Source organism: Pseudoalteromonas sp. PSi26, assembly GCF_054960575.1.
This window is the reverse complement of sequence record NZ_JBHNYT010000003.1, coordinates 1-57,671: the sequence shown is the minus strand read 5'-3', so window position 1 is coordinate 57,671 and position 57,671 is coordinate 1. Positions and strand designations below refer to the sequence as shown.

Genomic DNA, 57,671 nt, shown 5'->3' with positions numbered 1-57,671 from the left:
GGGCAAATATTAAAGTCGTTTTTGGAAAATTAAGCACCCATCTGAGCAAAGGCCGATAAGCCGCTACAAGCAATCTATTAACGGGATTTTTATTTTCAGGTATTACCTTACCTCTTATAAAATAGCCCATCAATACAGGCACTAGGGTGATCGCTAATCCTGCTGAAGCCGCCATTGCATAAGTTTTAGTGTAAGCAAGAGGTGAGAACATTCGCCCTTCTTGCGCTTCTAAAATAAATACAGGCAAAAAACTCACGGTAATAATTAATAAACTAAAAAACAGCGCTGGGCCTACTTCGCTTGTCGCTTTAATAACGACTTCCCAACGGTTTTGATCAGTCAGGGGCGTTTTTTCCATATGCTTATGCATATTTTCAATCATTACTATGGCGCCATCGGTCATTGCCCCTATGGCAATCGCAATCCCGCCCAAAGACATAATATTAGCGTTAATTCCTTGCCAATACATCACAATAAACGCTGTTAAAATACCCAGCGGTAAGGTAATAATAGCCACCAAAGATGAGCGCACATGAAACAAAAACACAACACACACAAGCGCTACAACAATCAGCTCTTCAACAAGTTTGCTTGTCAGATTACTTATTGCGTTGTTTATTAAGTTTGAGCGATCGTAAACGGGAATAACCTCAACGCCCTGTGGTAATCCTTTTTTAAGCGATTCGAGCTTAGCCTTAACCAGTTCAATGGTTTTTTGTGCATTTTCGCCGTATCGCATAACAACAATACCACCGGTAGCTTCGCCTTCACCGTTAAGATCACTCACGCCACGGCGCATTTGTGGGCCTAGGCGAATATTCGCGACATCACGTAACTGCAAAGCAGTGCCATTTGCATTAGTACCTAATGGAATAGCCTCTAAATCGGCAACACTTTTTATGTACCCAGTGCTAGTAACCATGTATTCCGCTTCGGCCATTTCAATAACAGAGGCGCCTGTTTCTTGGTTTCCTTGCTCTATTGCAGTTTGAATAAGACTCAACGGAATGCCGTAAGCACGCAGCTTATTAGGATCTACATTTACTTGATACTGCTTAACCATTCCCCCTACAGAGGCAACTTCAGAAACACCCGGCACAGTTTGTAATTCAAACTTTAAAAACCAATCTTGTAAGTCTCGCAATTGGCTAATATCAAGCGTATTTGTTTTATCAATAAGGGCATATAGGTAAACCCAACCAACACCCGTTGCATCGGGCCCAAGCTCTGGCGTTGCACCTTTAGGCAGGCGGTTTGCAACTTGTGTTAGGTATTCTTGCACTCGGCTTCGCGCCCAGTACAAATCAGTGCTGTCATCAAAAATAATATAAACATACGAGTCGCCAAAAAATGAAAAGCCTCTTACGGTTTTTGCCCCTGGCACCGATAACATAGCAGTAGTAAGCACATAAGTAACTTGGTCTTGAACCACTTGTGGTGCTTGCCCTGGATACGATGTTTTTACAATAACTTGCACATCAGATAAATCGGGCAAGGCATCTACGGGCGTATTTTTAACGGCAAACACACCACCGCCCACTAAAATTAATGTAAGCAACAATACCAATAACCGGTTATGAACAGACCAGCGAATAACAGCAGTAATCATTTTACTTCCTCGCCCATCGTATGTTGCATTGAGGAGTGATCTATTGCGTCTATATTATTTAAAGCGGTGATCACAAAATCATCATTAATAATACTAAACGTGAAATCAATGGTTTGACCTTTAATAAGCGAGTTAACCTCTATATGCGGTGCCAGAACAAAGTTCATTGTTGCTGGACCTCGGTTCCACTTTGGAATAGCTTCACGACTAATATTTACAACTCGATTTGCTGCATCAATTGTATTTATAACGCCATTTACGGTTGCACTTTGAGAGTTGTCATCGTTACTACTATCAGCAGCTGGCATCTCCATTCGCTTAAAGTCTGAAAGCTTACTCGACTCAGAATCTATTAAAAATTGTGCCGAGGTAACCACGCTATCGTTTACCACCACACCTGATAAAATAATCGTTTCATCAACGCTTGTTTGTCCTACTTGTACTTCAACAGATTTAAAGCGCCCTTCGCCTAATGCTATAACTACGCGGTTTTGATGTTGCGTACGAATTACAGCTTCTTTTGGTACTACAAGCTGAGGTTCACTCGCTTTTGTATGAATAGTCACCTGAGCAAACATATTCGCTTTTAGCTTAAGGTCTTTATTTGTAAATCGGAGCCTGACCCGAAGTGTTCTATTTTGAGCATCGAGCGCAGGATAAATATAATCGACCTGCCCTTGCCATATTTTTCCCTTAAAATAATCAAGGGTCATGGTTACCGGTAGGCCAACACTAATAAGCGACGATTGACGTTCAAATATTTCCGCCTCCACCCATACTTCATCAAGTTGAGCAATACTCATCATTGACGTACCTGGCTTTACATAAAAACCTTCTCGCACATTCAGCTCATCAACAATCCCACTTTGACGAGCATAAAAGGTAATATTTTGCATTATTTGCTTATTTTTTTGTAAGCGCTCAATAAATTCAGCAGATACATTTAACGACTCTAAACGTGCCTTTGCAGCACGAATTAGTACATTGTTATTTCTATTTACTGCCAATAAAAACTCTTCTTGTGCATTAACTAGCTGCGGTGAATATAAGGTATACAAAGGTTCGCCGGCGTTTACCTTATCGCCTTGCGCTTTAACGTATAAATCCTCAAGCCACCCTTCTACACGAGGGTGAATATGAGTAATTTCATCTTGGTTATATTGCACATAACCCACTGTATTGATGTTACTTTGCAGTGTTTTTAACTGCACCTTAGTGGTTTTCACTCCTAAATTATTAATTACCACTGGCGAAATAGTAATCGCTCCTTTTTCACTTTCACTATTACCAACTTCGTCGTAAACGGGCACTAAATCCATCCCCATAGGAGAGAGGCCAGGAGCGTCACGTCTATAATTGCTGTCCATGGGCGCCACCCAATACAAGGGTTGTTTTACGGCCGGTTTTTCATCAACTATAATTTGCGTAAAACCAGCCCATAAACCAGCCCCTACAATAGCGGCAATGAATAGTTTCAAATTAATATTCATCAGTCTGCCCCTCGCGAAGTTCGCCCATAACTTGGGAGTCTAAGCTACTCATATAATAATTTAAGCGTGCAATAATAATGTGTTGATCGACCTGGATATTAAGCGCGTCAATTTTGGCATTTAACTCACTAATACGTGCTTGCATAACATCAGAAAAGTCACCGTCATCACGCGTATAAGCATTCAAGGTTGCTTGTGATTGGTCAGCCATTTGTACTAATAAAATATTTTGATATAGCGTATTTCGTTTTTGTAACTGGGATAGCTGACTATATTCTTTAAAATACATACCTTTGAGCTTTTGCAAAGCAACCCTTTTTTGTGTTTTAGCCGCTTCCGTAATCGATATAGCCGATTTAACGTGTTGGTCTTGCCTGTTATCCGTAAATAAAGGGAGATCAATGCTAACCCCCACAGAAAGTAAATCGGCTCTTGATTGGCCCATTGGGGTGTCTGCTCGATAGCCATACCCCACATTAACCCCTATCTGTGGCTTATAACTTTGTTTCGCTAAGCTCACTTGTGTTTGCTTGGCCAATATACTTTGCTCTATGGCTACAATGGCTGGGTGAGACATAAGTAATTGTATAAGTTGACCAAATTCAAGGGTATTAAAATTAGTAAGCGCGGGAGGGGTTATAAATTTACCATCTAAAGGTTTTTCTAACATTGTTATGGGCAACCATTGCGCTAGCCGATTTTTAGCACTGTGAAGTTGTTGCTCAAGTGTGAGTAGCTTATCTTCTAAGCGGGTAAGCTCTAACTGAGCCCGAATAATATCTTGCTGGCGTGTCTTACCCTGTGTACTTGCGTAGCTGGCTTCAGTTATTTGAATAAGCTGAGTAAATAACTCTCTGTCTTTCTCTATTAAGTTAATACTGCGCTGTGCCCTATAAGCATTTAGCCAAAACTCGATAACTATCGCTTTTACCTGAGCCAACCTATCAGCTCGCTGCCATGGATATTGCTTAGACGACTGAAAAAGCGATTTTTGTTTCAGTGATAGACTATCACCGCGGCTAAATTTTTGGCTTAGACTCACTTTAAATTGAGTCATCCCTTCTTGATCAAACGCATAACCATTTGTTGGTAAGTTCATCAGACCAAGCGTGAGTGTTGGGTCGGGTAAAGTGCCCGCCATAATACTCTGAGCCATAACTGCTTGCTCTTGGTGGTGGCTTGCAGATAACCACGGATCATTTGCAAGTGCATAGGTAAGGGCGTGAGATAGGTTTAGCGTACGTAAAGAGCTATACTCATCTATTGCGCCAGTCGTTTTTTCTTCTTGGGTATTCGCCGCACTGCTGAACAAAGTCAAACAACATAGCACTGCATTTATTTTCAAAGCGTAATTCATCACTTGCTCCATTTAAAAATTAATAAAAAATTTAAATTGGCAAGAAAGGTGTTTATATCAGCCGCACCTAATACGAAAACTAATCACGTTTTCAAAAGATAAAAATCAGCTTGAGGTTCCAAAATTTAGACACACCTATCCTGCTAGTTAAGCAAACATAGGAGGGCGGTAAAGTGATTTGGGAGAGGTTGTTTGAGCACTTAATTCGGGCGTATTCACTTTTTCAGTAATAATAACTGCAGTAACCAATAAAATATCAACATTAAGCATTGAGTTAGCGGTACAGCCATTAACGGGGCAACTGCATTCGTTTTGAGCCGTCGCCTCGTCATCGCAGCAATCCATTTGCATCATGGTATGGTGAGCGCTGTTATTCTCTTCGCTGGTATTGCCCAAATGCATATTAACGTGAGCATTAGACTGATGAGGCATTTCACATTCACTAGCTACAGACGCAAAAGACTGCCCCACAAACGTGAGCAGTAAAGTAAGCGTAAGTAAAATAGTGTACATGCGTTGCAAAATGATACCCCTATCAAAAAAAGGGAGTTTAAAGTAACTTATAAACGACTACAAATAATTTAGGGCGTGCTATGTAGTTTGGTTTGAGTTTTAATTAAATAGCTGGCAGTAACTGCAAATATACAATAGGCACTAAAGTACCAAAACCCTTCACCAAACTGTGCATTCATAACAAGTAATTCACCACTTTTAGCGTGTGCATTGCCTGCTAAATACGTAACAATTAATGCTATTACAAATACATCAACCATACTCCATTTGCTGAGCGCACACACAATATTGCCACAAACTTGCTTAAGTCTATTCACTGGTAAGCAGCAATACAGTAGCTGTAATAATAACTTTAGGCTTGGCACCACCACTGAAAAAAGACCAACCAAGGCAGCAACAAGCAAATTATTATTATTTGCTAGGTCTGTGATAGTGCCGTAAATACTTTGCGTTTTGCTATAGGCGCTAATCTCGCCTTCTAACTTATCTAGCCCCAACATGTTTGAAAACATCATTAGCATGCTGCGCGTTCGGCTATCGCCCTCTTCAGCTAACATTTCAATACCCGCTTGAGCAAGTTTTGATTTATCAATATTCCCTTCAATTGTTAGCACGGGTTTTGTAATACCCGGAAATAACAAACATAAAGCAATAACTACACTTACAACAGATAAAAAATTACGCATACTTATTCGCTCATAACTTCTATTACATCATCACTATAAAGCATTGACTCTAATATAAAGCTATATATTTTTTCTATTTCTATCTCTGGGTTAACCAGCTTAAGTTGTGTTTCAACCACTGCCCAGTTTTTAGTTTCAATCGCTTTTGCCAGTAATAAGCAATCACCTAGCAAACCGGTTTGCATTAGCAAAGCATCTGTTATGCTTTTATCTAGCGTAAACTCTTTTACAATAGTTGCTAGCTCTATATCTAGTATTGCATCAAGCATCGAAAACAACCCCACCAAGTAACCTTGCTGAGATAAATGTTTGTTGGTTTCAGCTAATATAAGCTCTATTAACCGAGCGCGTACAAGAGCAAATTTAGTCAACTCTGTGGGTTTATCTATTCCTAAATCGCTAACAGCTAATACGCGCACAAATTGGCGAATTACGTCCTCACCTAAGTAAACAACAGCTTGCGAGATAGACGTAATAACTAAATTTCCATTACCAGAACGCGCATTTGCTAAACGTAAAATTCGCGCTGTTATTCCTACATCTTTAGCTACACTCTGATGAATTTCTTCAAAGCATAACGATTCTTTTGCTATTGCTTTAAGGAGTTCGAAAACGGTAACTTTTGAAGGGTCGACCCCACTGTAAGTAAGCATTTCTGGGCGAGCAAAAAAGAATCCCTGAAAATAATCACAACCTGCATCACGTAAGTTTATAAACTGATCGTAAGTTTCTATTCGTTCTACTATTATTTTGCAATGAGGGTAGCTTCGTTTAAGCTTTTTAACCCGTATGTTAGTTTTAATAATAGGCTCTTCAACCTCAATTTTTATATAACTAACAAGGGCGAGTAACGGCTCCCATTTTTCATCGCCGTCATAATCGTCCAGTGCAAATACATAACCCTGACCTTTCAGCGCTTTAATACGACTAGCAACCGCTGCAATGTTTACCGTACGCTCTACAATCTCAATGACAGTATGCTCTGGGTTTAATAATTTAGGGAATTCATCTAACAAGGCATCTGTAGAAAGATTTACAAAAGCGAGTTGGTGAGCTGTAAGCTTTTCTGCGCCAACTAGCATTAAGGTATTAAAAAACAAACGGCTGGTCGCGTGCTCATCGCTAGTACCTACAGGAAACGCATTATTTGCGGAGTTTCGGTAAAGCAACTCATAAGCAAACACTGCTTTGTCAGCATCAAATATAGGTTGCCTAGCAACATATTGTGTCAACGTAGGTGTTAACGACGGAGTGTCGGACACGTTCAATAGAATTCACCTGTAAGTTTGTGCAAAATTAAATCTAATCTTGCGAGTCTAATCTATGTTAGAGATTAAAAGTATAGTAAATGCATCTTAATCGTTGCAAAATTTTGCAAAGTAAATAAAACTAATAAAAAAGTTCGCAGTTCAGGAGCGGGTTTGCTTATTTTAAAGTGGTTATTGATAACATGTTTAGCATTGAGCTCACTGCCTAATATTGCAGCACAAAGCAACAATACCCTAAAGTACAACATTAGCTCATCTGGAAGTCATTACCCTTTCTACACCAACAATCCTAAACGCCCGGGTGTGTTACCAGAAATCATTGAAAAAGTACTGATTGACGCTAATATCTCTGCTTCTCATGAATCGCTACCCGCAAAGCGAATCACTAAATACCTTAATGAAGGTATTATTGACTTCGATGTGATCTCGCTTGATTGGCTTCCTCAAAACGAAAGAACCAACACCAAATATGTATTTTCTGACCCATTAATTACAGTAACAGAAATGCTTGTAACACTGCCCGAAAACACAAAAAAATGGCAGCATAAGTCCAATATCGAGGGTAAAAATGTAGGCACAGTATTGGGTTATTATTATCACAATGCAGATACATTTAGACGCGTTGATTTTCCTTCAGAAAAAGAACTCATAGAGGCGCTAGTTCGAAAAAGAGTAGATGTTGCCATAATAGGTGAGTTGCCAACCTTATATTGGTCACAAAAACTTAATATCAACATTGGTTTTGGTGCTAAATATTCTCATGGTTTTTTGAGAATTCGCCTACTTAGCAAACATAAGCACTTAATGCCCATCATTAATAAAGTAATAGAAAACCTCCACAGCATTGGCTATATAAACAACATAGCTGAAAAATACATGAAAGAAATACCCATACAAAATTAAGGGATTTATAACACACACCCAGTGCGCTGAGTTATACTATGCAAAAATATTAACCCGACCAAAAAAGTAGTCCTATGAGTATTGAAAAAGCCTTAATTGAACGCAGCAACAACCAGTGTGAATTGTGTACAGCTACCAATGACTTATTTGTTTATGAAGTTCCACCTGTAACCGAAACACATTCAGACAAATGCATTTACACTTGCAAAACATGCAAAGAACAAATTGAAAACACCGCAGACATCACTACAACGCATTGGCACTGCCTAAACGATAGTATGTGGAGCCAAACACCTGCAGTTCAAGTTGTTGCCTATAGAATGCTATCGCGCTTAGCGCCAGATAATGGTTGGGCACAAGATGCGCTAGACATGGTATATCTAGAAGAAGAGACCTTGGCTTGGGCTAATAAAGCACTTGCTGAAGATGACGATGTTAAACATGTCGATAGTAATGGCGTGGTTCTTCAAGCTGGCGATACCGTGACACTTATAAAAGATTTAGATGTAAAAGGCAGTAGCCTTACAGCAAAACGTGGTACTGCGGTGCGCAACATTGGTTTAACCAGTAACCCTGAGCACATTGAAGGGCGTGTTGATGGCCAGCGCATTGTCATTTTAACTAAGTTTGTTAAAAAGTAGGCAGTAAATAACTCACACTATCTTCGCTTTTAACTGTGAGTAATAAGTTAGAACAAAAATGCCCAGCACTGCTGGGCATTTTCGTAAGTAGTGGTTATTCTGCAACCAGTTGCTCACACCTATAAAAGCCAGTAGATTCACTTAATAATGACACTAGCTCAGGCAATACATTATCCATAGTTTGTTTAAGCTTCCATGGCGGATTAATCACTATCATACCTGATGCAGTCATGCCATGAACGTCAGTATCGGCCTCGGTTCCCAGCTCAAATAACTGAATATTTCGCATACCGGAATCAATTAAACCCTGCTCCATATTGTTAATGCGCTCCCGATCAACAACCGGATACCAAATCATATAAGTACCCGTTGCAAATCGTTGATGTGCTTTAATTAATGTTTTTACAACGCGTTCATAATCATCTTTAATTTCGTATGGTGGGTCGATTAATACGCACGCTCTTCGAGACGCAGGTGGCAGTAGCCCTACCAAACCAGTGAATCCGTCTTCACCGCGTACTCGAATAGAGCGCTTACCCTGCATATTACCTTCTAGCAAGATTAAGTCTCGTGGGTGCAATTCAAAAAACCAACCTTTATCTTGACGTCGTAAATAATGTTCAGCAATTTTTGGTGAACCCGGATAAAAATCGAGGTCACTCGTATTATTGAACGATTTAATTAGGTCAATGTATTCGTTAAGTGCCTCATGCTCACTTGTGTGCGCCCACAACTTTTCAATACCGTCTTGGTATTCTTGCGTTTTTTGAGCATCAGCTGCTGCGAGTTCAAAAAAGCCTGCGCCAGAGTGCGTATCAATGTAATCTAGCGGCTTATCTTTAATTGTTTGATATTTAAGGACCTGAGCCAACACAAGGTGTTTTAGAACATCGGCCGGATTACCCGCATGAAATGAGTGTCTGTAACTAAGCATTATTTTATTTTCGCCATACGCAATTTAATATCGCAAGTGAACCATAAGCACTGGGCTTTAGCAACTTGCACTAGGGTCTGTTAAACTTTCAGCAGCCGATTTGATATTCAGACAAGGTAGAACCTACATAGTGTAGTTATTCTTACATGAATGTAACTCAGTAGAATAACGCAGGAGCAGTTATCGAGTCCACTGTGTTACAAACCTCGCGCCACGATTAAATAGCCCCTAGTTTAAACAAATTTCAATCCGCAAAGTCCAATAACTCCTCGGATAAGGGGCACTTAAATGAACCATTTCTGAACAAAAAAGCACGTTGTATGAATTATCCCTTAACAAAGAAGAAAAATCAGCTAAAACTGGCGTAAATGCTAGTAAATCAATGCACTTTGCTTTACATTTGCAAGACATTAATTACAGTTATATGAGCGCCTTATGGACAACACTACTCTTCAACAACTCGAACAACTGATCGATTCACTTATTGAACGCAATAATCAATTACAAACTGATGTTGCTAGCTTAAAAGAGCAAAATAGTAAACTCGCTGATGATAATGAACTTTTACAACTAGAAGCACTTGAAAACGAAGAAAAGCAAAAAGATGCCAGCACAACGTTATCTGGCTTACTAGATAAATTACAAAGCGCACAACAGGCTAGCTAATGTCTGAGCTGCAAAACCAGCGGGTCACTGTTGAGTTGCTAGGTAAAGAGCAGCAATTTGCTTGTCCGCAAGGACAAGAAGAGGCATTGATAGCAGCAGCTAAAAATCTAAACGACTTAGTTGAACAAATGAAACAGCGTTCAACCGTTCGAAATGATCAAAAAGCATTGCTTATGGCAGCACTTAATTTAAGCCATGATTTGCTTGAAGCAAAAACACAAGCAACTGTTGAGCAGCAACATCAAGACCAGCTTGTTGATAAACTGAGTCAACATTTGGCAAGTGACCCAAAACAAAAAAAATAAAAAGCGCAACCTGCGCTTTTTGTTTATCATTAGGGTAATAATTGGCCTGCAAGAGATAGTTAATGAAGTACTCCTTACTTGGTATTCACTCATCGTTAAAATATACATTCCTAATAATAGGTTTACTTTTTTTCACAGCCAATTCAAATGCAGCTATTAGCTGGCAAACCATTAACAACAACATCCAATTTTTAAAACAACAAGACGATCTACGATTTTACGACTCTAACCAAGTATTAATTGAGGGTGATGAATGCGCTTTACTGGTAGATACCAGTGGAAATTTTGCAGGTGTTGAACAACTTGTTGTTGAACTTAAAAAACGCCTTAAAACGCCTCTTTGTTATTTAGTTGCAACCCATTATCATGACGATCACTTACTGGGCATGGCAGTTATTCAACACTTTTATCCTAATGCCAAACTTATTACCCACCAGCAAGTAAGCGCAGACTTTAAAACCTATCAAAAAGCCTACACTGATAAACTCGACAGCTATGAAAAAAGCATTGAACTGAGTTATCAGCGCTTAGCATCAATCCCCAAAGAAGAACAAACAGCATGGCGAGAAAAGCTAGAGCTGGCTAAAACACGACTTTTTCGTTGGCGCGAATATAAGCTTAACCCTCCAGATATAGCATTAGTAGTAAGTAAATCAGTTGACCTGGGCAGTTTTGAATTAAATATTACCCCCCATATGGCGCACACTAACGGCGATTTAACCGTTACAACAAACAATGAAAGCATACTAATTGGTGGCGACATTGTTGATTGGCTTCCCTATACTGGACACGGTGAACTTGAAAGTTGGCAAACTTTATTAAAGCAATATATTGGCAATGAAAAGCTATCACTAATTATACCCGGGCATGGCGGCATACTTAACAAGCAACAACTCAAGCAGCCTCTGGCATTTTTAAATGCGCTGACTGAGCACGTCAAAAGTAATCAAAACCTTACGATTGAATCACTCATAGAAACTTTTCCACAAAAAGTGCTCGCTCCCTACCAGCAAGACACGCTTAACAAAAAGTCGAGTCAGTTATTTTTACAAGCGGGGCTTAACCGCGCTAAAAGCTCAAAATAACCCAACACAACGGATTGTGTTAAAATAATAAAAGGAATTGACTAAAGTGATCATTATGCGCAGTTTGATATTATGCTTTTTAGGACTCTTTTTGTTTGGTTGTGAATCAACTGAGCAAAAGCAGGCGGAAGCGCCTCAAATATTTACTCATTTTGAGCCTGATTACGCAAATCACGAAAACGTAATTGCCACAGTAAACCCAGAGCAACAAACCAATCTTATTGAAAAAAACACTCCCCCACTCAAAGTTAAAAATAGAGTTGTGAAAAAGCGCCCACCAAAAACAACTGATTTGTGGGTGCATATTGCCAACAACTTACATTTTACGGTTTATCAAAATCGAGCTTTAAAAAAACGCATTAACTGGTATTTAAAACAGCCTAAATACCTAACCACGGTAAGTAAACGTGCAGCGCCTTATTTGTATCACATAGTAAAAAAAATAGAGCAAAGAAACCTACCAATGGAAATAGCACTGCTACCTTTTGTAGAAAGTGACTTTAGGCCCACAGTTGCCTCATCGCAACAAGCCGTTGGGGTATGGCAACTTGTAGGTGCGACGGCATATCACTTTGGTATTAAGTCAGATCAATGGTACGACGGCCGCCAAGATGTATTAGCCTCTACTGATGCGGCACTTGACTACTTGAGCTATTTACATAAACGCTTTAACGGCAATTGGCTACATGCATTGGCAGCCTATAATAGCGGTGAAGGACGCGTAAAGCGGGCTATAGAGAAAAACACTAAACGAGGAAAAAGCACTGACTTTTGGTCGCTAAGCTTGCCAAAAGAAACCGCCGATTACGTGCCAAAATTGCTCGCTTTAAGTTATTTAGTTAAGCATCCGCAAAAAGGTATGAGGCAGCCAAAACTTGCCTATAAACCACTCACCACACAAATGAATATAGGTCAGCAATTCGATTTTTCGGTTATTGCCAAGCTGTCTGGTATTGGGTCAAAGCAGCTGCATGCGATAAACCAAGGGTATTTAAAAAATCAAAGCTCGCCAAACGGGCCACATACCTTATTGCTACCAATAGGCCAAGAAGCATTATTAAAAAGTCAGTTTTTTAAATCTAATTTTGCAGGTGAATACATAGTAAAACGAAACGACACACTTTATGCTATTGCCAAACGCTTTAGCATGTCGGTAAAAATGCTAAAACAACTCAATAACAAAACCAACAACTTTATTGGCGTAGGCGAAAAGCTACTGGTTGGGCAACCCAAAACCTTACCAAGCTCCTTAACTATAGATTACAAAATAAGCCCTTATTTAGAACACCAAGAAGACATTGCTATCCCAACCATAGAAATAGACTACACCGTAAAAACCGGTGATAGCCTGTGGAGCATTAGCCAACTTTACGATGTACCACATAGCGATTTAGCCAAATGGAATAAACTGTCGGCATCCAGCATTTTAAAACCCGGCCGTCAGTTAGTGCTTTATATCCCTCAAGCAGAAAAACCACAAGCGCAGCCAATCAAACAAGATTTACTACATGATTTGCAAAAAACACTAAATCAACCACGTTAAGTTTATAAACCAATCTATTTCGCGTAAAATCACGCCCTAACATAGTTATTTTAAAGAGAACAGCATGCAAATTAGTAAAAATTCGGCAGTTGAGTTTCACTACACGCTTAGTGAAGCGGGTGAACAAATTGAAAGCAGTGTAAATGATGCGCCACTTAGCTACATTCATGGCAGCGAGGGTATGTTACCTGGTTTAGAAAAAGCCCTTGAGGGTAAAAACGCAGGCGAAAAATTTAGTGTAACGCTTGAGCCAAGTGAATCTTATGGTGAGCGTGTTGATGACTTAATTCAACGTATTCCACTTAAGCACTTACAAGGCGATGTTAAAGTATGGAAGCCAGGCATGACTGCAATGGTTCAGTCTAACCAAGGCCGTCATCAGGTGACGATTGTTAAAGTTGGTCGTTTTAATGCCGATTGTGACCTAAACCATCCATTTGCAGGTAAAACTCTGACATTTGATGTTGAAGTTGTATCGGTACGCGAAGCAACAAGCGAAGAGATTTCTCACGGACACGTGCACGCTGAAGGCGGTTGTGGCCACGCTCACTAATTAGTGATAAAGGAACAAGTATGTCAAAAGTTGCAATTGTAACAGGTGGTACAAAAGGGATTGGCCTAGCGGTAGTAAAACGCTTACTAACTAGTGGCTATGAGGTACATAACCTTGATATCACACCAAGCGATGTAGGTATTTTTCATCATTGCGATGTAAGTGATGTAGAAGCTGTCCGCCGCTCGATAAACGCGATACATGAACAATCTCAACGTATTGACGTACTGGTTTCTAATGCTGGAAAACACTTAAGCGCAAATATAGAAAGCACTGATGAGCAAACGCTCGATGCGCTATTTGCGCTTAATGTAAAAGGTGCCTACGCGGCTGTACAAAGTGTACTACCCTGTATGAAAGCAAATAATGCGGGTTCTATTATATTAATAGCGTCTGACCAAGCATTAATTGCTAAACAAAATTCATTTGCCTACAACCTTACTAAACATGCTCTCGCCTCTATGGCAAAAACCACGGCACTTGATTACGCACGCTTTAACATTCGTGCTAATGCAGTATGCCCAGGCACAATTGAAACCCCTTTATTTCATAACGCAATTGACGCTTACTGCGATAAAAGTGGTGCAAACAAAGCCGATATAGTGGCAGAAGAAGCCAGCCTGCAACCGCTAAACCGATTAGGCCAAGCCGATGAAGTAGCCGCTCTTGTGAGTTTTTTAGCAAGTGACGATGCAAGCTTTATTACTGGCAGCTTACAAAGTATTGATGGCGGCTATACAGCCCAATGAGTACAAATATAATTGACCCGCATGTTCATTTTTTTAATTTACTTGATGGTCAGTACACTTGGTTACAAGGCAAAAACCCACCAGCATGGCCAAATTTAGACAGAATAAAAAAACTTGTTAGCGCACAACAGCTTATTAATAGTACAGACTTTGAATTAAAAGGCCTTGTACACATAGAAGCAGGCTTTGATAATTCAGCCCCTATCAATGAACTTAATTGGCTAAGCAAGCATTTAAGTGAAATGCCATTTAAAGCCATTAGCTTTAACGAAATAGATGCCCCTGCTGAGCAATTTAGTAATGCACTAAATGCACTGGCGCATTCTAGCTTATGTGGCATTAGAGATATAACCGAAGGCGATGATGCTATAAGGCTAAAAAGCCCTCGTTGTATTCATAATTTTGATTTATTAGCTTCAAATAAACTGCATTTTGAAGCGCAATTTGAACTACACAATCTTAGCGTAGCTAATCATATTGCTCACTGTGCGAAGCAACTACCTCACCTACAAATTATTCTTAATCATGCAGGGTTGCCTGATGACTTAGCCTCTTGGCAACAAGGCGTTGAATTACTCGCCCAACATAGCAACATTGCTATTAAGTTTTCTGGCTTTGAGTTATTAAGCCTGACACGAGCACAGCAAGAAGCGTGTTTTAAATGGCTTTTACAACACTTTGGCGAGCAGCGTATTATGTTTGCTAGTAACTTTCCTGTATGCCAAATAAACACTTATTACAATGCCCTGTGGCATCAGCATTATGCGCTATGTAAAAGCCATAGCCTATGGCATAAGCTCAGCTACGCAAATGCAATGCACTACTACCAAGTGTAAGTAAAAGTCGTTATATTTAAATTCTATTATGCTTAAAATGGCGTAGGTTTTATGAAAAACACATTATTCATTGTGAGCTTAGCCTGGTGCGCCTTATTAAGTGGCTGTGTATCGCAACGCGCTGAACCAACCCCCAAATTACAACATGCACTACTTTTAGCGCCTAATCAAAGCGCGGTTAACAAAGTAATTAGTACCATTACGAATATGCAAAACATAACGTTAGCTGACGATGTATTTACAAAAAATAGTGTGGTTACGCTGGGGAATCTAAACAAAAATAACATTATAAAAAGTCATCAACTTAACCCGCCCGACCAATTTGAACTGATGATAAAAAATAAACAATGCTTTATACGCCACGTAGATAGCAAAGCCACGCAAGAGCTCAAAGATGTTGAGTGCGTAATTAACGAATTACCTTAATGTTGCTAATAAAAAACCGGTAAGTGAATAGTCACTTACCGGCTTTTTTTAAATTAAGACAAAGCTCAGTTATTATTTTATTTCTACACGTTGCGAACGCATCACAATTTCATCGTTTAACTCAATACCTAAACCCGGCTCCTCAGACACTTCAAAGAAACCATTTTTAGGTTGTGGATCTTGTAAACACAATTCACGGTTCCACTTTTTAATCGCATAAGTATGATGCTCATGAATCAAAAAGTTAGGAATAGCGGTTTCTAAGTGTAACGATGCAGCTGTCGCAACAGGTCCACCACACACGTGCGCCTGAATACGTACATCAAAAATATCGGCGTAATCACATACTTTTTTAGTTTCAGTAAAACCACCACATAACCCTATATCTGGCTGAAGCACGTCAATACTCTGATCTTCTAAATAAGGACGAACCCCCCAGCGGTTGTACAAGCGCTCACCGCCCGCAATGGGTACGTTAACTTTATCTGCTACTTTGGCATGCAATGAGTGATTTAAGTAGTTCACAGGCTCTTCAAAGTACATACAATCAAATTCTTCGGCTATTTCACCAATTTGAATAGCAGATGTAGCACCCGGTAAACTATGGCATTCAAAAATAATATCCACTTCATCACCCACGGCTTCACGAATAGCTTGCATACGCGCGCGGTATAACTTCATTTCTGGGCGTGAAATAATATTAGTTCGGTCGTAATATGTATTACCGTCTTTATCGTATTGAATTGGATCTACTTTTACTGCATCGTAACCCTCTGCTATGGCTTTTAATGCCGCCTCTGCATACTCTTGCGGCTGTACTAGCGCTTTAAATTCGCTATCCCAGTCAAACTGCAGTTGCGATGCATAAGTACGAAGTTTATCGTTAACCTTACCACCAAGTAATTGATAGACCGGTAACCCAAGCGCCTTACCTTTAATATCCCAAAGCGCGGTATCAATAGCACTCATTGCAGCGTACACAACGGGTCCACCACCTAAACCCCAAAAGCTTTCTCGTAACATGCGAGACCACAGCTTTTCTGTCTGAAACGGGTCGTGACCAATTAAAAAGGCATCTGCCATTTCTTTGATCATGGCGGCAGCTGCGCTATGGCCTAAATCGTAAGCAAGACCTGCTTCACCCACACCACTAATGCCCTCATCAGTATGGATGCGAACAAATACAGGTGTCCACGCTGGACGCTCTGGACAGTGAATGTCAAATACTTCTACGCGATTTACCTTCATAAAAATTCCTTATTAACCTGTTCGGGTTATTTTGCAAAACTGGGATCAAGCCGATACGCTTTTCGTAGCATTGCAGGCCAAGCAAGCTGGCCTCCAGTGCTGCCGCTGTGTACCACGTTGGCTTGATTATAAATATTGTCGATAATGGGTTGAGGTACAGGAATAACTTCTTGCGAGCTAGCTTGCAGCGCTAGTTGTATTTCGCAGGCGCGCTGTAAGTCGTAAAAACGCATAAACGCATCGCCTACAGTCGGGCCTACCGTTAAGCCACCATGGTTAACTAATAACATATGATTAGTTGAGCCTAAGTCATCCTGTAGTACTTTGCGCTCATCATCATTAACTGCGAGACCTTCGTAACCATGATATGAAAGCGACGGTAACGAAAACATTGAATACTGGCTCAATGGCAATAAACCCTTTTTTTGGGTAGCCACAGCAATGGTTTCTTTGGTGTGTAAATGAATAACGCAATGCGCGTCTTCTCTGACCTCGTGTATTGCACTGTGAATAGTAAAGCCAGCAGGATTAATGCTAAAGGGAGTGTCGTCGATTATATTCCCGTTAAGGTCAACCTTAACTAAGTTTGACGCGGTTACTTCGTCAAATGTTAACCCAAAAGCGTTAACTAGATAATGGTCAGTCCCGGGCAAACGAGCCGATAAATGCGTATAAATTAAATCTCCCCAACGAAAATGCTCCACTAGCCGGTAACATGCCGCAAGATCGACACGTACTTGCCACTCTTGAGCAGACACTTTATTTTTTAAATCAAGTTGGGGTAAATCAAACATAATAAACCTTTTAAAATACGCAGATAATGAATGCGAATAGGTGTTTAGAAGTCTAAAACACTCTGCCTTTTATAGCAATCAACAAACAAAAACAGCCACACGTTTGTGTGGCTGTTTTTTAAAGGGTTAATAACTACTTTTAGTTATTTTACTTTAGATAAGTAGTCTGCAATAGCTTCAAACTCTTCGTCAGTTACTGTAGCAACCATTGCCTTCATAGCCATAGACATACCATTATTACGTGCACCCGACTTAATATCTTTCATTTGTGCAACTAAATAATCTTTGTTTTGACCATTAAGTTTAGGATACATACCCATGATTGGTGCTTTACCATCTGCACCATGACAGGTTTGACAATTTTTTGCAGTGTATAATGCGGCACCATCAGCGGCAGCTGCATTAAACGAGAAACTTGCGGCTAAGCTAATGCCCGCGCCTAGTAGTAGTGTTTTCATCTTGCTCATTGTATTTACTCTTCTTTTTGACGGTTAGAAAAAACTGTTCAATTGATTGTAGTCAATAATCAAATAAAAAGCATACGTTAGAAACGTTGCTAGACGATCAACTTAACCCTGCACTGCTAGCTCGTTTCTATTTACCTAAAACTAGTTTAGCAAACAAAAATGAGCAGACGCTTAATTGCTTATACCAATCCGCTTAATTAAGTGATCTATTTTGAGGATAAATAAACACGTTAATAGCGAGGCAAAAAATTCTTTATTCAGTTGTTCTAAATTAGAATTTTTTAACACAGGTAGTAACATGTTTAGCTCCGCAAAATGATTAAGAATTATTGCGGGTTGGTATTATTACCAAACTAAATCGTCTGGTACCTCAAAATCTGCGTATGGGTCGTCCTCATCTTTAGGCTTGTTTTCAGGTTCAACATGAAAAACAATGTATTTTTCGTCTACTTCAGCTACTTTACGTGCTGGCTCGTCTTCTAATACGTAAAACTGCCCTTCTAGAACACAGATCGCTAAACGACCACCCGACAATGCTTTTTGAGTTTTTTCATTCACTTCAATACTTTTTACTTTTTTATCGTAAGTAAAATTAAAGGTTCGCTCACCACGAATAGCATCTTGATTGTTGTGTTCTAAAATTTGCTTAACACGCGCTTCTTGCTCACGCTGTTTTAAAGTCACTTGGCGGGCTTTGTTTAACTCTTCCGCCTTTTTTTGCTGCTCAAGCTTAGTTTGTTGAATATGCTTTTGCAGATCATTAGGGTTACTTGTTGCCCCTTTTTTCTGTTTTTTTTGTTGCTTACGTTTTTCTGATTTAGCAACTTTAGCTTTATGCGATGTTGTTAACCCTGCTTGCAGCAATTGGTCTTGTAATGAACCCATGGCATTGTTCCAATAAAAACTAGTATTAGCTTTATTTTAATCACCTACGAGTTTAAATAACAGCGCTATTGACATTAATCTAATAAACTCCTTTATACTTAGCATGATATGGCACAACAGCGTACTTTTAATTATCAATTTTGGGGGGTTTTTAATACAATAAAAAAGCCAACTAGTTACCTAAAAGCCAAATAATGCGCTTAATTCACCTACTTGCTTGCTCTGTTGTTATATTTTTCGTGCTTTACGCCCCTCAGCCTCTACTCGGCCTATTTGCTAGTGAGTTTGGTGTATCGCCTGCCACAGCAGGCAGCTTAATGACGGCTACAATGCTGCCTTTAGCTATTGCGCCATTAGTGTATGGCCTGTTTCTAGCCAAGCAAAATCCTTTAAAAATACTTCGTATTGCAATGATAGTACTGGGCTTTAGCTGCTTACTATTTATTTGGGTACCAAGTTTTGAGCTCTTACTATTAGTACGATTTTTACAAGGCCTTACCCTTCCTGCAGCATTAACCGCCATGACCAGCTTTATAGGAATCAGTTTCACCGCTGATACACTTCAAAAAAATATGACTCTTTATATAGGCAGCAGTATTGCAGGCGGTTATTTTGGAAGGGTACTTGCTGCGCTATTTAGCGACTTATGGCATTGGCAAAGCTTTTATTACTTAATTGCTTTTATGCTTGTTTCTTTAGCTATGCTAATTAAGCCCCATAAATTCAACAACATTGGTACTCACGCTCAAAAATCGCCTCTAGATTACATCAAACAACTTAAGGAAGGCCCTGTTTTAAAAGTTTATGGCGCTGTGTTTTGTATGTTTTTTTGTTTTGCAGCCTTACTTAATTATTTGCCATTTATAATGCAAGGTACATTTTCAATTACAAACACGCGTGATATTGGTTTGGTTTACAGTGGCTATTTAATTGGAGCCTTGGCTTCTATTGCCACGCCTTGGCTATTAAAAAAAGCGCCCTCAGCTTGGCACGTATTAGGGGCGACCTTCATTTTTTACAGCCTTAGTATTGTTGTGCTCATGAGCCACCAGCTTAGCGTCTTTTTAACTGCATTCACGCTATTTTGTGCGGCTATGTTTATTATTCATTCAACCGCAGCCCCACTGATTAATAAAATAAGTAAGGCACCACCAAGCGTGACAAACGGAGGTTATGTTTCATTTTACTACAGTGGAGGTGCCATTGGCTCGCTATTACCGGGTTTAGTTTATCAACAGTACGGACAAACGGCATTTGTGTTTACCTTACTTGTTGTTTGTTTGTGCGGATTATTGCTTGTGATTTGGGCTCACTTTGACGGTAAAAACATAACTCGCGGTTGATGTGCTGTGTATTCAAAAAAAGCTTCTAAGTCTGGTTTGCTCAAAATCCACGTTTGTGTATTTTCAAATGGGTGGCAATGAAATAACTCCCCAAACCAAATATCTTGATCTAACCATACTGTTACCGCACTTTGTTTGTCGTTAAGTAACGCAAGCATTGATACGCACCCTGGCGCAACTTTTAAATAGGTTGCTAAACGCTCGCTTGAAGCAAACCCTAAACGCGACAACCCTTGCTGTTTAGAAAGCGCTTTTAGGTCCAACTGCTTATTGTGAGCTGTAATTACTAAAAAGTGACGTTTACCTTCGTTATCACGCAAAAATAAATTTTTTAAACGTGTACCTGGGCGTTCAAGCAATAATTCATCCGCTGCTAAGCTAGTATGTAAAGGTGGGTGTTCGATAACATCGTAATTAATATTTAAATGCGCTAAACACGCCTCTAATTTTGTTTTGTCCGCTAACATAGTTACAAACAACGCCCTCTTAATTGCACGCTTAGATCTCGCCACAGAACGTCTGTTATTTCATGATTATTAGCGCAGTATTCACGCGTTGTAAGCTCTTGCTTTAATAATTCAACGGCCCTGTCTTCTAACTTAAGCTTTAGCACACTCGACTCTTCAAAGTGTTCTTGCTCAATATATTCTTTAACTTCACTGCGAGAAGGCCTGTTATTACGTCCACGGTCGAGATTAAAGTTTTCACGGTGCTTAGCTTTAACAGATACAACATAAGCAAATACATTATTCCCTTGCTCGTCTTGTTTTTCAAAAAACTGTTTATTGTTTATTTCAAAAGGCGGCTCTTCATTTGACGCACACCCCGAAAGTAAAACTACCAGTGCAAAAAAACTTTTTTTCATTATTTTCTGTCGTTTTAATGAGTAATTAAGCCGAGTCTATCAAAAATTCATCTAAACAGTGAAAATTAGCGAAAAAATACTTGACCAAATTTATAAAAAAACTTAAAGTTCGTCCCGCTTGGAACTCAGCAGCCAAGCGTTTATGTTATACATAAACTAGGAATGTGGGGCTATAGCTCAGCTGGGAGAGCGCCTGCCTTGCACGCAGGAGGTCAGCAGTTCGATCCTGCTTAGCTCCACCACTTTCCTACTCCTTTCTTAGATGTAATCTTTACCTCAAAATACCCTAATCCATTAATTTTGTTTTGCTTTTCATTTGTCTCTATCAGCTTGAGTGTTTATCAATTATTAGCTATACATACTTGTATATCTATTAATGCCTTAGGTAAATCATGGACTCTCCAAAACGCTCAACACTTAAAAAACTTGCAGCTATAGGCTTAACTGCAGGCGCTATAACCCATGTTCCTTATGTTTTTGCTCGTAACAAGGTCACAATAAGAGTGCTTGGCACACATGTAACCTTACAGGACGCAATTCGTAAGCAAGCCATGAGTGATTTAGGCATTAATATTGAATTTACGCCCGCTGGCAGTGCTGCAGTTTTGCAAAGAGCCTCAATGGACCCTAGTTCATTTGATTTATACGAGCAGTGGTCAAACAGTATTAATGTGTTGTGGAATGCAGGCTCAATACAACCCATAGAAAAAAAACGCCTTACTTATTTTAACGAAATAAATAGCCTTACAAAAACAGGAAAGTTATCAGAAGATGCCAATATTGGTGCAGGTGACGCTCCCTTCAAAATATTAAATGTACAACCCGATGGTACACTCAGTGAGCAAGAAAGCGACTTAATAAGCTTTTTACCCTACGTTCACAACGTAGACTCCTTTGGTTATAACACTAAATTTATTAAACCTGGCATTGCCTATGAAACAGAAAGCTGGGGATGGTTATTAGATGAGCAGCATAGGGGAAAAGTAGGTATTGTAAACGCACCAACTATTGGTTTATTTGACTTAGCGCTTGCTGCTAAAGCTAAAGGGCTTGTTAAAATTAACAATATAGGGGCAATGACTCGTATTGAATTGGATAACTTATTTAAGGTACTACTCGACTATAAACGCCAAGGCCACTTTAGCGGTTATTGGAACTCAGTGCCTGAATCTGTTCAGTATATGAAAGAAGAACGCGTTCATATTGAAAGCATGTTTTCTCCTGCGGTATCTGCGCTAAATGGTCAAGGCATAAATGTGCGTTTTGCTGCTCCTAAAGAAGGTTACAGGGGCTGGCATGGCGTAATGTGCTTGTCGTCACAAACGCATGATAGTGTAAAAGACGCTTCTTACGATTATATGAATTGGTGGTTATCTGGCTGGCCAGGTGCGTTTATTGCTCGCCAAGGCTACTACATAAGTAACCCACAACGCTCTAAACCATTACTTTCACAGGATGAATGGGACTATTGGTATGACGGCAAAATCGCAAACACTGATTTACTAGAAACAAATGGTAATATTGCGGTTAGAAAAGGCGAACAAAGAAATGGTGGAAGTTACACTAAACGATTCAGTAACGTTGCAGTATGGAATACCGTTATGCCAACCTACGACTACAGCTTACAAAAGTGGTATGAGTTAATAAGTCGATAATGCGCTCTATTAAATCAAAAATAATTGCGACCTTAGCGGTACTAGCTGGACTGCTTCTTTTACAAAGTTATTTATTTAATCACTTGCAAGAGTCGTTAACCAACCTACAAAACATTCAAGACAATGCAATTAGTAAAAGTGAAGCTGTCGTAAAGCTAGAAAGAGATGTAATGGCCTTACAAAGCCATGCCGTTGCATTTATTGATAAAGCTAACAAAAATAATATCACTAAGTTTAAAACATATTTAGACCAAGCAAATATTCATTTAGAGCAATTAACATTTATCACTCTAGACAAAACCCCTGAATATAAAAATATGTTTGCCCGCCTCAGCGAGCACCTAAAAAACTATGAAACAACATTTGAAAAAGTAGTTGTTAATAGACAAAAGCGCGAGCAAATATACTTATCTGGATTTAAGCTTCCCATTGAAGAGCTACAAAAACAGGTAATGGCACTTGAGTCAGTATCAAATAATGATAAAAAAATTCTCTACAATGATATTTTACTAACCATTAGTAACCTTAAGCATGCAGCTGTCAGCTACCTGTATAAACCTAATTTTGATGAAGCTCAAAATGTGAAGCAAAATCTAGAGTTTCTGCACACAAAAATTAACCGTATGTCGGCTGTTAATAACTCTTTGCTTGATAAAACAATTAATTTAAAAAAAACACATAACCAACTAATACTTCTAACTCGCAGTTATACGTACTCTGTAAATGTAGTGCTTACAGGGATCGAAAACGAACTTTTATACCTATCTAATAAAATTAAAAGCGCTGAAGAAGAAAAGTTAAAATTGACTAAATTACAATTCAATAGCGAATTGACAAAAAAAACTAAGCAAAGCAGCCTGTTTACCCTTTTAATTTTAATTATCCTTTTACTCCTTTGTTATTTTATTTTTACCTTTGTTATCAAGCCTATTTCACAGCTTACCCTGTTACTTAATAGTATGAATGAAGGTGAACCTATTAAACTAAAAAATAAGCATGCAAAGCTAACCGAAATTGCATCTGTGTTAAAAGCAGCTAATACGCTTTATTTAAAAAGTGAGGAAACGAAGCAATTACTTGATGAAACACGCGCTTTAAATGTAAAAATGGAGGCCATGAATACAGAGCTTACTCAAGCAATAGAGGAAACAAACAGAGCAAATAAAACAAAAATAGATTTTGTAGCCAATATGAGCCATGAACTTCGCACTCCTATGAACGGCATATTGGGCATGCTTCAGCTGCTACAAACAAGCGATATGCCTGAAAAGCAGGATCAATATGCTAAAAAAGCGTTTTCTAGTGCGCAAAGCCTGCTGCAAGTTTTAAACAATATTTTAGACTTTTCAAAACTCGATTCTGATAACGTCAAACTTGAGAAAATTCCTTTTACACTCGATACAATCGTATCTAACGTTGAAGATTTATTTTTGATTAATGCACAACAAAAAGGACTAGCTTTAAATTGTGTAGTGCATGCCGACAGGCATTTGACTCTGTTGGGCGATCCTATACAGCTAAATCAAATAATTAATAATTGCATTGGTAATGCCATTAAGTTTACCGATAAAGGTGAGGTGTCATTAACCATAGAAGTCATTTTTCAAAAAGAAAACAAAGTACAGTTGCGCTTTAGTATTAGCGATACTGGAATTGGTATGACGCAAGCCCAATCTGATAGGGTGTTTGAATCATTTGCTCAAGGCGACTCGAGTACAACAAGAAAGTACGGAGGCACAGGACTTGGCCTAACGATTAGCAAACAGTTAACCAAATTGTTAGGTGGTGACATACAAGTAAAAAGCGAACTTGGCAAAGGAAGTGAGTTTTTATTTACTCTTCCATTCACCATTGCAGAACAGCAATTAATTAATGACTCTACTGGCAAAAAGAACCCTTTACCTGCAAAGGTAGCCCTGCCAAAACTAACCGATTATAAAGCACTTGTTGTGGACGATAACAAACTTAACCAAGAAATAACCTCTGTAATGCTAGGTAAATTTGACCTTAATACAACAATTGCAAACGATGGGCTAGACGCTATAGATAAAGTATCGGCTCAACATTTTGATATTGTATTTATGGATATACAAATGCCCCATATGGACGGCCTTGAAGCCACTAAACAACTAAGAGCTAAAGGCTACAATATGCCTATTATTGCTTTAAGTGCTGCTGTAGAGCCCAGAGATAGAAAAGCAGCCGCTGATGCAGGTATGGATGACTTTTTGGTTAAACCCATTGTATTTGACGCACTTTACGAAAACTTAGATAAACACCTAAAAAGTAGAGATAATTTGCAAACAATAAATTTAGTAAAAGCAAAGCAAAACGTTGATAATAATGAAACCTTATTAGTGACCTTGCTTACTCGGTTTATAGATGGTAATAATGATTTTTCAGAGAAGACTGATTTATTAATAAACAATAATGATTTTGCTACTTTAAAGCGAACGGTTCATACACTGAAGGGGTTAGCGGGTACATTAGGACTAGAAAAGCTGCAAAAATGTGCATTAGAGACTGAAAAAGCAATCATTGAGGAAAAATCGCTTAATATAGATTTATTAAAAGAAAATTTGGCAGCAACGCTTTTCTCTATTAAAGAATTATTAGCGACACTCAATTTGGAAAAAATAGAGCCGAAACAACATAATATTGAAGATGAGCTGGTAGTGATAAATGAGATTCACTCACTAGCATTAGCGTCTCGTCCTATTCCAAACGACCTAAAAAGGCATTTAGAAGCGAATAGTTATGATACTGAACACGGTTTATCTAAATTAATAGAGGCGATTAATAATTTCGACTACCCGTCTGTAATTTCGATTATTGAAACATATAAAGCAGACACAAAGCATTAATGATTGAGCGATACAGAGCATTAATGATTGAGCGATACAGAGCTTAAATACTATGTAAAAAGGATTAATAGTGCATTTAACTTATTCCACCACAAATAAAAGTGAACAAAAAGCGCTGCGACAAAAACCTTTAATTCTAATTGTTGATGACGAACCAAGTAACTTACATGTTTTGGTAGAAGGACTTTCAACCGACTACGATGTTCGAATATCGACAAGTGGAGAGCAAGCACTTACGTTTATTGAGTCTACCCGCCCAGATTTAATTTTACTCGACATAATGATGCCGGGAATGAATGGTTATGAAGTGTGCACTATACTAAAAGGGAAACCCAAAACAAAAGGCATTCCCATCATCTTTGTTACGGCGCTTACAGAAGAAGAGTCTGAAGAAAAAGGCTTTGCTATGGGCGCCATAGATTATATTCACAAGCCTTATAAATTAGCCTTGGTCAGAGCTCGCATTCGTACACATATAACAGCACAAGGTATGCTAGACCGATTAATAGAGAAAAACTTTGACCTACATGACAAGCTGCTTGAAATAGAATCTTTAGCAATGGAGCTGGATGTTAGAGAAAAAGAATTAAAACAACTATCATCTAAACATCAACTCTTTTTTCACGCACTAACGAGTACAGCTGACGGTGTTGTGATAACTAACAGTGCTGGCAAAATAATCGCGGTTAATCCTTCTTTTTGCCGCATCACGGGTTACGATGAAGCTGATTCGTTGAATATGCATATTCACGATGTCAAACAAAATAATCAGCCAAATTTAAACTTTGACCAAGTATGGCAACACGCAAGTGAAGCTGGCTACTGGAGTGGTGAGTTAGTTACCCGACGCAAAAGTGGTGAGTTATATCCTGAACTGCTAACGTTAAGCCTTGTAAAAAATGAACACGATACCAACGATCACTACATCGGTGTGTTTAGCGATATATCAAGCCTAAAAGTGACTCAGGAGCGAATAGATTACTTAACTTGGCATGACGAATTAACCGCACTACCTAATCGTAACAGCTTCTTAAAGCAGTTAGAGCAGCAATTACAAAGCTGTTCCACTGACAAAAATTTTGCCTATATTTTTATTATCGATGTAGATGGGTTTCACTCGTTTAATGATGGAATGGGCCTGCTAGCCGGTGACCATGTCCTAAAAGAACTAACTAAGCGTATCCATGAAAATACTGATAATAGTGATATTATTGCTCGCTTGGGAAGCGATGCCTTTGCAACGTTGTCAGTCCTAGATAAAGGCATTGGCAGAGCAAGGGCTCAAATTATTGCAGAGAAAAAAGCACAAGAAATTCTCACATCCGTAAGGCTACCTTTTTTTGTTGATTTGCAAGAGGTTAGCCTAACAGTAAGTATTGGTATGTATATATTCCCGCAACATGGGCAATGGGAAAGCGCTATTGAGACTATCAGAAACTGTGAAGCTGCCTGCTATAAAGCAAAAGAGAAAGGGGGTAACCGAGTTACATTTTTTGACACCTCATTTGGTGAACAAGCAAAAAGACGTTTTGAAATTGAGCAAGACCTACGTAAAGCAATCGCTTATAACGAGTTATCACTTCATTTACAGTCCCAATATGATAGTAATCAAATTTTAAAAGGAGCTGAGGTTTTACTTCGTTGGAAACACACAACGAAAGGCTTTATTAGCCCCAGTGAGTTTATTTCTATTGCAGAAGAGTCTGACGTTATTTATGACTTAGACTGCTGGGTATGTGAAAATGCTTTAAAAACATTAGCTAAGATTAATCAAACACACCCTCACTTAAGTTTATCAATAAACATAAGTGGTCGACATTTCCATGAGCCACGCTTTTTAGCCTTTTTAGTTGAACAGCTAACAATTAATAATGTTATTGCGTCGCAACTCACTATAGAGATTATTGAAGGTACGCTACTAAATAATATGGACTCTGCTATTGAAGCTGTGCATAACCTCAAAAAGTTGGGTGTAAAAGTATCAATTGATGATTTTGGAACTGGCTATTCAAGCCTCACATATTTAAAGCAATTACCAATTCAAGAGCTTAAAATAGACCGTTCTTTTGTGCTCGAAGCGCCAACAAATAAAAATGACAAACTAATAATAGATATGATTGTGAGTTTGGGACGTTTATTTGAATTAGACGTTGTTGCAGAGGGTGTCGAAAACCAATCACACTTCGATTTACTACAGGAATACCCGGAGGTGATACTACAGGGTTATCACTTGCATAAACCTGAGCCGGTAAACGATTGGCTAGCTAAATTAAAATGATTTTTATCAAAAATAAAAAAAGCCGAGCTATGCTCGGCTTTTGTAAAATTAATATAAAATTTATTCGCGAACTTGGCCTTCGCCATTCACTAAATATTTTTCTGTTGTGAGTGATTCAAGCCCCATAGGACCATACGCATGAAGCTTAGATGTAGCAATGCCTATCTCTGCACCCAATCCTAACTGTGAACCATCAGAAAAACGAGACGATGCATTCACCATCACAACTGACGCATCTACACTACGTTGAAATAACTCAGCTGCGGCTTGGTTTTTAGTACAAATCACTTCTGTGTGATTTGAGCCAAATTGAGCAATATGCTCAACAGCGGCTGAAAATGTAGGTACTACGCGTATCGCGATTTCTAAATCTAGGTATTCTTCACCAAACTCATCATCAGCTAAAACAGTTGCATTATCGAAGTATTTGGCAGCAAAGCTATCAGCATTGATCTTTACACCTTCTTGACGAAGTACTACCGCACATAAATTTAGGAACTCATCTGCGATATCTTCATGTACAACCAAACCTTCAAGTGCATTACATACACCCGTTCGTTGTGTTTTACCATTAAGTAATAAATTAATCGCAACCTCTAGGTCTGCGTCTTTATCGACATACAAATGACATACGCCTTTGTAATGCTGAATAACAGGAATGGTACTGTTCTCGGTAACAAAGTTAATCAACCCTTCACCGCCGCGAGGAATGATTAAATCGATGCTATCACGCTGCTGCATCAACTCCATAAGAAGTGCACGATCAGGATCTGGAATAACCGAGATTAATGAAACTGGTAAGTTGTGCTTTTCAAGTACACTGTGCATTACACTGGCAATCGCTTGTGAGCTTTTAAGCGCCTCTTTACCACCGCGTAAAATAACGCCATTACCTGATTTAAAGCACAAAGCACCGGCATCAGCTGTAACATTAGGACGTGCTTCATAAATCATACAAACAACACCTAATGGTACGCGCATCTTACGAATTTTTATGCCATTAGGTCGTTCGGTGATTTCACGAAGTTGACCCACTGGATCATCAAGGCTCACTATCACTTCGATGCCTTCAGCCATCGATTCAATGCGTTCATCGTTCAGGGTTAAGCGATCAACCATTGCCGCGGGTAGGTTGTTGTCGCGAGCAGCGCTTAAATCACTTTCATTTTCTTGAATTATAAATGCTTTTTGCTCTCTTAATGCCGCAGCCATCTCAGTTAGTACTTGATTTTTTGTCTCGGTGTCGAGTAAAGCAAGTGTGTTTGCAGCTTTAGCTGCTTGACGCGAAATATCCGTAATTAAACTCATGACTTCTCCAATAATGCGATATCTTTTTCTGAAATGACAGGACCAATAGAGTCCTGCATCTTTTCACTAAATTCACTTTGTTCATTGTCTGCAATAAAATTCAACAAACAACTACTATAATTTGCGGTCGCTTTAGCTAAACGCGTACCATCTTCACTTCTAACGAGTATGGTGTCACCAATTGCAAACTCACCATGTACTTCAACAATTTCATCGCCGCGAATAATGCCTGTTTCACCTTCAATTGACTCATCAAACGATCCATCAACCACAACTTCACCCTGCTCATTTGCAGTATGTGTCATCCAGTGCACCGAGTCTTGCATCGGTTTTTCGTATGGTAAAAATATAGTGCCTGGATTTTCGCCCGCTAGTAAACGATTAAATGTCTCTTCTTTAAAACCATTTATAATATACGTTGCAATACCATGCGATGTTGCCTTTTCTGCGGCCTCAATCTTAGTTTTCATTCCGCCGGTACCTACTGCACTTGTAGCACATCCTGCCATGGCATAAATAGAGTCATCAATTGATTTTATTTCAGGTAATAAAACAGCATCGTCATGAAGATTCGGATTTTTATCGTATAAACCATCAACATCAGAAAAAATGAGTAAAGCGTCTGCATCAGCCGCTGCTGCAACCATGGCTGATAGATTATCGTTATCACCTACTTTTAGGTCGTCGGTGGTTACCGCATCGTTTTCATTAATAATAGGTAAAACACCATGCTCTAATAATGTGAATACGGTTTCACGAATGCTCTGATAGCGTTCACGGTCACGCAAGTCACCATGAGTTAACAAAAGCTGAGCTGATGGAAAATCAAAGAAGCGGTCCCACATAGCAATCATTTCAGTTTGACCCGCTGCGGCCATTGCCTTTTTCAATACAACTGAACGAGGCTGGTCTGATGGAAATAGATGCGAGCCCGCTGCAACCGAACCTGATGAAACTAAAATTACTTCAATGCCGCGAGCACGACAACGAACAATAAACTGTGCGATAGTAAGTATGTAACGAGAACGACAACCGTCTTGATCTGGTGCAATTAGTGCACTACCTACTTTTAATACAATGCGTCGCCAATTTAACTTTTGCATAAGTCTTCTACTTTCCATTTTATCTGTGCTCAGTGTTAATGAGCTAAACTAAATAGCTACCCGTAAATGCAGCTTCGAATTTGTGTTTTTGGCAACACTTTTAAACGCACACAAGAAAGCCGAAATCTAAAAGTAATGTTTTAAATTTAAGCTCAGATATAAAAAAGCAGATACCTTGCTATGAAAGTAGTGCCTATAAGAAAGTTTAAAAAGTGTTGTTTATGCATCGCTGTAAAAAGCCTTGGTGGCTTTTCTATTAACAACATACATAGAGCCTCTAAAGTCTGGTACACCAACAGATAGGGTGAAGACTATAGGACCGAGATTTAACCGCCACGATGGGGATTAAACATTGAAAGATATCAATTCAACTCAAACTTTATATAGCTGAGATAAACCGTATCAAGTAATCGAATAAATTATATTTTTGATGTTCAAATACTAAACTAGCTTCTAAATAACGATTATATCTAGTAAATATGACCGTAACATTAACGGTAAATTTATTTCCTAAATAATTTAATTAGATACCTAATTATTCGAACTCGAAGTATAATACGCTAAATAAGAGGGTAAGATCAAGGCTAAAATTCAAACGACCACATTATAAAACATTTAAAATTAGAGATTTTTAACTTTAAAACAATGAGATAGCAAAGATTATTGATAATTTATAAAATATTTAGCTACGCTAACCATAATTAATACGTACTAATATTTTATAAACGGCTAAAATTAATTAGTAATAGTTGATTTTCCCGTGTATACCCCTTTAATAACAATTAATAACGTTATACTTTAAATAAAATCATAATAAGGAATTCTTAATCTATGTCAGCAATTTACATAGCCGGTATCGCACTTTGCTCTGTGCTTGCCCAATGGGTAGCCTGGGCATTTAGAGTACCCGCTATTCTTTTTTTATTGCTCACTGGCCTGTTACTTGGGCCATTTAGTGGTGTTTTAGACCCTGATGCACTTTTAGGCGACTTACTCTTCCCTGTCGTATCATTAAGTGTGGCTGTTATTTTATTTGAAGGCGCCCTTACCCTTCACTTTAGGGAGTTAAAGGGAATTGGTAAAGTAGTCAGAAACCTATGCTCCATTGGTATGATTGCAACCTGTGTTGTAATTAGTTTAAGTGCCTATTGGTTACTTGAGCTCAATTGGCGGGTTGCTGCTGTGCTCGGCGCAGTGCTTGTGGTAACAGGCCCGACAGTAATAGCGCCTTTACTAAACTCCATGCGCCCCACACAAGACATAGACCGCATTCTACGCTGGGAAGGGATTGTTATTGACCCTATCGGGGCATTGTTTGCTGTACTGGTTTTTGAAGCTGTAATGCTTGTTGGGCAAGGAGAAGTATTAAGCCATACGGTTATTGCTTTAGTTAAAACTGTTGGAGTTGGTCTAACAATAGGGGTAGCAGCAGGCTGGGTTACAACTCAATTAATGCGCCGAGAGTGGTTGCCATTTGAATTACATAAGTTTGGTATTTTAGCGCTAGTATTAATTAGTTTTTCTGTATCAAACTACTTAAGCCATGAGTCAGGCTTACTGGCAGTAACGGTATTTGGTATTTGGCTTGCGAATCAAGATGACCTAGAAATAGACTCTGTTTTAGAGTTTAAAGAAGACTTGTCGATGATTCTTATATCAACACTTTTTATCTTACTCGCCGCTCGTTTGCAGCTTTCCGACTTAATGATGTTAGACAGTGATGTATTTATATTTTTAGCGATTGTGTTATTCGTAGCACGCCCTTTATGTATTGCTCTCTCTACTTTTGGTACCGACCTACCAATCAAATCTCGCTTAGTACTTGCCTGGATTGCGCCAAGGGGGATTGTAGCCGCAGCAGTTGGCTCGGTGTTTGCGCTTAGTATGATGGAAGCGGGTGTGGCTGATGCAGAAAAAATAGTCCCTCTTATATTTACCGTTATTATTATTACTGTGGTACTACAAAGCCTAACGGCTATACCTGTGGCAAAGCTACTCGGTGTGCGCCAACCATCGCCTAATACTATATTAATCATAGGGGCTAACCATGTGTCACGTGCAATAGGGCGAGGTTTAAAAGAGCAAAATATTCCTGTCCACCTTTCAGATCCTGCCTGGGAAAACTGCAAAATGGCACGTATGGATGGCTTACCTTGCTATTATGGTAATCCGCAATCAGAACATGCTGAACGATACTTACCGCTTACAACTATCCGAAGTGTTTTAGCGCTTTCACCAAACAGGCATCACAATGCGTTAGGTGTACAGTATTTTTCACATTTACTCAATGAAAAAAACGTGTTTTCGCTACGCTCATCAACAACACACGCTAAAGCCAACAAAGACAGTGCGACATTTTTATCACGTCAAATCTTATTTGGGGATGAAGGTTCTTACGCTCGCTTAAGCAGTGTCATTGCTAAGGGCGGAAAAGTAAGTGCTACACGTATTTCAGATGAGTTTAGCTGGGAGCAATACTTAGAAATGAACCCTGAGGCTATCCCTTTATTTATTCTTAAAGGAGATAAAGACAACGATGACGATACACCAGCTAAAGTAACACCATTCACAATTAATATGGATAAACCACCTCAAGAAGGTGAGCGTATTGTTGCACTGCACCCTCCAAAAATGTCGTTATTAAAAGACCCACAACCTAAAGACAAAGAATAAAGTTAATTAAAATAATGCTCACAAAAAAGCCCTAATTTGATTAGGGCTTTTTACTAAATTTACAGTAACTCGCTTAATTAAAGTTTATTCTTAATTAGCATTACAAAGGTAACCGAGCACGCTCTACTACACTATCAGGCATTTTTTGCGCAAGCTTAGTTAGGGCGTTTTCAATTTTTTTATGCGTTGCTTTATCTGCTACCATTGCATTAAACAACCAGCGATATGCATCTTCAAAATCCCGTGGGCTACCGTACCCATCATTAAACAACTTCACTAAACGCAACTGCGCTTTTAAGTTACCTTGTGCAGAAGCTTCACGTAAATACGTAATAGCCATGGCTTTATCTTGCTGAACTAGCCTTCCAGTATCGTAATAGCGACCTAATTGCTCAAGCGCTGCCGCTAAGCCTTGCTCAGCAGACTTTCTCATGTAATACACACCTAGCTCTACATTTCGCTCAACACACACATTATAAGCAAGCATATCGCCATATAAAAATTGATAAGATGGCAATGCCATTTTATTGGCTCGCGCTTCAATATCTTGTACCAACTGGCAATCATCTGCCTTTACACGCTGTAAATGCACATTTTTATTTATTAACGCGATAAGCTCTGATTCAGTGTATAGCGGTACTGCGGCAGGCGATTCATCTGCTAACGCATTGAAAGATATAAATAAAGACGCTGACACTAAGGGTATAGTTAATAACGAACTTTTTAAAAATAGGCGCATGTTGACCACGTACAAAAATTATCTTACTAAATAATATACAAAGATCGTTCCAAGGTGAATTTTAGACACAAAAAAAGCTGCATTTAGCAGCTTTTTTATATTTATGGTTATTAAGCAAACGGGTTGCGAAGTACCATCGTTTCTACGCGGTCTGGACCTGTAGAAATAATATCAATTGGAACACCAGTGATTTCTTCAATACGCTTGATGTAATCAATTGCAGCTTTCGGTAAGCCTTCAAGTGAAGTTACACCCACTGTATTTTCAGACCAACCCGGCATCTCTTCATATACTGGTGTTACTTTCTCGTAACCTTCAGCAGCTAATGGTGTTACGTTTGTAACAGTGCCATCTTCAAGCTGGTAACCAGTACAGATTTTCAATGTTTCTAAGCCATCTAAAACATCAAGCTTAGTTAAACAAAAACCTGAAATACTGTTAATTTGAACTGCACGGCGCATTGCCACTGCATCTAACCAACCAGTACGACGAAGACGACCTGTTGTAGCGCCAAACTCATGACCTTTGTCACCTAAGTGCTTACCAACTGGGTCTTGCTTATCAAGACCATCGTAAAGCTCTGTAGGGAAAGGGCCCGAACCAACACGTGTTGTGTACGCTTTGATAATACCTAACACGTAGTCAAGGTTTAATGGACCAAAACCAGCACCAGTTGCAACGCCACCAGCGGTCGTGTTTGACGAAGTTACATAAGGATAAGTACCGTGATCAATATCAAGTAATGTACCTTGTGCACCTTCAAATAAAATGTGCTCACCTGCTAAACGTGCTTGGTCTAAAAGCTCAGTTACATCTACAACCATTGCTTTTAAGATATCTGCAACAGCCATTGCATCATCAAACGTTTTTTGGAAATCTACAGCGTCTACTTTGTAGTAATTAACTAGCGTGAAGTTATGGTACTCAAGCACTTCCTTTAGTTTAGCTGCAAATAATTCAGGATTAAATAAGTCACCTACGCGTAAACCGCGACGTGCGACTTTATCTTCGTACGCAGGACCAATGCCACGGCCAGTTGTGCCAATTGGCTTGTCGCCACGGGCTGTTTCGCGGGCTACATCTAATGCAACATGGAAAGGCAAAATTAGCGGACATGCTTCACTTATTAAAAGACGTTCGCGTACTGGTACGCCACGCTCTTCAAGCATGCCAATTTCTTTCATTAGCGCTTCTGGTGATAAAACAACACCATTACCAATCACACATTTAACATTGTCACGTAATACACCCGATGGAATAAGGTGTAGAACCGTCTTTTTACCTTCGATAACTAAAGTATGACCTGCATTGTGGCCACCTTGATAACGAACTACTAAAGATGCTTTGTCCGTAAGGAGGTCAACTACCTTACCCTTACCTTCGTCACCCCATTGGGTGCCTAATACAACAACGTTTTTACCCATTGTAAATTCACTTAGAGAAAATTAGGTCGAGATTTTACCAGAAAACCCAAGTAAAGATCACCCCTGTTCAGCTTATTTTTTCTGCGAAGAAATATTAAATTAAAATATGGTTAAATAACCACATATATAACAGTGATTTAAAGTTGTAGATTGTATTAAACAAAAAGCCCCGCAAGTGCGGGGCTTTAAATTTTAAAAGTACAAATATAGTCTACTGCGCTTTAGCGCCTTTCATATATTGGAAGAAGTCACTGTCTGGTGAAAGCACCATCACGTCTTGCTTACTTTTAAATGTTTTCTTATACGCTTCTAAAGAACGTACAAAGCTAAAAAACTCTGGATCTTTATTATATGCATTTGCGTAAATAGCGGCAGCATCTGCATCACCTTGACCACGCACTGATCGTGAGTTACGTTCAGCGTCTGCAAGCATAACTGTCACTCGACGGTCAACGCTAGCGCGAATAGTCTCCGCTTTTTCCTGACCTTCAGAGCGGTGCTCTTTAGCAACGGCAGTACGCTCAGCACGCATACGTTGATAAATCGAACTACTTACTTCTTGAGGCAAGTTAATTTGCTTAACACGTACGTCTAGCACTTCAATACCTAACTCACGGGCACTTTCAGATGCTTGAACTAACGCCTCTTCCATAAGTTCACTACGCTCACCCGATACAATTTCACGAATTGTGCGTGTACCAAAGTTTGTACGAAGTCCGTTATTAACCTTTTGCTCAAGTAACGTTTCAGCATATTGCTTGTCGCCACGGGCACGTAAGTAAAAAGCACTAAAGTCGTTAACACGCCATTTAACAAACGAATCAACAATTAAGTCTTTCTTCTCACTTGTAACAAAACGATCTGGCGTTCCATCTAGCGTTTGAATACGTGCATCAATACGACGTACTTGGCTGAAAAATGGGACTTTCAAATGCAAGCCCGGGCCATAAACAACCGCTTGATCATCGTTATCTTTTTGTACTTTACTAAACAGTAGCACAATTGCTTTTTGCCCTTCAGGTACAACAAATACCGATGAGAAAGACATCACAATGGCAACTAGTAGTATTACTAAACTAAAATTTTTCATTATGCTTATCTCCCCTAGTTAAAGCGATCGTTGTTGAAGCGGTCATTGCTGCTATTAACGGTGCTATTGCGTGATGTATTTACTTTATTTCTTAAATCTTGAATGTCACTTGAGCTTGGTAGTGCAACACGTGTTGCTGTGCCTTGCTTTTCCATGATTTTATCAAGAGGTAAGTACATCATGTTATTACCACCCTTCACATCAACTAACACCTTAGAACTACTGCCTAACACTTCTTCCATTGCATCAATGTATAAACGTTCGCGGGTTACTTCTTTAGCCGCTAGATACTCCGGTAATAGTTTCTCAAAACGAGCAACCTCACCTTGTGCTTCTAATGTAATGCGCTCTTGGTAACCTTCAGCTTCTTGCGTCATACGTGTTACTTGACCACGTGCACGCGGTTCAATTTCACGCGCATACGCTTCTGCTTCACGAATGAAACGCTCTTCATCTTCTTGTGCTGCAATCGCATCATCAAACGCATCTTTAACTTCAGTAGGTGGGCGAGAATCTTTAAAGTTAACATCAGTAACAATTAAACCAAGATTGTATGGTTCGATTACCTTGTTAAGCTCATCCCATGTGTTTTGACGCACTTCTTCACGGCCGTTCGTTAAAACTTGGTCCATTTTTGCATGACCTACAACATAACGCAGTGCACTGTCTAACGCTTCTTCTAAGCTGCTATCAGCATTCGTTACGCTAAACTTGTAAAGGTATGGGTCAATAACACGGTATTGCACCTGAAACTCAACACTTACCACGTTTTCATCTTCAGTAAGCATAAAGCCAGACGCCGACAGTGAACGAACGGCTTCGATATCAACTGGGATAACCGTTTCAATAAACGTCATTTTCCAACGCAGGCCTGGTTCAGCAATTCGGTCATATTTCCCAAACTGCAAAACAACACCACGTTCAGCTTCTTTAACCGTATAAATACCACTTAACGCCCACACAATAGCGGCGATAATGAGGATAAATGAAATACCGGCTCCGCCAAGTCCGCCACCGCTTCCATTGCCGGATTTTTTACCGCCAAATAAGCCGCCGAACTTGTTACTAAACTTACGGAACACCTCGTCTAAATCAGGTGGGCCTTGATCACGTCCGCCTTTATTGTTCCACGGATCTTTGTCATTGCCATTATTACCCGGTTCATTCCAGGCCATAGCTATACTCCATTGTTATCTAAATAAATTAGGAAATTGTGTTAAATCTATCAAATCTACTGCGTTTCTCATACAAAAACCGACATTTAAACGTCAATTTTTAATCTCGGTTGATAAAACCAACAATTTCAGGACCAAATTCTTTAATTAAGCGATTCCATTCAACCATTGGCATTCTTACATCTAGTAGCCAATTGCCTTGTTCATCAAATCGCTCTTCATGCACCGCATTTAAGCTAAAAAGTGAAGCCCTTAAACGCCCGTATAAAGGGGTTAATAAAAGCGTTTCACTAAACATTTTTTTAGCAAGCAACTCGCTAATGGCTTCGCTTAGTAATTCGCACCCTTCACCCGTTTGTGCAGACAACCATACTCTTATAGGTTGACCTTCACTATCTCGATCAATACGCGGAGCAACATTATCAAGCGCATCAATTTTATTATAAATTAATAGTTGTGGAACGTCATCGGCCTCAATTTCTTTAAGCACCGATTGCACTTGTTCAATATTTTCTTTAATTCGCGAATCAGCAGCATCTATTACGTGTAACTGTAAATCGGCTTCACGTGTTTCGGTCAATGTTGCTTTAAATGCAGCCACTAAATCGTGAGGCAAATGACGGATAAAACCCACGGTATCGGCTAAAATCACCTGACCAACATCACCCAACTCCAGTTTACGCAGTGTTGGGTCAAGCGTCGCAAAAAGCTGATCGGCAGCATAAACCTCAGAATCTGTAATACGATTAAATAATGTAGATTTACCCGCATTAGTGTAACCCACTAACGACACCGTTGGAATTTCATTACGGTTACGCGCGCGTCTACCCTGCTCACGCTGGACTGCCACTTTTTGTAGTCGTGCACGAATACTTTGAATACGTACGCGCAGTAAACGCCTATCGGTCTCTAATTGAGTTTCACCAGGTCCACGTAGACCAATACCACCCTTTTGACGCTCAAGGTGAGTCCAACCTCGGATCAGCCGAGTAGACATATGACGTAGTTGTGCCAATTCAACCTGCAATTTACCCTCATGGGTACGTGCACGTTGGGCAAAAATATCAAGAATAAGGGTCGTTCTATCAAGCACACGGCACTGACAAACGCGCTCTAAGTTGCGTTCTTGTGACGGTCTGAGTTGATGATTAAAAATAACGACATCTGCATTGTGGATTTTGACAATCTCAGCTATTTCTTCTGCTTTACCGGTACCGACGAATAGTTTCGGATGTGGTGCTTGACGGCTGCCTTGCACAACCGCCAAACTACTAACACCAGCAGAAGATACCAACATCTCTAATTCATGAAGATCTTCACGATCCCCTTCTTTAGGTAAGTCGATATGAACTAAAATTGCCTGTTCGCCGGATTCATAGCGGTCAAACAAGCATTACGCTCCTAATTAAAAGTTTCCAGCTTCTGGTTCTTCAGTGTCATCGCTCCCTTGAACACCTTGGAAGTTGACTGCGCGAGCAGGTACAACTGTTGAAATTGCGTGTTTGTAAACCATTTGGTTTACCGTGTTTTCAAGTAAAATAACAAATTGATCAAATGACTGAATTTTACCTTGTAATTTTATGCCATTAACCAAAAAGATTGATACCGGAATGCGCTCACGACGTAGTGCATTCAAAAATGGGTCTTGTAACGATTGGCCTTTTGCCATGTTATTCTTCCTTCGTTCTAGGTGTTATTATAATTAAGTGGCTGAACTCATTTAATAAAGCTAAATCATATCCAACTACTACTAGCTTAGCGAACTTACTACATGATGCAAGTTTTCTTCATCGCCGGTTGTTAACCAAGTAACATCAGGCCAACTTCTCAACCAAGTTAATTGACGCTTAGCCAATTGCCGGGTTGCTGCGATACCTCGAAACACCATTTCATCATGACTTACTTCACCCGCAAGGTAATCCCACATCTGTCTATAGCCCACACAACGAATAGAAGGCATATTGTGATGTAAATCTTTACGTAGATATAAGGCCGAAACTTCATTTTCAAACCCCTGTTCTATCATTATTTTAAACCTTTCTTCAATTCGTTGATGTAATTCACTTCGCTCTTGCGGCGCAATGGCAAATTGATGAAAAGTATACGGTAAAGGTGGCTGCTTTTGCTTTTGCAGTTCAGTCATTGTTTTACCGGTTAATCGATATACCTCCAGCGCACGGTTAATTCTTTGCGAGTCGTTTTCACTCATTTTTTGTGCCGCTTGTGGATCTATTTTTACGAGTTCTTGATACAAGTGTGGCCAGCCAAACTCACTAGCCTCTGCTTCAAGTTGAGCTCTTATAGCTGGGTCTGCCTCAGGCAGAGGCGATAAACCGTCAATAAGTGCCTTGAAGTACAGCATTGTACCTCCAACTAATACAGGTACTTTACCTTGTTGATGAAATTCATCAATTTTTTTTATTGCATCACGTCTAAAATCTGCAACAGAATACGTTTCACTCGGGTCAAGCAGATCAATAAGATGATGTGGAGCGCGAGCCAATTCTTCTGAATCAGGTTTTGCAGTGCCAATATCCATACCTTTATACACTAATGCTGAATCGACGCTGATTATCTCTGTATTTAAATGCTCGCACAAAGAAATAGCCAATGCTGTTTTACCTGCAGCAGTGGGACCCATTAAAAATATAACTGGTAATTGACTCAACACGAACACCCTAATTTAATTGCGCTATATACTGACTTAGCTCTATTTTAACTGCTTTTTCACGCAAGCGTTCAATAGTTTGCGGATTATTTTGTAAGCGCATTTGTTGAGTTATAAATACGTTGCTAGCATAAAAGCGCGGCGGTATACATTCGGCCTGCCATTTTAACCAATCTTCTATGTTTTCAAGCTGCCTTTTACAGGCGCTTAGTAACTCGTTAACAGCATTACTTACATCAAGTAAATACAAACATGATGGCAGCTTTTTAACCATGACAAACTGCTTCTCTATCATCAATTCAAAGCCAAGCAGCGTGAACCACGATTGCTGCCCTTCGATTAGCAAACAGTCTTCTTTTGATAAATTAACCCTTACAGGTAATAACAATGCTTTACCTTCAAGGCTACCTTGCTCTTTAATTTGCTCATGCCAATCATCAACTATGGCGTATTTAAAATGTGAGCAAAATAGCTGCTGCTGCGCACTAAAGACACAGTTTCCATCATGCAAACTAATAATAGACACCATACTCACAGCACTTTGTTCCGGTACTGATGAATCTTGCTGAGTGGTTTGCGCCACGACATCAAAGTGAGCAGCATGTTGTTCACTCACTCCTTGATAAAACGCATTCACGTCTTGATGGTTTGCACTTGATGTTGCTCTGTATTCACCACCACTACTTTTTGCACCAGTTGAACTTGAACTACCTGAGTAATTTGGTTGTAACTGAGATTTAGGATAATCGTAACCGCCGCTAGTCTCATTTTTAGATGTCGACGGATGCATGGCATGAGTAAATGCAGGTAAATGATCATCAGCTGTCGTTACCGCTTCATTGTTAAACTCACCCTGTAATGGCACCACAACTTGCTTAATCGCTTGTAAAATAAAGTCGTGTACTAAGCGACCTTGATGAAAACGTACTTCATGCTTTGCTGGGTGTACATTTACATCAACTTGGCGTGGGTCAATATCAATATAAATTACAAACCCTGGTAGCTCTTGTACCCCACTAACTTCTTCAAATGCCTGACGAATAGCGTGTAAAATGAGCTTATCGCGCATCATACGATTATTTACATACGTGTACTGCGTTGTATTTACAGAGCCTACCGGTAAAACCCAGCCATGTAGTTGAAGCCCTGCTTCCCCTGATTGAATATGAAGTCCTTGCTCTGCAAACGCCTTACCTGCAACTTGTGCAACGCGAGTTATGGCGTGAGCGGGATCTGTTTTGGCGCGGTATTGCCTAACTACTTTTTCGTTATGAGTCAGCGTAATCGATACATCAAACCGGCTAAGCGCTATGCGCTTAATGAGCTCATCAATATGGGTAAACTCTGTTTTTTCGGTACGTAAAAATTTGCGCCGTGCAGGGGTATTAAAAAATAGATCTTTAACCTCAATGGTGGTGCCATCAGGGTGAGCAACCGGCTTAACTTGCACAGCCATATCACGGCCTTCTGCAAATGCTTGCCAAGCAGCGTCTTGAGTCTTTGGTTTGGAGCTGAGGGTTAATCGCGATACTGAGCTAATTGAAGCTAATGCCTCGCCCCTAAAACCTAGTGAACAAATATTTTCTAAATCATCAAGCGACTTTAACTTACTTGTCGCATGGCGAGAAAGCGCAAGTGTGAGCTCTTCTTTACCTATACCCGAGCCATTATCACGAATACGAATAAGCTTATGACCACCACGCTCTATCTCTATTTGAATACGAGTAGCGCCAGCATCTAGGCTATTTTCAACAAGCTCTTTTACTACCGACGCTGGACGCTCAACCACTTCACCTGCGGCAATCTGGTTGGCTAAACGAGCAGGTAGTATTTCAATATTCATGATATTTCCTAGCAAACTGCATGCAGATTTATGTAATTAACTTTGTGGTATGTCGAGCTCTTGACCAATAAAAAGCGTGTTTGAATTTAGTTTATTTACTTTTTTTATTTTACTTATGCTGACCCCATAACGGCTTGCCAACATACTTAAAGATTCACCTGGGCGTACTTTATGTTTTGTAGGGTATTGAGACTTTAATTTTGCAAACAACGAATCATCTGGTGGATTTTTCAAATAGTAATTTTTAATTGAAGTGAACATAGCCTTGGCTAAACGCTCTTGATGATTTGCACTTTTCAATAATTTTTCTTCTCGCGGGTTAGATATAAACCCCGTTTCGACCAAAATTGAGGGGATATCTGGCGACTTAAGAACCGCAAGGCTAGCATGTTGCGGGTCTTTTTTATGAAGCTTTGCAACTTTTCGTAGCTCTTTAACTACTTCTTCAGCAACGTTTAAGCCGGTTTTCATTGAATGATCCATCGACATATCAAGCAATGCTTGCGCTAAGTATTTTTCGTTAGCCGCATCCTTCATTACATCGGCTGCACCGCCCAGTAACTCGGAATGCTTTTCTTTATCTTCTATCCATTTACCGATTTCAGAATTAGCTCTTCGTAATGACAGTACCCATACCGATGCCCCATTGGGACCAGGGCTTGTAAATGCATCAGCGTGAATAGACACAAAGAAGTCGGCTTTTTTCTCTCGTGCTCTGTTTGTTCTCGTATTAAGTTTTACAAAGTAATCGCCACTTCGTACCATACGCGAAATCATGCCCCGCTCAGCGTCTATCATTCGCTCAAGACGCTTAGCTATTTGCAACGTGACCGTTTTTTCATACGTGCCTGATGGCCCTATTGAGCCAGGGTCCTCACCGCCATGCCCTGCATCGATAGCAATTACGATATCGCGTTCTTGGCTAAGTTGACGTTTTTTAGCCGCTTTTTGTGCAGGTGAAGCCACTGGTTCAGGTTCACTTTTATTATATAAATCGACCACAAGCCTATTTTTGTATGGCCCAGTAGGCGCAAGCGCAAATAGCACTGGTTTTACGGGTGCGTTTAGCTCAAATACTAAACGAACGCTTTGCTTATTTTTGGGCTTTGAGTAACGTAGTTTGCTAACAATTTGGTGCTTAGGTGGCACACCGGGTAGTACTTTAAGCTCTTTGGTGTTTTCTAGGTCAACCACTAAGCGGCTTGGGTTTTTTAGCATAAAATAACTAAAATCGGGTTTATCGTCTAAATCAAATACAACACGTGTACTATCCGGAGATGGCCACACACGCACACTATTTATCGTGTTTTGTGCCCACAAAGAAAAGCTCATGATAAAAACCATAAGAGAAACTGAGAGTTTAACCGCGCCTCGATTCATTTGATAATTACTGCCTTCACTATTTTATTATTTATTTTTTTAGTTTATCGACAATTGCTGCACCACGTTCACTGGTACTTTTGATTACAATTTTACGCTCGTCACCTACATAGCTTAGCGTTATATCTAAATCAGGCACAGGAATAAATTCCCCCCCCTTTTCCGGCCACTCTACAACACAAATAGCCTGTGGTGAAAAATAATCGCGTATTCCCATAAATTCGAGTTCTTCTGGATCACCTAAACGATACAAGTCAAAGTGATACACGTTAGCACGCTCAAGTTCGTAAGGTTCAACCAGTGTATAAGTTGGACTCTTAACTTTGCCTGTATGGCCAAAGCCTTGCACTACACCACGTGTAAACGTTGTTTTACCAGCGCCTAAATCACCATGTAAATAAATCACAGCACCTTGCTCAATAATCGCTGCTACTTGGTTACCCATTGCAACAGTTGCAAGTTCATCATTTAAATGAGATTCAAAACTACGGGCCATTACTACCTCAAAATTAACTTAAAAGCGCATATTGGCTAATCATACCAGATTATTTTTTTATGGCGATAAATTGAAGTTTCAGGCATAAAAAAACCGGCCTAAGCCGGTTTTTATATTTTAGGAAGATTACAAACCTAACTTTTTCTCAAGGTAGTGAATATTAGTTCCACCATTTTGAAAATTCTCATCTGCAAGAATACGCTTATGCAAAGGCGTGTTTGTTTTAATCCCATCGATTACCAATTCGTTTAGTGCATTGCGTGCACGGGCAATAGCCACATCACGGTTTTCGCCGTAAGTAATTAGCTTGCCAATCATCGAATCATAGTGAGGTGGTACAGTGTAGTCAGCATAAATATGGCTGTCCCAACGAATACCTAACCCACCAGCTGGGTGAAAACGTGTAATTTTACCCGGTGACGGGATAAACGTTTCAGGGTCTTCAGCATTAATTCGACACTCAATGGCATGGCCACGAATAACGACGTCGTCTTGCGTGAACGATAATGGCTGACCCGCTGCTATTTTTAGCTGCTCTTTGATTAAGTCGATACCTGTAACCATTTCTGTTACTGGATGCTCAACCTGAATACGGGTATTCATTTCAATGAAATAAAACTCGCCGTTTTCGTATAAAAACTCAAACGTACCCGCACCGCGGTAACCAATTTCAATACATGCACGTGTACAACGCTCGCCAATAAACTTACGTGTTTCAGCTGTTATGCCTGGTGCAGGAGCCTCTTCAACAACCTTTTGATGACGACGCTGCATTGAACAGTCACGCTCACCTAAGTGAACTGCATTACCTTGTCCGTCGGCTAGTACTTGTACTTCGATATGACGTGGGTTTTCAAGGTATTTCTCCATGTAAACCATACCGTTACCAAAAAACTGTTTAGCTTCTTGCTGCGTTAACGAAATTGAATTTACTAATTCAGCTTCATTACGCACTACACGCATACCACGGCCACCACCGCCACCAGCGGCTTTAATAATAACCGGATAACCAATGCGCTTAGCAATTTGCATGTTACGTTCGTTATCGTCTGTTACAGGGCCATCAGAACCCGGTACACATGGAACGCCGGCTTTACGCATTGCGGCAATAGCAGATACTTTATCGCCCATTAGGCGAATTGTGTCGCCTTTTGGTCCAATAAATACAAAACCACTTTGCTCAACTTGGTCTGCAAAGTCTGCGTTTTCTGCAAGAAAACCATAACCTGGGTGAATCGCTACCGCATCAGTTATTTCGGCCGCAGCAATAATGCGCGGTATATCTAAATAACTTTCTGTTGCTGATGGCTTACCAATACAGATGGTTTCATCTGCAAGCAATACATGCTTAAGATCGCGATCCGCCGTTGAATGAACAGCAACCGTTTTGATCCCAAGCTCTTTGCAGGCGCGCAATATACGAAGTGCTATTTCACCTCGGTTTGCTATGACTACTTTATCTAACATTAGAGTTGGCCTTTTACGTTATGCTATTAGTCAATGATGAATAGAGGTTGGTCAAATTCAATTGGCTCGCCGTTTTCAGCTAAAATTGCGCGTACAGTACCCGCTTTATCAGCTTCAATTTGGTTCATCATTTTCATGGCTTCAATGATACACAGTGTATCGCCTACATTAACTTTAGAGCCTACTTCTACGTAAGCAGGTGCCTCTGGAGAAGATGCTGAGTAAAATGAACCAACCATAGGTGATTTAACTTGATGACCCGTTGGTGCAGCAGGCGCAGCTTCTGCTTCAACTGCTACAGGGGCTGCAGGGGCTGGCGCTTGCTGTGCAGGAGCCGGTGCATATTGTTGTGGTGCAAATTGTGGGTAAGCTGGACCCGCACTCATGTTGTTACGGTTTATGCGTACCGACTCTTCACCTTCAGTGATTTCTAGTTCCGCAATGCCCGATTCTTCTACTAATTCGATAAGTTTTTTTATCTTGCGAATATCCATTACACGACCCGCCTGTTAGTTTGTTAGTGTGTTAATTTTTAAATTAAATTGCGTTTTGCGACCGGTTAACCGCTGCATTTAATGCTGCGTGGTAACCCATTGCACCTAATCCACATATAACGCCTTGTGCCACATCTGAAAAATAAGAATGATGGCGAAAAGCTTCACGTGCGTGCACATTGCTCAAGTGCACCTCATAAAACGGAATATCAACACTTAACAATGCATCACGTAATGCAACGCTTGTATGCGTAAATGCTGCGGGGTTAATAATGATACAATCAACCGCTTGCCAAGCATTATGAATTCGTTCTATGAGCGCTTGCTCACCATTACTTTGAAAGTGCGTAAGTTCAACATTCAGACTATTAGCGGTATTTGTTAGTTCGCTCATAATCTCGCTAAGTGTTTGCGTACCGTATTTTTCTGGCTCGCGCTTTCCTAGCATGTTTAAATTTGGACCATTAACAACTAAAATCTTTAATTTTGCAGCCATAATACGCGATATACCCTCTAAGTAATGAGTTAAGCCATTGCTAGCTATTTTTTAACTTTAAACTAAGCATAAAAAAGCTAAATTGCAACATTTTCTCACGTTAGCTGGGTATTATAGTGATTTCGAGGTAAATAACAGCAAAATACTGGTCTAATCACTGTTTTAGGTACATTTTGAAAGGTATAAATGACAAAGCCACTTAGTAAACTTAAGTGGCTTTATTGCACTATTATTGTGCGCTGGCACGCACTGTAGCAAGGTGTTTAGCAAAATCCTCAGCATTTAAAAAGCCTGTCACTCGCAACGTGCTTAGCTCTTGCCCTTGAGTGTTAAAAAACAAAATACTCGGTAACCCGAACACGTCATACTCTTCCATTAGCTCAATAGTTTTACTATCACTTTCAGTTAAATCGATTTGAATTAACTGATAATGACTAAACTCCTTTTGCACATTTTCATCGGGAAAAGTGTAATGTTCAAACTCTTTACACGCAACACACCAATCGGCGTATAAATCGACCATAACAAGTCGACCTTGTTTATTGGCATCATCGACCGCGACTTTTAGTTCGGCTAAATTGGCAACGTGTTTAAACTCGTTTTTTTGTGAGTTTACTTGGACTTGTACAGGCCAAAAATAGTCTTTAGCTAAACTAAATCCAGTAAATACCAACAACATGGCTGCAAACCATAAACCTGTTTTTAATTTACTTTGCTGCTGATTACTTTGCCAATGGTGTAAGTACAAAGCAGCAGCTAACGCCAATATACCTACCATAAGTAATATAATGTTGGCGCTTATCAAACGCTCTAACAATATTAGCGGAACGACCAACATTACAAAGCCAAATAAGGTTTTAACTTGCTCCATCCAACCGCCTGCTTTAGGTAGCAATTTACCACCCGATGTACCAAGCAATAATAAAGGTAGCCCCATCCCTAAACTCAATACATACAACGTTAAGCCGCCCACTAAGTAGTCACCACTTTGCGCAACGTATAATAAAGCGGCTGATAGCGGTGCCGTAGTACAAGGTGATGCAATTAAACCGGACAATACCCCCATCAAAAATACACCAACATAGTTGCCACCTTTTTGATTATTACTTACCTGCGTGAGTTTATTCATCACACTGCTAGGGAGTTTTATTTCGTACCACCCAAACATCGACATAGCCAGTAATACAAATAATAAGCTAAAGCTAATAAGTACATAGGGGTGCTGTAAATACCCTTGTACTTGTCCACCTAATGCTGCAACAACTAACCCTAATGCTGCATAAGTTACCGCCATGCCTTGTATGTATACGAACGAAAGTGCAAAGGCTTTTTTAGTTGATAAATTTTGTTGCCCGGCAATTAAGCTCGACAAAATAGGAAACATCGGGAACACACATGGTGTAAAAGCAAGCCCCACACCCACTGCAAAAAATACTAATAAGTTAATAGCTAAACTTTGACTTGCCAGTTGCTCAGTAAAAGAAAGAGCTTTTTTAGTGGTAGCAGCATCCGATTGCGATGTTGAGTCGGTTAATGCGCTTGCGGTACTAGACGGTGTTGCACTTTGCAGTTGCTCACCCGCAATAACACTCAATGGAATTGTTATAACTTCAGGCGGGTAACAGAGCCCAGCCTCAGCACAGCCTTGATAACGCACTTTGACTACGGCGCCTTCATTCACGTCACTCAGCTTACTGATGATACTAACGCTTTGAAAAAATACCTCTGTTTTACCAAAAAATTCATCTTCGATAATCTCGCCATCACCTAAGCTTCCTACATCAATGCTGGCATCTTTAGCGAGTATCTCTATTTTTTGCTTATATAAATAGTAACCTGGCGCAATATCCCACCCTATAAACAAGGTGCGGCCTTGCTGATCAAAGTCAAACTCAAACGCTTGTGTTACCGGTAAAAAGGTTTGCTGCGTGGGCGCTAATAAATCGTTAAGCACATTATTTGATGTAGCCTTTGCAGGGGCTATTAATAATGTCACTAATAGCAAAAACAAAAAGCGCATTAATGTAATACCTCATCCATCCAGTTAAAATAGGCCAAGTTTCCGGTTGTTATGTCAATAACTTGTATCTCGGGTACTTCGTAGCTATGCATCGCTTTTATAGTTAAAAACACATCGTTCATTTTCTCTGTTTTGGTTTTAACTAGCATTTTAACTTCTGTCATTTCTTTTACCTCACCCTCCCACATATAAATAGAAGACATTTCGGGTAAAATATTGACACACGCAGCCAGCTTTTTTTCTACCAAGGCTTTGCCAAGCATGCGTGCTTCAGCTTCGTTTTTACAGGTAGTAAAAATTAATTTAAATTGTGTATTCATTATGAACCTTTACTTGTTGAACGATGTCTAGCTTCATAGTATCTGATAGGTAAGCCAATGTGTAGAAATCCAGTTAAATGACACTACCTACGCATGAACCTTGAAAAGAGACCCATTAACCCTCACTTATATTTCATCAACTCTTACGAGTACCTTATTTAGAGAGCATTATGTTTAGATTTTTATTTGTGTTGTTTATTATCATTCCTATTATCGAAATCGCCTTGTTAATTCAAGTAAGCGACGTAATAGGGGGTGTAGCGACGATTGCATTAGTGGTTATTACCGCAATTTTAGGCGCTAAGATGGTGAAACAACAAGGTATGGGCGCGCTTCAAAATGCGCAAACGCAAATGGCGCAAGGCCAGATGCCTGCTAAAGAATTATTCACGGGAATATGCGTAATTATTGCCGGTGTACTATTGTTAACGCCAGGCATCATGACTGACGTTTTTGGTTTACTTTTATTAACCCCTGCAATTCGTAATAAATTTGCTGCAGGCCTTGCAAGTCAGGCAACTGTGAGAATGAGTGCAGGTATGCAACAAGGTCCTTCCCCATACGCTCAACAACCGCATTCAATGCGTGACCAGCAACAAACCGAACAACCAACAACCATTGATGGTGAGTTTGAACGAAAAGATTAAAAAATTATCATTTTTTCTCTTGGAATTTTTCACTCTACCCCCATTAATGAATGCAAATTAGAAAAGCTTTTTTCTGTACTGTTCAGAAACTGTTAGGAGAACTAAAAAACATGAACATTCGTCCTTTACAAGATCGCGTAATCGTTAAACGTCTAGAAGAAGAAACAAAATCTGCTGGCGGTATTGTATTAACTGGCTCTGCAGCTGAAAAATCAACTCGCGGAGAAGTAGTAGCCGTAGGTAATGGTCGTATTTTAGATAACGGTGACGTTAGAGCTTTAGAAGTAAAAGCCGGTGACACTGTGTTATTTGGCTCATATGTTGAGAAAACTGAAAAGATCGAAGGTCAAGAGTACCTGATCATGCGTGAAGACAACATTTTAGGCATTGTAGGCTAAGCCTACTTTTCGTTTAACAAACATTTAAGAATTTAGAGGAATTTAAAACATGGCAGCTAAAGAAGTACTTTTTGCAGGTGACGCACGCGCTAAAATGCTAACTGGCGTAAACATTCTAGCAAACGCAGTTAAAGTTACATTAGGCCCTAAAGGCCGTAACGTTGTACTAGACAAATCGTTTGGCTCTCCAGTGATCACTAAAGATGGTGTATCTGTAGCAAAAGAAATCGAACTTGAAGACAAGTTTGAAAACATGGGCGCGCAAATGGTTAAAGAAGTTGCATCTAAAGCAAATGATGCAGCTGGCGATGGTACAACTACCGCTACAGTACTTGCACAATCTATTGTTAATGAAGGCCTTAAAGCAGTTGCTGCAGGCATGAACCCAATGGACCTTAAGCGCGGTATTGACAAAGCAATCATTGCTGCTGTTGCAGAGCTTAAGGCGCTTTCTGTTCCTTGTGCTGATACTAAAGCTATTGCTCAAGTAGGTACTATTTCAGCTAACTCTGATAAAGAAATTGGCGACATCATTGCACAAGCAATGGAAAAAGTAGGCCGTAATACAGGTGTTATTACTGTTGAAGAAGGTCAATCACTAGAGAACGAACTAGATGTTGTAGAAGGCATGCAGTTTGACCGTGGTTACCTATCTCCTTACTTCATTAACAACGCTGAAAAAGGCGCAGTTGAATTAGATAACCCATTTATTCTACTTGTAGATAAAAAAGTATCTAACATTCGTGAGCTACTACCTACATTAGAAGCCGTTGCTAAAGCAAGCAAGCCACTATTAATCATTGCTGAAGATCTTGAAGGCGAAGCACTTGCAACGCTTGTAGTTAACAACATGCGCGGCATTGTTAAGGTATCAGCGGTTAAAGCTCCTGGTTTTGGCGACCGTCGTAAAGCGATGTTACAAGATATCGCCGTATTAACTGGCGGTACTGTTATTTCTGAAGAAATTGGCCTTGAGCTTGAAAAAGCAACAGTTGAAGACCTAGGTACAGCTAAGCGCGTTGTTATCACTAAAGACGATACAACTATCATCGATGGTGCTGGCGAAGAAGAAGGCATTACCGGTCGTGTTTCTCAAATTAAAGCACAAATTGAAGAAGCAACATCAGACTACGATAAAGAAAAACTACAAGAGCGTATGGCTAAACTTGCCGGCGGTGTTGCAGTAATTAAAGTAGGCGCAGCAACTGAAATTGAAATGAAAGAGAAAAAAGACCGTGTTGAAGATGCATTACATGCAACTCGTGCAGCGGTTGAAGAAGGCGTAGTACCGGGTGGCGGTGTTGCTCTAGTACGGGCAGCTAGCAAGCTAGTTGAACTACTTGGCGATAACGAAGATCAAAACCACGGTGTTAAAGTTGCCCTTCGTGCGATGGAAGCACCTCTTCGTCAAATCGTAACTAACGCGGGTGACGAAGCATCTGTTGTTATTAACGCTGTTAAAGGTGGCGAAGGTAACTACGGTTACAACGCAGCAACTGGCGAATACAATGACATGATTGAAATGGGTATCCTAGATCCAACTAAAGTAACGCGCTCTGCACTACAATTTGCAGGGTCTATTGCGGGTCTAATGATCACAACTGAAGCAATGGTTGCTGAAATCCCTAAAGAAGAAGCTGCTGGTGCCCCTGATATGGGTGGCATGGGCGGAATGGGTGGCATGGGCGGCATGATGTAATAGATTTTTCTATTACCGCTTAATCTACTAAAATTTTTGAAAGCCCTAATAGCAATATTTGGGCTTTTTTATTAGCTATTTATGAATATCTAATAACAGTTTTGATATGTATTAATTGTGAACAAAGCGAAAGCTATCTTCCAGTCAAACCTATTACCTGCTTCTCAACTCATCACTGCCGTTAGCAACTTTCCTATAAAGGACTGTTATTGGCTTATCAAACAATTCAACGTATCAAATGCAAGCAAGAGATCTACAACGAACCCTACTATATACATAGATTAACGTGTGCTTTTGGCACTAACCGTTAACATGAGTAAGCTTATTGAAATAGCTACAAAATAATAAGGAACTCCGGCCTGCCAACTTGCTTGGCTATTAACACCAAAAAAATCGACATATAATGCTGTTTGAATTGGTCCTATGTACCAAAGTGCAGGATAAAGCACTTCAAACATCCGTTTTGTTCCAGTAAACGCGCCACAGAAATAGGCTAGCGATACGGTAAATGAAATGGCGATAATCAATTGGACGAGTAACAACCACTCAGCACTTCCAGTAAAGCGGATAACGCTGCCCATGCTTGCTAAGACTAATAATATCGAAGCGGCACAATAGCAGGCCAAGCTTTGTAAAATAGATGATTGTTTACTGTAAGTAACTAACTCTACAGTATTCGCTTGTTTTTCTAATTGCCCTAGTTGAGAGATCACCAAAACACACCATAACCACGAAATAGGTAAAACAAGGCTAACAAGCAAATCTTGACTGATAAACAATTGAAAAATATTTAACACCAGCAAACCGATAAACCAATACACTGAATGACCTTTGAGTATTAATTTTAACTCTAATCGTAATAAGCGAGTAAAAGAAAAATGCTTGGTTAAAGCAACAAAGAAAATATCAAGTAGGTCAGTCACTCTAGCTTTTAAGGTGAAATTCAACCATGAAGATTGCTTATTTTCAGGTGTTGAATTTTTGCTAAAACGGTCAAAAAATATAAACGCTAATGCTAAACAAGTAAGACAAATAAAAAGTAAAGGCAGGGCACCCCATAGGCTGGCTATTGTCGGCTCTATTCCTTGCCAAACGAAAGTGTTTATCTCATCTGCTGCATTAGTGATACTTACCCCTATATTTGTATCACCTTGCTGTAATGGAAAACGTTCGGCAACTTCTGCATCTAAATGATCGAGTAATGCTCCAATCCCAGACACGCTTTCAATGGTTTGAACAATGGAGCCAATCCATAAGAAAAAATAAACGACGTTGCCTAACCCGCCTTTAAGCCATTCAATTGACTCAAACATTATCGCGATAGCGGCAATTGTTAATAGTATTGGCAAGACAAAAACTACCTGAGGCCATATCAACGCCCAAAGATTTATTTGATAACTTTCACCATAATAAATCTGAATCAAAATACTACTCAGTAGCATAACCAGCACAATAGAAACCAAAATAAGTACACTCGTGCACCATTTGGCTAATAAAAAAGTCAGTTTACTAATAGGAGTGGCTGCGATGAGCTCTCCCGTCATTGATTGTCGGTCTAATTCAAGCGCATTTTTGACCAGATAAAAACAGATAATCGGTAAAAATAAAACGTTCAACATCGCTAGGCATACACCAAGCCAAGCGCTATTGTAGATGCCACGATAACCATTAATCACTAGCGTTTGATAATGGGCATCAGGGGAAGGGAAAAAAAGTAATGTTAATACCGACATCGCCAGCAGTGTTACTACAAAGCTTTGCTGGCGGGTTCGTTGTTTAAAATCAGCAGTGATGCATTGCCATACTTGAGTCATTAACTTGCCCTCGCATAGGCAGTTTGAACTTGTCGGTTGCTGGTAAAATAAAGGTAAGCATCTTCTAGAGTCGGTGGTCTTGAAATGGCTCTTGCATCAGGGCAGAAGTCAGCAACAATATTTAGTTCAACCTTAGATTCTTTTCGCACGCTATGGCTTACAATGAATTCATGCTGGATATGTTTAAGTTCACTGAAATTGACCGTTAGTTGCCAGCATTTATTGGCGACTTTATCTTGAAGTTTACTTGGTGATTCTGATTGAATTAAATGGCCTGAGTGCATAATCACAATGCGATCGGCAATTGATTCAACATCTGCCACTATATGCGTAGAGAATAGAATACAACGTTCACCTGCCAACTCGGTTAATAACTGACGAAAATTAGCACGTTCGTGTGGATCTAGGCCAACGGTTGGTTCATCAATAATCAGTAACTTGGGATCATTAAGTAGAGCCTGCGCAATACCAATACGCTGTTTCATACCGCCAGAATATCCCTTTAGTGACATATGCGCAGCATGCGTTAGGTTGAGTTTATGAAGTAAATCTTCAATTATGTGATCTGCGGTTGATTTATCTAATCCTTTTAAGCTAGCAATGTAATGCAAAAACTCGATACCAGATAACTGATCATAGACGCCAAAATACTGTGGCAAGTAGCCCAATTCGTTCCTCAATACTTGAGGTGACTTAATAATGTCTTGCCCTTGCCAGAAGATGTTTCCTTGGGTTGGTTTGGTAATCGTTGCAAGAATTCGCATCAGGCTAGATTTTCCTGCACCATTTGGACCTAACAAGCCCAAAATTCCCGGCTCAACTTGCAGCGACAGTGATTTGATTGCAAACTTAGTTTTTTTGCCACTCTGATATTGATGGTTAAGTGATTGAATATCCAATAACATTGTACTTCCCTTATAAATCAAGATTCAATTACTAAGCAAAAATAACGCCACCAATAACTCCTTTAAATTCAATGAATTAAAAACACCACAACTTAAGTAATAAAAATAAATGGTGAATTTAACTAACTATTGGTGAAATAAGAACAAGTTATGAACAAAATAAAATTCATTTCTCATAGCAATCAATTAAGTCCGAAATTAACTAAACCGCCCAAACTGATTATCTTAAGAAAAAGAGTAAAGGCGATGTAGTAAGCCATGTTGTTGCCGTTTTAAATGTCCATTTTTTAGGAATAATGAATACGGTGAAACAAACTAAAGCGCACTGAATGGTCATCACAAGACAACTTTTTGACCGGCAGCAATATGAGATTAGCGGACTATTTATTTAGAAGAATATACTTCTTAGCTAGAACTGCTTAGGAACCGAATAAAACGTTATTCACACTAAATAAACTAGTAAAATTGTTACAATTCAGACGGTTAACCTTGGTTTCGAGGTGATAGGGTATAAAGTGGGGTATCACTTATTTTCCCATGTAACGAATTTAATAAAAACATGTGGATAAACTCTATATGGGCGGCATGATGTAATCATCACCGTTTAAGCACCTCGCTTATATAAAACCCAGCCTCGGCTGGTTTTTTACTTTTTAGTACTTTTTTATTGTTATTGTTCAATTTACCCCCAAATAGTAATAACGTATAAATTAAAAAACCACACCATGGACATACTTAACAGTAATGGAATTACTTTCATCGCAGTGCTTGTAACCCTAATATCTGCATTGCTGCTTTTAATAGTTTGCCTTTTGTTAAAAATGATTACTTGGGGTAAAAGTATGTCGAAAGGGGCATATTTATTTTTAGCTTTTTTTCCGCTTATTTCCCTGATGCCTATTCCGCCACCTACCTACGAAAATGTTCAAAAGGCGAAGCAAGAGCAAAGAAAACGTAAGGAAGACTCAGGCGACCCGCCGGATGAAGAAATAGAATAAATGATTACGTTTATTAGCTAACAATAGACAAGTGCTTGCGAAACGCTGTACATTTATTATTAATAATTTATGAAGTTAATTACTAAATGCAGCAACGTAAAAAATTTAAAAACCCTTATATAGGGATAAGCAAAGAAGATTTTGTTGAGTTAAGCGGCAGTAAAGGTGAGTCACTCGCTTACTTTAGAATTGATGGCGATTTTTTCTATGATGATATTTATTATTCGGCTGATATTTTAGTTCCGAAAACACACTGGTTAGGCTCTCACGATGTAAATCAAAAAAAACTCTGGATAGCTGTTATTTACAACGTACCTTACGGTGAGTATTTAGATGCAGAGTTTGATTTTAATAAAATTGAGGACCCTAACTTTGGGGTAGTAAAACCTGTATTGGTTAGTGAGCTGAATGAAAATGAGCTCGCCTATGAAAAAATTACACGCTTGGAAATGATTGCCAATATTGAAAAAGCAGCGACTGAAGATAAACTCCTTCAGGCAGAAAAAGATCTCATACTGACCAAGCTTTTAAGCAAAGTGACTAAACACTAATCTAATGAAAGTTAGTTTAACAGCTGTCTCACTATGCTAAATAAATCGGAGGGTAGCATACCTCGCTGCCCGTCTCGCTCACTGGCGATATCACCGGCTTTAGCGTGCAGTGTTACGCCATATCGCGCTGCTTCATCAATATTTAAACCTTGAGCCAGTAAGGCGCCAATAATACCAGTGAGTACATCGCCACTACCACCCACGGCCAGTGCTGCGTTACCGTCTTCACACACCCACGTATTCTCAGCATTATCAATTAATGTTCCGGCTCCTTTTAATACGCAAGTAGCGTTATAGCGCTTAGCACACAATCGAGCATTCTCAAACCTATTTGACTCAACATCCACAATAGTTTTACTTAATAGCTTGGATGCTTCTCCTGGGTGCGGTGTAAGTACACATAGCTTTAATGTGTACGATGAGGCTTGCTTGGATAATAAATTTAGCGCATCGGCATCGATAACCAGTGGCATGTTATTAGTTTGGCAATAATATATAACCTCCTCAAAGGTTTTTTGTGCCCATTCATCCTGCCCCAGACCTGGCCCTATTACTACGCAGCTAGCCCACTCAAGCGCTTCTTTTAGATTAGTACTGGTTACCATTAATTCTGGCCTACCAATGCTTACAGGCACTACAGAACTTGAATGTGTATACACTTTTACCATACCCGCACCTGCTCTAAGTGCGGCCTCGCTGGTTAATCTAATTGCGCCAGCCGTACCCTCATTACCACCTACACAAAGTAACTTGCCATGAGTTCCTTTATGACTATTTACACTGCGCGCACCAAGCTTTTTAAAGCTCTTAACATTTATAAGTGTGCCGCTTGAAGTAGCTAGCTCAAAAAAAGCAGGCCCAATATTTAAATCGTCAAATATTAACTGCCCACAATGCTGTTTACCTATAGCCGTTGTCAGCCCCTGCTTAATACCTACAAAGGTTATTGTTTTACTTGCTTGTATAGCAATATCTAAAGGTTGGCCAGTATCTGCGCTGATGCCTGAAGGCACATCTATACTCAATACAGGTTTATTACAGGCATTAATTTCATTAATAATTTTAGCAAAATTATCGCGAACCGAGCTTGTGATCCCCGTACCTAGCATTGCATCTATAATTAAATCACTTCGGTTTAATAACTCACTCGTATAAGCATTAACTTCACCGCCTTCATCACGCCATAACTTAAACGCTTTTGCAGCATCTCCTGTTAGTGCTTGTTCAGGATTAACGGCACACAAAGTTACCTGCTTGCCCATCTGTTTAATTAGGCTCGCCGTAATATAACCGTCCCCAGCGTTATTACCATGACCTACAACAACTAACGTATGTAATGCATTAAAGTCTTGCCAAGCGTTGAACACAGCGTTCCCAGCGCGCTGCATGAGGGTAAATAACTCACAATCGCTATTTTTAGAAGCCAGATCCTCGTTATCCCTAACTTCTTTTGCAGTAAATATTAGTTTATTTAGCATGAAGACCCCTTTAATAAGTGACACCCTACCTTATCAAATACACATCTCCAGCGGCTAGTTTTGTGAGCTTTTTAGTCGAGGGAAGTTCGTTTATTAAAGACGTATTATAGATCACATATTTATCAGGGGCAGATAACTGATAGCTGAAAACTAATCACTTTTCTTCAGGCGTTAAAAACCCCGAGACTAAGCTCGGCTCGTTTTTTTTAGTATTAATTTACTTAAACGTTACCTATTACTCATTGAACGTTGCTATAAAGCACCTACGCCTAAGGTAAGAGCGCCACCTTCACGTGAGGCAAATTGCAGGCATTAAAAAACCCGAGACTAAGCTCGGGTTTTTTAGCATTAATTAACTTAAACGTTAACTATTACTCGTTGAGCGTTGCTACAAAGCATCTACGCCTGTGGTAAGAGCGCCACCTTCACGTGAGGCAAATTGCAGGCATTAAAAAAGGCCACCTAAGTGACCTTTTTCTAACAATTAACTTAAACGTTAATTATTACTCTACGATAGTTGCT

53 protein-coding genes and 1 tRNA gene (1 of these 54 running past the window's edge) are annotated in these 57,671 nt (G+C 39.6%); 21 read left to right on the top strand and 33 right to left on the bottom strand.

The genetic code is table 11. The features are described from left to right. From ACFI34_RS04085 to ACFI34_RS04060, 6 genes are all read right to left on the bottom strand, one after another. Positions 1–1,609 carry the 5' portion of an efflux RND transporter permease subunit gene (locus tag ACFI34_RS04085; RefSeq protein WP_462672503.1) on the bottom strand. The gene continues 1,511 nt to the left of window position 1, outside the view, so the window shows 1,609 of its 3,120 coding nt (coding positions 1–1,609); it begins with the start codon at positions 1,607–1,609; its stop codon lies beyond the left edge, outside the window. Further along, positions 1,606–3,099 (bottom strand): efflux RND transporter periplasmic adaptor subunit, encoded by a 1,494-nt coding sequence (locus tag ACFI34_RS04080; RefSeq protein ID WP_462672502.1) that lies wholly within the window; start codon positions 3,097–3,099, stop codon positions 1,606–1,608. Before ACFI34_RS04080 ends, ACFI34_RS04085 begins: the two co-directional genes overlap by 4 nt. After that, on the bottom strand, positions 3,089–4,456 hold the full coding sequence (locus ACFI34_RS04075) for a TolC family protein (RefSeq protein ID WP_462672501.1): 1,368 nt from the start codon (positions 4,454–4,456) through the stop codon (positions 3,089–3,091). The genes ACFI34_RS04080 and ACFI34_RS04075 overlap by 11 nt, the downstream gene beginning before the upstream one ends. A gap of 147 nt (positions 4,457–4,603) precedes the next feature. Beyond that, positions 4,604–4,969 (bottom strand): hypothetical protein, encoded by a 366-nt coding sequence (locus tag ACFI34_RS04070; RefSeq protein ID WP_462672670.1) that lies wholly within the window; start codon positions 4,967–4,969, stop codon positions 4,604–4,606. 68 nt (positions 4,970–5,037) lie between these two features. After that, positions 5,038–5,655 (bottom strand): paraquat-inducible protein A, encoded by a 618-nt coding sequence (locus ACFI34_RS04065; protein ID WP_462672500.1) that lies wholly within the window; start codon positions 5,653–5,655, stop codon positions 5,038–5,040. Positions 5,656–5,657: 2 nt separating this feature from the next. Continuing rightward, positions 5,658–6,923, bottom strand: coding sequence for an EAL and HDOD domain-containing protein (locus tag ACFI34_RS04060; RefSeq protein ID WP_462672499.1), 1,266 nt, complete (start codon positions 6,921–6,923; stop codon positions 5,658–5,660). 153 nt (positions 6,924–7,076) lie between these two features. Here ACFI34_RS04060 and ACFI34_RS04055 point away from each other — a divergent pair, with 153 nt between their 5' ends. Then, positions 7,077–7,826, top strand: a complete 750-nt coding sequence (locus tag ACFI34_RS04055; protein ID WP_462672498.1) for a substrate-binding periplasmic protein — start codon at positions 7,077–7,079, stop codon at positions 7,824–7,826. A 74-nt stretch (positions 7,827–7,900) separates the two neighbouring features. Beyond that, entirely contained in the window at positions 7,901–8,467 is a 567-nt protein-coding gene (locus ACFI34_RS04050) for a PhnA domain-containing protein (protein ID WP_462672497.1), read from the top strand. Positions 8,468–8,561: 94 nt separating this feature from the next. Here ACFI34_RS04050 and ACFI34_RS04045 read toward each other — a convergent pair whose 3' ends face one another. Further along, a complete protein-coding gene (locus ACFI34_RS04045; RefSeq protein WP_462672496.1) occupies positions 8,562–9,401 on the bottom strand; it encodes a 23S rRNA (adenine(2030)-N(6))-methyltransferase RlmJ in 840 nt (279 codons plus the stop codon). A 435-nt stretch (positions 9,402–9,836) separates the two neighbouring features. Between ACFI34_RS04045 and zapB the strand changes: the two genes are divergently transcribed. From zapB to ACFI34_RS04005, 8 genes are all read left to right on the top strand, one after another. Continuing rightward, positions 9,837–10,067: a cell division protein ZapB gene (zapB, locus tag ACFI34_RS04040; RefSeq protein ID WP_058403800.1), complete on the top strand. Its 231-nt coding sequence runs from the start codon at positions 9,837–9,839 to the stop codon at positions 10,065–10,067. After that, entirely contained in the window at positions 10,067–10,372 is a 306-nt protein-coding gene (locus ACFI34_RS04035) for a cell division protein ZapA (protein ID WP_058403801.1), read from the top strand. Before zapB ends, ACFI34_RS04035 begins: the two co-directional genes overlap by 1 nt. 62 nt (positions 10,373–10,434) lie before the next feature. Next, complete coding sequence (locus ACFI34_RS04030; protein WP_462672495.1) at positions 10,435–11,457, top strand: MBL fold metallo-hydrolase; 1,023 nt, start codon at positions 10,435–10,437, stop codon at positions 11,455–11,457. Between the two features lie 55 nt (positions 11,458–11,512). Further along, a complete protein-coding gene (locus tag ACFI34_RS04025; protein ID WP_462672494.1) occupies positions 11,513–13,000 on the top strand; it encodes a LysM peptidoglycan-binding domain-containing protein in 1,488 nt (495 codons plus the stop codon). Between the two features lie 64 nt (positions 13,001–13,064). Next, positions 13,065–13,553, top strand: a complete 489-nt coding sequence (locus tag ACFI34_RS04020) for an FKBP-type peptidyl-prolyl cis-trans isomerase (RefSeq protein WP_058552576.1) — start codon at positions 13,065–13,067, stop codon at positions 13,551–13,553. A 20-nt stretch (positions 13,554–13,573) separates the two neighbouring features. Continuing rightward, positions 13,574–14,302 (top strand): SDR family NAD(P)-dependent oxidoreductase, encoded by a 729-nt coding sequence (locus ACFI34_RS04015; protein ID WP_462672493.1) that lies wholly within the window; start codon positions 13,574–13,576, stop codon positions 14,300–14,302. Continuing rightward, positions 14,299–15,138, top strand: coding sequence for an amidohydrolase family protein (locus tag ACFI34_RS04010; protein ID WP_462672492.1), 840 nt, complete (start codon positions 14,299–14,301; stop codon positions 15,136–15,138). Before ACFI34_RS04015 ends, ACFI34_RS04010 begins: the two co-directional genes overlap by 4 nt. A 51-nt stretch (positions 15,139–15,189) precedes the next feature. After that, entirely contained in the window at positions 15,190–15,564 is a 375-nt protein-coding gene (locus ACFI34_RS04005; protein ID WP_462672491.1) for a hypothetical protein, read from the top strand. Between the two features lie 72 nt (positions 15,565–15,636). On the opposite strand, the gene ACFI34_RS04000 is transcribed toward ACFI34_RS04005, so the two are convergent. From ACFI34_RS04000 to ACFI34_RS03985, 4 genes are all read right to left on the bottom strand, one after another. After that, complete coding sequence (locus tag ACFI34_RS04000; protein ID WP_010556678.1) at positions 15,637–16,812, bottom strand: mandelate racemase/muconate lactonizing enzyme family protein; 1,176 nt, start codon at positions 16,810–16,812, stop codon at positions 15,637–15,639. 26 nt (positions 16,813–16,838) lie between these two features. After that, a complete protein-coding gene (locus ACFI34_RS03995) occupies positions 16,839–17,606 on the bottom strand; it encodes a class II aldolase/adducin family protein (RefSeq protein ID WP_462672490.1) in 768 nt (255 codons plus the stop codon). A gap of 143 nt (positions 17,607–17,749) precedes the next feature. After that, positions 17,750–18,073, bottom strand: a complete 324-nt coding sequence (locus ACFI34_RS03990) for a c-type cytochrome (protein ID WP_058403809.1) — start codon at positions 18,071–18,073, stop codon at positions 17,750–17,752. 345 nt (positions 18,074–18,418) lie between these two features. After that, positions 18,419–18,958 (bottom strand): DUF2058 domain-containing protein, encoded by a 540-nt coding sequence (locus tag ACFI34_RS03985; RefSeq protein WP_462672489.1) that lies wholly within the window; start codon positions 18,956–18,958, stop codon positions 18,419–18,421. Positions 18,959–19,152: 194 nt separating this feature from the next. On the opposite strand from ACFI34_RS03985, the gene ACFI34_RS03980 reads away from it, so the two are divergent. Beyond that, the gene (locus tag ACFI34_RS03980; RefSeq protein WP_462672488.1) at positions 19,153–20,301 is read left to right on the top strand and encodes an MFS transporter; all 1,149 of its coding nucleotides are present in this window, start codon (positions 19,153–19,155) and stop codon (positions 20,299–20,301) included. On the opposite strand, the gene ACFI34_RS03975 is transcribed toward ACFI34_RS03980, so the two are convergent. Further along, positions 20,268–20,768 carry a prolyl-tRNA synthetase associated domain-containing protein gene (locus tag ACFI34_RS03975; protein ID WP_462672487.1) on the bottom strand — a complete coding sequence of 167 codons (501 nt, stop codon included), beginning with the start codon at positions 20,766–20,768 and terminating at the stop codon, positions 20,268–20,270. The genes ACFI34_RS03980 and ACFI34_RS03975 overlap by 34 nt on opposite strands. A gap of 2 nt (positions 20,769–20,770) precedes the next feature. Continuing rightward, positions 20,771–21,166, bottom strand: coding sequence for a hypothetical protein (locus ACFI34_RS03970; RefSeq protein ID WP_462672486.1), 396 nt, complete (start codon positions 21,164–21,166; stop codon positions 20,771–20,773). 166 nt (positions 21,167–21,332) lie between these two features. On the opposite strand from ACFI34_RS03970, the gene ACFI34_RS03965 reads away from it, so the two are divergent. The 4 genes from ACFI34_RS03965 (at position 21,333) to ACFI34_RS03950 (ending at position 27,963) form a co-directional block, all read left to right on the top strand. Further along, positions 21,333–21,408: transfer RNA gene (locus tag ACFI34_RS03965), tRNA-Ala, on the top strand. A gap of 150 nt (positions 21,409–21,558) precedes the next feature. Beyond that, complete coding sequence (locus ACFI34_RS03960) at positions 21,559–22,821, top strand: ABC transporter substrate-binding protein (protein ID WP_462672485.1); 1,263 nt, start codon at positions 21,559–21,561, stop codon at positions 22,819–22,821. Next, complete coding sequence (locus ACFI34_RS03955) at positions 22,821–25,685, top strand: ATP-binding protein (RefSeq protein WP_462672484.1); 2,865 nt, start codon at positions 22,821–22,823, stop codon at positions 25,683–25,685. Before ACFI34_RS03960 ends, ACFI34_RS03955 begins: the two co-directional genes overlap by 1 nt. Positions 25,686–25,755: 70 nt before the next feature. Beyond that, positions 25,756–27,963 carry a two-component system response regulator gene (locus ACFI34_RS03950; RefSeq protein WP_462672483.1) on the top strand — a complete coding sequence of 736 codons (2,208 nt, stop codon included), beginning with the start codon at positions 25,756–25,758 and terminating at the stop codon, positions 27,961–27,963. 60 nt (positions 27,964–28,023) lie between these two features. Here ACFI34_RS03950 and ACFI34_RS03945 read toward each other — a convergent pair whose 3' ends face one another. Next, positions 28,024–29,271 (bottom strand): glutamate-5-semialdehyde dehydrogenase, encoded by a 1,248-nt coding sequence (locus ACFI34_RS03945; RefSeq protein ID WP_008128245.1) that lies wholly within the window; start codon positions 29,269–29,271, stop codon positions 28,024–28,026. Continuing rightward, positions 29,268–30,374, bottom strand: coding sequence for a glutamate 5-kinase (proB, locus tag ACFI34_RS03940; RefSeq protein WP_462672482.1), 1,107 nt, complete (start codon positions 30,372–30,374; stop codon positions 29,268–29,270). Before proB ends, ACFI34_RS03945 begins: the two co-directional genes overlap by 4 nt. A gap of 831 nt (positions 30,375–31,205) precedes the next feature. Between proB and ACFI34_RS03935 the strand changes: the two genes are divergently transcribed. Further along, positions 31,206–33,047, top strand: a complete 1,842-nt coding sequence (locus tag ACFI34_RS03935; RefSeq protein ID WP_462672481.1) for a cation:proton antiporter — start codon at positions 31,206–31,208, stop codon at positions 33,045–33,047. Positions 33,048–33,147: 100 nt separating this feature from the next. On the opposite strand, the gene ACFI34_RS03930 is transcribed toward ACFI34_RS03935, so the two are convergent. From ACFI34_RS03930 to cutA, 15 genes are all read right to left on the bottom strand, one after another. Then, positions 33,148–33,786 carry a tetratricopeptide repeat protein gene (locus ACFI34_RS03930; protein WP_462672480.1) on the bottom strand — a complete coding sequence of 213 codons (639 nt, stop codon included), beginning with the start codon at positions 33,784–33,786 and terminating at the stop codon, positions 33,148–33,150. Between the two features lie 110 nt (positions 33,787–33,896). Next, complete coding sequence (locus tag ACFI34_RS03925) at positions 33,897–35,210, bottom strand: adenylosuccinate synthase (RefSeq protein WP_462672479.1); 1,314 nt, start codon at positions 35,208–35,210, stop codon at positions 33,897–33,899. A gap of 211 nt (positions 35,211–35,421) precedes the next feature. Beyond that, complete coding sequence (gene hflC / locus ACFI34_RS03920; protein WP_462672478.1) at positions 35,422–36,300, bottom strand: protease modulator HflC; 879 nt, start codon at positions 36,298–36,300, stop codon at positions 35,422–35,424. A gap of 14 nt (positions 36,301–36,314) precedes the next feature. Continuing rightward, positions 36,315–37,475 (bottom strand): FtsH protease activity modulator HflK, encoded by a 1,161-nt coding sequence (gene hflK / locus ACFI34_RS03915; RefSeq protein WP_006791239.1) that lies wholly within the window; start codon positions 37,473–37,475, stop codon positions 36,315–36,317. Positions 37,476–37,575: 100 nt separating this feature from the next. Then, positions 37,576–38,865 carry a ribosome rescue GTPase HflX gene (hflX, locus tag ACFI34_RS03910; RefSeq protein WP_010556689.1) on the bottom strand — a complete coding sequence of 430 codons (1,290 nt, stop codon included), beginning with the start codon at positions 38,863–38,865 and terminating at the stop codon, positions 37,576–37,578. 15 nt (positions 38,866–38,880) lie between these two features. Then, complete coding sequence (gene hfq, locus ACFI34_RS03905) at positions 38,881–39,144, bottom strand: RNA chaperone Hfq (RefSeq protein ID WP_006791241.1); 264 nt, start codon at positions 39,142–39,144, stop codon at positions 38,881–38,883. 81 nt (positions 39,145–39,225) lie between these two features. Next, on the bottom strand, positions 39,226–40,143 hold the full coding sequence (gene miaA, locus ACFI34_RS03900; RefSeq protein WP_039038038.1) for a tRNA (adenosine(37)-N6)-dimethylallyltransferase MiaA: 918 nt from the start codon (positions 40,141–40,143) through the stop codon (positions 39,226–39,228). A gap of 10 nt (positions 40,144–40,153) precedes the next feature. Next, entirely contained in the window at positions 40,154–41,986 is a 1,833-nt protein-coding gene (gene mutL, locus ACFI34_RS03895; protein ID WP_462672477.1) for a DNA mismatch repair endonuclease MutL, read from the bottom strand. Between the two features lie 36 nt (positions 41,987–42,022). Beyond that, positions 42,023–43,318 carry an N-acetylmuramoyl-L-alanine amidase gene (locus tag ACFI34_RS03890; protein WP_462672476.1) on the bottom strand — a complete coding sequence of 432 codons (1,296 nt, stop codon included), beginning with the start codon at positions 43,316–43,318 and terminating at the stop codon, positions 42,023–42,025. Between the two features lie 79 nt (positions 43,319–43,397). Further along, positions 43,398–43,862: a tRNA (adenosine(37)-N6)-threonylcarbamoyltransferase complex ATPase subunit type 1 TsaE gene (tsaE, locus tag ACFI34_RS03885; RefSeq protein ID WP_462672475.1), complete on the bottom strand. Its 465-nt coding sequence runs from the start codon at positions 43,860–43,862 to the stop codon at positions 43,398–43,400. A 126-nt stretch (positions 43,863–43,988) separates the two neighbouring features. Continuing rightward, positions 43,989–45,329 (bottom strand): acetyl-CoA carboxylase biotin carboxylase subunit, encoded by a 1,341-nt coding sequence (gene accC, locus ACFI34_RS03880; protein WP_058403826.1) that lies wholly within the window; start codon positions 45,327–45,329, stop codon positions 43,989–43,991. A gap of 26 nt (positions 45,330–45,355) precedes the next feature. Further along, a complete protein-coding gene (gene accB / locus ACFI34_RS03875) occupies positions 45,356–45,823 on the bottom strand; it encodes an acetyl-CoA carboxylase biotin carboxyl carrier protein (RefSeq protein WP_008128370.1) in 468 nt (155 codons plus the stop codon). Positions 45,824–45,866: 43 nt separating this feature from the next. Then, entirely contained in the window at positions 45,867–46,319 is a 453-nt protein-coding gene (aroQ, locus tag ACFI34_RS03870) for a type II 3-dehydroquinate dehydratase (RefSeq protein ID WP_006791248.1), read from the bottom strand. Between the two features lie 229 nt (positions 46,320–46,548). Continuing rightward, the gene (locus ACFI34_RS03865; protein ID WP_462672474.1) at positions 46,549–48,339 is read right to left on the bottom strand and encodes a protein-disulfide reductase DsbD; all 1,791 of its coding nucleotides are present in this window, start codon (positions 48,337–48,339) and stop codon (positions 46,549–46,551) included. Next, positions 48,339–48,659, bottom strand: coding sequence for a divalent-cation tolerance protein CutA (gene cutA, locus ACFI34_RS03860; RefSeq protein ID WP_058403829.1), 321 nt, complete (start codon positions 48,657–48,659; stop codon positions 48,339–48,341). The genes ACFI34_RS03865 and cutA overlap by 1 nt, the downstream gene beginning before the upstream one ends. A gap of 170 nt (positions 48,660–48,829) precedes the next feature. Here cutA and ACFI34_RS03855 point away from each other — a divergent pair, with 170 nt between their 5' ends. The 3 genes from ACFI34_RS03855 (at position 48,830) to groL (ending at position 51,403) form a co-directional block, all read left to right on the top strand. Beyond that, positions 48,830–49,306 (top strand): FxsA family protein, encoded by a 477-nt coding sequence (locus ACFI34_RS03855; RefSeq protein WP_462672473.1) that lies wholly within the window; start codon positions 48,830–48,832, stop codon positions 49,304–49,306. A 110-nt stretch (positions 49,307–49,416) separates the two neighbouring features. Then, positions 49,417–49,704: a co-chaperone GroES gene (locus ACFI34_RS03850; RefSeq protein WP_006791252.1), complete on the top strand. Its 288-nt coding sequence runs from the start codon at positions 49,417–49,419 to the stop codon at positions 49,702–49,704. Positions 49,705–49,753: 49 nt separating this feature from the next. Next, positions 49,754–51,403, top strand: coding sequence for a chaperonin GroEL (gene groL / locus ACFI34_RS03845; RefSeq protein WP_462672472.1), 1,650 nt, complete (start codon positions 49,754–49,756; stop codon positions 51,401–51,403). A 281-nt stretch (positions 51,404–51,684) separates the two neighbouring features. Here groL and ACFI34_RS03840 read toward each other — a convergent pair whose 3' ends face one another. Continuing rightward, positions 51,685–53,217: a hypothetical protein gene (locus ACFI34_RS03840; RefSeq protein ID WP_462672471.1), complete on the bottom strand. Its 1,533-nt coding sequence runs from the start codon at positions 53,215–53,217 to the stop codon at positions 51,685–51,687. Continuing rightward, positions 53,217–54,122, bottom strand: coding sequence for an ABC transporter ATP-binding protein (locus ACFI34_RS03835; RefSeq protein WP_462672470.1), 906 nt, complete (start codon positions 54,120–54,122; stop codon positions 53,217–53,219). Before ACFI34_RS03835 ends, ACFI34_RS03840 begins: the two co-directional genes overlap by 1 nt. Before the next feature lie 842 nt (positions 54,123–54,964). Between ACFI34_RS03835 and ACFI34_RS03830 the strand changes: the two genes are divergently transcribed. Further along, a complete protein-coding gene (locus ACFI34_RS03830; protein WP_341615959.1) occupies positions 54,965–55,120 on the top strand; it encodes a hypothetical protein in 156 nt (51 codons plus the stop codon). A gap of 86 nt (positions 55,121–55,206) precedes the next feature. Continuing rightward, a complete protein-coding gene (locus ACFI34_RS03825; protein WP_462672469.1) occupies positions 55,207–55,671 on the top strand; it encodes a hypothetical protein in 465 nt (154 codons plus the stop codon). Between the two features lie 11 nt (positions 55,672–55,682). Here ACFI34_RS03825 and ACFI34_RS03820 read toward each other — a convergent pair whose 3' ends face one another. Next, on the bottom strand, positions 55,683–57,149 hold the full coding sequence (locus tag ACFI34_RS03820) for an NAD(P)H-hydrate dehydratase (RefSeq protein ID WP_462672468.1): 1,467 nt from the start codon (positions 57,147–57,149) through the stop codon (positions 55,683–55,685). Positions 57,150–57,671 lie beyond the last annotated feature (522 nt).

Coding starts and splice junctions, on each gene's coding strand:
- aroQ (WP_006791248.1), bottom strand. CDS start 46,319: ATGGCTGCAAAATTAAAGATTTTAGTTGTTAATGGTCCAAATTTAAAC.
- ACFI34_RS04050 (WP_462672497.1), top strand. CDS start 7,901: ATGAGTATTGAAAAAGCCTTAATTGAACGCAGCAACAACCAGTGTGAA.
- ACFI34_RS03995 (WP_462672490.1), bottom strand. CDS start 17,606: ATGTTTGATTTACCCCAACTTGATTTAAAAAATAAAGTGTCTGCTCAA.
- cutA (WP_058403829.1), bottom strand. CDS start 48,659: ATGAATACACAATTTAAATTAATTTTTACTACCTGTAAAAACGAAGCT.
- ACFI34_RS04045 (WP_462672496.1), bottom strand. CDS start 9,401: ATGCTTAGTTACAGACACTCATTTCATGCGGGTAATCCGGCCGATGTT.
- ACFI34_RS04005 (WP_462672491.1), top strand. CDS start 15,190: ATGAAAAACACATTATTCATTGTGAGCTTAGCCTGGTGCGCCTTATTA.
- ACFI34_RS03980 (WP_462672488.1), top strand. CDS start 19,153: ATGCGCTTAATTCACCTACTTGCTTGCTCTGTTGTTATATTTTTCGTG.
- ACFI34_RS04020 (WP_058552576.1), top strand. CDS start 13,065: ATGCAAATTAGTAAAAATTCGGCAGTTGAGTTTCACTACACGCTTAGT.
- ACFI34_RS03830 (WP_341615959.1), top strand. CDS start 54,965: ATGTCGAAAGGGGCATATTTATTTTTAGCTTTTTTTCCGCTTATTTCC.
- ACFI34_RS04035 (WP_058403801.1), top strand. CDS start 10,067: ATGTCTGAGCTGCAAAACCAGCGGGTCACTGTTGAGTTGCTAGGTAAA.
- hfq (WP_006791241.1), bottom strand. CDS start 39,144: ATGGCAAAAGGCCAATCGTTACAAGACCCATTTTTGAATGCACTACGT.
- ACFI34_RS04030 (WP_462672495.1), top strand. CDS start 10,435: ATGAAGTACTCCTTACTTGGTATTCACTCATCGTTAAAATATACATTC.
- ACFI34_RS04025 (WP_462672494.1), top strand. CDS start 11,513: ATGCGCAGTTTGATATTATGCTTTTTAGGACTCTTTTTGTTTGGTTGT.
- ACFI34_RS04010 (WP_462672492.1), top strand. CDS start 14,299: ATGAGTACAAATATAATTGACCCGCATGTTCATTTTTTTAATTTACTT.
- ACFI34_RS03930 (WP_462672480.1), bottom strand. CDS start 33,786: ATGCGCCTATTTTTAAAAAGTTCGTTATTAACTATACCCTTAGTGTCA.
- ACFI34_RS03990 (WP_058403809.1), bottom strand. CDS start 18,073: ATGAGCAAGATGAAAACACTACTACTAGGCGCGGGCATTAGCTTAGCC.
- ACFI34_RS03985 (WP_462672489.1), bottom strand. CDS start 18,958: ATGGGTTCATTACAAGACCAATTGCTGCAAGCAGGGTTAACAACATCG.
- ACFI34_RS03825 (WP_462672469.1), top strand. CDS start 55,207: ATGCAGCAACGTAAAAAATTTAAAAACCCTTATATAGGGATAAGCAAA.
- ACFI34_RS03835 (WP_462672470.1), bottom strand. CDS start 54,122: ATGTTATTGGATATTCAATCACTTAACCATCAATATCAGAGTGGCAAA.
- accC (WP_058403826.1), bottom strand. CDS start 45,329: ATGTTAGATAAAGTAGTCATAGCAAACCGAGGTGAAATAGCACTTCGT.
- zapB (WP_058403800.1), top strand. CDS start 9,837: ATGGACAACACTACTCTTCAACAACTCGAACAACTGATCGATTCACTT.
- ACFI34_RS04070 (WP_462672670.1), bottom strand. CDS start 4,969: ATGTACACTATTTTACTTACGCTTACTTTACTGCTCACGTTTGTGGGG.
- proB (WP_462672482.1), bottom strand. CDS start 30,374: ATGCAAAAGTTAAATTGGCGACGCATTGTATTAAAAGTAGGTAGTGCA.
- ACFI34_RS03925 (WP_462672479.1), bottom strand. CDS start 35,210: ATGGGTAAAAACGTTGTTGTATTAGGCACCCAATGGGGTGACGAAGGT.
- ACFI34_RS04080 (WP_462672502.1), bottom strand. CDS start 3,099: ATGAATATTAATTTGAAACTATTCATTGCCGCTATTGTAGGGGCTGGT.
- hflC (WP_462672478.1), bottom strand. CDS start 36,300: ATGAAAAATTTTAGTTTAGTAATACTACTAGTTGCCATTGTGATGTCT.
- groL (WP_462672472.1), top strand. CDS start 49,754: ATGGCAGCTAAAGAAGTACTTTTTGCAGGTGACGCACGCGCTAAAATG.
- ACFI34_RS03945 (WP_008128245.1), bottom strand. CDS start 29,271: ATGAGTTTAATTACGGATATTTCGCGTCAAGCAGCTAAAGCTGCAAAC.
- ACFI34_RS03865 (WP_462672474.1), bottom strand. CDS start 48,339: ATGCGCTTTTTGTTTTTGCTATTAGTGACATTATTAATAGCCCCTGCA.
- ACFI34_RS03970 (WP_462672486.1), bottom strand. CDS start 21,166: ATGAAAAAAAGTTTTTTTGCACTGGTAGTTTTACTTTCGGGGTGTGCG.
- hflK (WP_006791239.1), bottom strand. CDS start 37,475: ATGGCCTGGAATGAACCGGGTAATAATGGCAATGACAAAGATCCGTGG.
- ACFI34_RS04065 (WP_462672500.1), bottom strand. CDS start 5,655: ATGCGTAATTTTTTATCTGTTGTAAGTGTAGTTATTGCTTTATGTTTG.
- ACFI34_RS03975 (WP_462672487.1), bottom strand. CDS start 20,768: ATGTTAGCGGACAAAACAAAATTAGAGGCGTGTTTAGCGCATTTAAAT.
- ACFI34_RS04015 (WP_462672493.1), top strand. CDS start 13,574: ATGTCAAAAGTTGCAATTGTAACAGGTGGTACAAAAGGGATTGGCCTA.
- ACFI34_RS03820 (WP_462672468.1), bottom strand. CDS start 57,149: ATGCTAAATAAACTAATATTTACTGCAAAAGAAGTTAGGGATAACGAG.
- accB (WP_008128370.1), bottom strand. CDS start 45,823: ATGGATATTCGCAAGATAAAAAAACTTATCGAATTAGTAGAAGAATCG.
- mutL (WP_462672477.1), bottom strand. CDS start 41,986: ATGAATATTGAAATACTACCTGCTCGTTTAGCCAACCAGATTGCCGCA.
- ACFI34_RS04075 (WP_462672501.1), bottom strand. CDS start 4,456: ATGAATTACGCTTTGAAAATAAATGCAGTGCTATGTTGTTTGACTTTG.
- ACFI34_RS03960 (WP_462672485.1), top strand. CDS start 21,559: ATGGACTCTCCAAAACGCTCAACACTTAAAAAACTTGCAGCTATAGGC.
- tsaE (WP_462672475.1), bottom strand. CDS start 43,862: ATGGCCCGTAGTTTTGAATCTCATTTAAATGATGAACTTGCAACTGTT.
- ACFI34_RS03855 (WP_462672473.1), top strand. CDS start 48,830: ATGTTTAGATTTTTATTTGTGTTGTTTATTATCATTCCTATTATCGAA.
- ACFI34_RS03840 (WP_462672471.1), bottom strand. CDS start 53,217: ATGACTCAAGTATGGCAATGCATCACTGCTGATTTTAAACAACGAACC.
- ACFI34_RS03890 (WP_462672476.1), bottom strand. CDS start 43,318: ATGAGCTTTTCTTTGTGGGCACAAAACACGATAAATAGTGTGCGTGTG.
- ACFI34_RS04000 (WP_010556678.1), bottom strand. CDS start 16,812: ATGAAGGTAAATCGCGTAGAAGTATTTGACATTCACTGTCCAGAGCGT.
- ACFI34_RS03850 (WP_006791252.1), top strand. CDS start 49,417: ATGAACATTCGTCCTTTACAAGATCGCGTAATCGTTAAACGTCTAGAA.
- ACFI34_RS03935 (WP_462672481.1), top strand. CDS start 31,206: ATGTCAGCAATTTACATAGCCGGTATCGCACTTTGCTCTGTGCTTGCC.
- ACFI34_RS03955 (WP_462672484.1), top strand. CDS start 22,821: ATGCGCTCTATTAAATCAAAAATAATTGCGACCTTAGCGGTACTAGCT.